The organism is Streptomyces sp. NPDC101132, assembly GCF_044759225.1.
Taxonomy (GTDB): Bacteria; Actinomycetota; Actinomycetes; order Streptomycetales; family Streptomycetaceae; genus Streptomyces.
This window is the reverse complement of sequence record NZ_JBIVYX010000005.1, coordinates 55,387-113,057: the sequence shown is the minus strand read 5'-3', so window position 1 is coordinate 113,057 and position 57,671 is coordinate 55,387. Positions and strand designations below refer to the sequence as shown.

The 57,671-nt window shown below is 71.8% G+C and carries 46 protein-coding genes (1 of these 46 running past the window's edge); 27 read left to right on the top strand and 19 right to left on the bottom strand.

Features of this window, described 5'->3' with window-relative positions; all coding sequences use genetic code 11:
• The first annotated feature begins 77 nt into the window (after positions 1-77).
• The 3 genes from ilvA to ACIQUR_RS13340 all read left to right on the top strand — a co-directional run bounded on the left by ilvA (position 78) and on the right by ACIQUR_RS13340 (position 3,290).
• A complete protein-coding gene (gene ilvA, locus ACIQUR_RS13350; protein WP_403663007.1) occupies positions 78-1,307 on the top strand; it encodes a threonine ammonia-lyase in 1,230 nt (409 codons plus the stop codon).
• A gap of 127 nt (positions 1,308-1,434) precedes the next feature.
• On the top strand, positions 1,435-2,451 hold the full coding sequence (locus tag ACIQUR_RS13345; protein ID WP_403663004.1) for an ATP-binding cassette domain-containing protein: 1,017 nt from the start codon (positions 1,435-1,437) through the stop codon (positions 2,449-2,451).
• Positions 2,448-3,290, top strand: a complete 843-nt coding sequence (locus ACIQUR_RS13340) for an ABC transporter permease (RefSeq protein ID WP_403663001.1) — start codon at positions 2,448-2,450, stop codon at positions 3,288-3,290. Before ACIQUR_RS13345 ends, ACIQUR_RS13340 begins: the two co-directional genes overlap by 4 nt.
• Before the next feature lie 106 nt (positions 3,291-3,396).
• Here ACIQUR_RS13340 and greA read toward each other — a convergent pair whose 3' ends face one another.
• On the bottom strand, positions 3,397-3,894 hold the full coding sequence (greA, locus tag ACIQUR_RS13335; protein ID WP_399954284.1) for a transcription elongation factor GreA: 498 nt from the start codon (positions 3,892-3,894) through the stop codon (positions 3,397-3,399).
• A 121-nt stretch (positions 3,895-4,015) separates the two neighbouring features.
• The gene (locus ACIQUR_RS13330; protein ID WP_403662998.1) at positions 4,016-4,423 is read right to left on the bottom strand and encodes a DUF4307 domain-containing protein; all 408 of its coding nucleotides are present in this window, start codon (positions 4,421-4,423) and stop codon (positions 4,016-4,018) included.
• Positions 4,424-4,543: 120 nt separating this feature from the next.
• On the opposite strand from ACIQUR_RS13330, the gene mca reads away from it, so the two are divergent.
• The gene (gene mca / locus ACIQUR_RS13325; protein ID WP_403662995.1) at positions 4,544-5,425 is read left to right on the top strand and encodes a mycothiol conjugate amidase Mca; all 882 of its coding nucleotides are present in this window, start codon (positions 4,544-4,546) and stop codon (positions 5,423-5,425) included.
• Complete coding sequence (locus ACIQUR_RS13320; protein WP_403662992.1) at positions 5,418-5,654, top strand: hypothetical protein; 237 nt, start codon at positions 5,418-5,420, stop codon at positions 5,652-5,654. Before mca ends, ACIQUR_RS13320 begins: the two co-directional genes overlap by 8 nt.
• Before the next feature lie 77 nt (positions 5,655-5,731).
• On the opposite strand, the gene ACIQUR_RS13315 is transcribed toward ACIQUR_RS13320, so the two are convergent.
• Positions 5,732-9,025, bottom strand: coding sequence for a tetratricopeptide repeat protein (locus ACIQUR_RS13315; RefSeq protein ID WP_403662989.1), 3,294 nt, complete (start codon positions 9,023-9,025; stop codon positions 5,732-5,734).
• Positions 9,026-9,315: 290 nt separating this feature from the next.
• Here ACIQUR_RS13315 and ACIQUR_RS13310 point away from each other — a divergent pair, with 290 nt between their 5' ends.
• Positions 9,316-11,361, top strand: coding sequence for a thioredoxin domain-containing protein (locus ACIQUR_RS13310; RefSeq protein ID WP_403662986.1), 2,046 nt, complete (start codon positions 9,316-9,318; stop codon positions 11,359-11,361).
• A gap of 82 nt (positions 11,362-11,443) precedes the next feature.
• Here ACIQUR_RS13310 and ACIQUR_RS13305 read toward each other — a convergent pair whose 3' ends face one another.
• Positions 11,444-12,103, bottom strand: a complete 660-nt coding sequence (locus ACIQUR_RS13305) for a hemolysin III family protein (RefSeq protein ID WP_403662983.1) — start codon at positions 12,101-12,103, stop codon at positions 11,444-11,446.
• Between the two features lie 227 nt (positions 12,104-12,330).
• Between ACIQUR_RS13305 and ACIQUR_RS13300 the strand changes: the two genes are divergently transcribed.
• Positions 12,331-14,154 carry a phosphoenolpyruvate carboxykinase (GTP) gene (locus ACIQUR_RS13300; protein WP_403662980.1) on the top strand — a complete coding sequence of 608 codons (1,824 nt, stop codon included), beginning with the start codon at positions 12,331-12,333 and terminating at the stop codon, positions 14,152-14,154.
• A gap of 207 nt (positions 14,155-14,361) precedes the next feature.
• Here ACIQUR_RS13300 and ACIQUR_RS13295 read toward each other — a convergent pair whose 3' ends face one another.
• Together ACIQUR_RS13295 and ACIQUR_RS13290 are read right to left on the bottom strand one after the other, a co-directional pair.
• Complete coding sequence (locus ACIQUR_RS13295) at positions 14,362-15,330, bottom strand: S41 family peptidase (protein ID WP_403662977.1); 969 nt, start codon at positions 15,328-15,330, stop codon at positions 14,362-14,364.
• Positions 15,331-15,444: 114 nt separating this feature from the next.
• Complete coding sequence (locus ACIQUR_RS13290) at positions 15,445-18,588, bottom strand: VCBS repeat-containing protein (protein ID WP_403662974.1); 3,144 nt, start codon at positions 18,586-18,588, stop codon at positions 15,445-15,447.
• 306 nt (positions 18,589-18,894) lie between these two features.
• Between ACIQUR_RS13290 and ACIQUR_RS13285 the strand changes: the two genes are divergently transcribed.
• Together ACIQUR_RS13285 and ACIQUR_RS13280 are read left to right on the top strand one after the other, a co-directional pair.
• Positions 18,895-25,245, top strand: coding sequence for an RHS repeat-associated core domain-containing protein (locus tag ACIQUR_RS13285; RefSeq protein WP_403662971.1), 6,351 nt, complete (start codon positions 18,895-18,897; stop codon positions 25,243-25,245).
• Positions 25,246-25,346: 101 nt separating this feature from the next.
• Positions 25,347-25,610, top strand: a complete 264-nt coding sequence (locus ACIQUR_RS13280; protein WP_403662968.1) for a hypothetical protein — start codon at positions 25,347-25,349, stop codon at positions 25,608-25,610.
• A gap of 129 nt (positions 25,611-25,739) precedes the next feature.
• On the opposite strand, the gene ACIQUR_RS13275 is transcribed toward ACIQUR_RS13280, so the two are convergent.
• The 6 genes from ACIQUR_RS13275 to ACIQUR_RS13250 form a co-directional block, all read right to left on the bottom strand.
• Complete coding sequence (locus ACIQUR_RS13275) at positions 25,740-26,348, bottom strand: hypothetical protein (protein ID WP_403662965.1); 609 nt, start codon at positions 26,346-26,348, stop codon at positions 25,740-25,742.
• Positions 26,335-27,915: a substrate-binding domain-containing protein gene (locus tag ACIQUR_RS13270; protein WP_403662962.1), complete on the bottom strand. Its 1,581-nt coding sequence runs from the start codon at positions 27,913-27,915 to the stop codon at positions 26,335-26,337. Before ACIQUR_RS13270 ends, ACIQUR_RS13275 begins: the two co-directional genes overlap by 14 nt.
• Positions 27,912-29,096 (bottom strand): toxic anion resistance protein, encoded by a 1,185-nt coding sequence (locus ACIQUR_RS13265; RefSeq protein ID WP_403662959.1) that lies wholly within the window; start codon positions 29,094-29,096, stop codon positions 27,912-27,914. The genes ACIQUR_RS13270 and ACIQUR_RS13265 overlap by 4 nt, the downstream gene beginning before the upstream one ends.
• Positions 29,096-30,187: a substrate-binding domain-containing protein gene (locus ACIQUR_RS13260; protein ID WP_403662956.1), complete on the bottom strand. Its 1,092-nt coding sequence runs from the start codon at positions 30,185-30,187 to the stop codon at positions 29,096-29,098. Before ACIQUR_RS13260 ends, ACIQUR_RS13265 begins: the two co-directional genes overlap by 1 nt.
• 52 nt (positions 30,188-30,239) lie before the next feature.
• Complete coding sequence (locus tag ACIQUR_RS13255) at positions 30,240-31,355, bottom strand: diiron oxygenase (RefSeq protein ID WP_403662953.1); 1,116 nt, start codon at positions 31,353-31,355, stop codon at positions 30,240-30,242.
• A 198-nt stretch (positions 31,356-31,553) separates the two neighbouring features.
• Entirely contained in the window at positions 31,554-32,552 is a 999-nt protein-coding gene (locus ACIQUR_RS13250; protein WP_403662950.1) for a LuxR C-terminal-related transcriptional regulator, read from the bottom strand.
• 325 nt (positions 32,553-32,877) lie between these two features.
• On the opposite strand from ACIQUR_RS13250, the gene ACIQUR_RS13245 reads away from it, so the two are divergent.
• The 4 genes from ACIQUR_RS13245 (at position 32,878) to ACIQUR_RS13230 (ending at position 36,057) form a co-directional block, all read left to right on the top strand.
• Entirely contained in the window at positions 32,878-33,054 is a 177-nt protein-coding gene (locus ACIQUR_RS13245; RefSeq protein WP_403662947.1) for a hypothetical protein, read from the top strand.
• 397 nt (positions 33,055-33,451) lie between these two features.
• The gene (locus ACIQUR_RS13240; protein ID WP_403662944.1) at positions 33,452-34,261 is read left to right on the top strand and encodes an SDR family NAD(P)-dependent oxidoreductase; all 810 of its coding nucleotides are present in this window, start codon (positions 33,452-33,454) and stop codon (positions 34,259-34,261) included.
• A 4-nt stretch (positions 34,262-34,265) separates the two neighbouring features.
• Positions 34,266-35,018 carry a TSUP family transporter gene (locus ACIQUR_RS13235; protein WP_403662941.1) on the top strand — a complete coding sequence of 251 codons (753 nt, stop codon included), beginning with the start codon at positions 34,266-34,268 and terminating at the stop codon, positions 35,016-35,018.
• Positions 35,019-35,079: 61 nt separating this feature from the next.
• Positions 35,080-36,057: a TauD/TfdA family dioxygenase gene (locus ACIQUR_RS13230; RefSeq protein WP_403662938.1), complete on the top strand. Its 978-nt coding sequence runs from the start codon at positions 35,080-35,082 to the stop codon at positions 36,055-36,057.
• Between the two features lie 138 nt (positions 36,058-36,195).
• Here ACIQUR_RS13230 and ACIQUR_RS13225 read toward each other — a convergent pair whose 3' ends face one another.
• The gene (locus ACIQUR_RS13225) at positions 36,196-36,573 is read right to left on the bottom strand and encodes a hypothetical protein (protein ID WP_403662935.1); all 378 of its coding nucleotides are present in this window, start codon (positions 36,571-36,573) and stop codon (positions 36,196-36,198) included.
• 90 nt (positions 36,574-36,663) lie between these two features.
• Complete coding sequence (locus tag ACIQUR_RS13220; protein WP_403662932.1) at positions 36,664-37,875, bottom strand: pyridoxal phosphate-dependent aminotransferase; 1,212 nt, start codon at positions 37,873-37,875, stop codon at positions 36,664-36,666.
• A gap of 290 nt (positions 37,876-38,165) precedes the next feature.
• On the opposite strand from ACIQUR_RS13220, the gene ACIQUR_RS13215 reads away from it, so the two are divergent.
• Together ACIQUR_RS13215 and ACIQUR_RS13210 are read left to right on the top strand one after the other, a co-directional pair.
• On the top strand, positions 38,166-38,603 hold the full coding sequence (locus ACIQUR_RS13215) for a MarR family winged helix-turn-helix transcriptional regulator (protein ID WP_403662929.1): 438 nt from the start codon (positions 38,166-38,168) through the stop codon (positions 38,601-38,603).
• A 70-nt stretch (positions 38,604-38,673) separates the two neighbouring features.
• Positions 38,674-39,261, top strand: a complete 588-nt coding sequence (locus ACIQUR_RS13210) for a hydrolase (protein ID WP_403662926.1) — start codon at positions 38,674-38,676, stop codon at positions 39,259-39,261.
• A 21-nt stretch (positions 39,262-39,282) separates the two neighbouring features.
• Here the strand turns inward: ACIQUR_RS13210 and ACIQUR_RS13205 are convergent, their stop codons facing one another.
• The 3 genes from ACIQUR_RS13205 to ACIQUR_RS13195 form a co-directional block, all read right to left on the bottom strand.
• Positions 39,283-40,293, bottom strand: a complete 1,011-nt coding sequence (locus tag ACIQUR_RS13205; RefSeq protein WP_403662923.1) for a YdcF family protein — start codon at positions 40,291-40,293, stop codon at positions 39,283-39,285.
• A gap of 66 nt (positions 40,294-40,359) precedes the next feature.
• The gene (locus tag ACIQUR_RS13200; protein ID WP_403662920.1) at positions 40,360-41,931 is read right to left on the bottom strand and encodes an amidohydrolase family protein; all 1,572 of its coding nucleotides are present in this window, start codon (positions 41,929-41,931) and stop codon (positions 40,360-40,362) included.
• 113 nt (positions 41,932-42,044) lie between these two features.
• Positions 42,045-43,334, bottom strand: coding sequence for an alanine racemase (locus ACIQUR_RS13195; RefSeq protein ID WP_403662917.1), 1,290 nt, complete (start codon positions 43,332-43,334; stop codon positions 42,045-42,047).
• 118 nt (positions 43,335-43,452) lie between these two features.
• On the opposite strand from ACIQUR_RS13195, the gene ACIQUR_RS13190 reads away from it, so the two are divergent.
• The 3 genes from ACIQUR_RS13190 to ACIQUR_RS13180 are packed head-to-tail and all read left to right on the top strand — an operon-like array spanning position 43,453 to position 45,673.
• On the top strand, positions 43,453-44,409 hold the full coding sequence (locus tag ACIQUR_RS13190) for a sugar kinase (protein ID WP_403662914.1): 957 nt from the start codon (positions 43,453-43,455) through the stop codon (positions 44,407-44,409).
• A complete protein-coding gene (locus tag ACIQUR_RS13185) occupies positions 44,406-45,266 on the top strand; it encodes an IclR family transcriptional regulator (RefSeq protein WP_403662911.1) in 861 nt (286 codons plus the stop codon). Before ACIQUR_RS13190 ends, ACIQUR_RS13185 begins: the two co-directional genes overlap by 4 nt.
• A complete protein-coding gene (locus ACIQUR_RS13180; protein WP_403662908.1) occupies positions 45,263-45,673 on the top strand; it encodes a RidA family protein in 411 nt (136 codons plus the stop codon). The genes ACIQUR_RS13185 and ACIQUR_RS13180 overlap by 4 nt, the downstream gene beginning before the upstream one ends.
• A gap of 111 nt (positions 45,674-45,784) precedes the next feature.
• Here ACIQUR_RS13180 and ACIQUR_RS13175 read toward each other — a convergent pair whose 3' ends face one another.
• Both ACIQUR_RS13175 and ACIQUR_RS13170 read right to left on the bottom strand, forming a co-directional pair.
• Positions 45,785-47,116 (bottom strand): M14 family metallopeptidase, encoded by a 1,332-nt coding sequence (locus ACIQUR_RS13175; RefSeq protein WP_403662905.1) that lies wholly within the window; start codon positions 47,114-47,116, stop codon positions 45,785-45,787.
• A 158-nt stretch (positions 47,117-47,274) separates the two neighbouring features.
• Positions 47,275-48,969, bottom strand: a complete 1,695-nt coding sequence (locus ACIQUR_RS13170; RefSeq protein ID WP_403662902.1) for a chitinase — start codon at positions 48,967-48,969, stop codon at positions 47,275-47,277.
• A gap of 404 nt (positions 48,970-49,373) precedes the next feature.
• Here ACIQUR_RS13170 and ACIQUR_RS13165 point away from each other — a divergent pair, with 404 nt between their 5' ends.
• The 9 genes from ACIQUR_RS13165 to ACIQUR_RS13125 form a co-directional block, all read left to right on the top strand.
• Positions 49,374-50,219, top strand: coding sequence for a hypothetical protein (locus tag ACIQUR_RS13165; protein ID WP_403662899.1), 846 nt, complete (start codon positions 49,374-49,376; stop codon positions 50,217-50,219).
• A gap of 272 nt (positions 50,220-50,491) precedes the next feature.
• Positions 50,492-51,193, top strand: coding sequence for a Flp pilus assembly protein CpaB (cpaB, locus tag ACIQUR_RS13160; protein WP_403662896.1), 702 nt, complete (start codon positions 50,492-50,494; stop codon positions 51,191-51,193).
• A gap of 7 nt (positions 51,194-51,200) precedes the next feature.
• Positions 51,201-52,508, top strand: a complete 1,308-nt coding sequence (locus ACIQUR_RS13155) for a CpaE family protein (protein ID WP_403662893.1) — start codon at positions 51,201-51,203, stop codon at positions 52,506-52,508.
• 2 nt (positions 52,509-52,510) lie between these two features.
• Entirely contained in the window at positions 52,511-52,900 is a 390-nt protein-coding gene (locus ACIQUR_RS13150; RefSeq protein ID WP_403662890.1) for a TadE/TadG family type IV pilus assembly protein, read from the top strand.
• Between the two features lies 1 nt (position 52,901).
• Positions 52,902-53,261, top strand: coding sequence for a TadE/TadG family type IV pilus assembly protein (locus ACIQUR_RS13145; protein WP_403662887.1), 360 nt, complete (start codon positions 52,902-52,904; stop codon positions 53,259-53,261).
• Positions 53,258-54,616: a CpaF family protein gene (locus ACIQUR_RS13140; RefSeq protein ID WP_403662884.1), complete on the top strand. Its 1,359-nt coding sequence runs from the start codon at positions 53,258-53,260 to the stop codon at positions 54,614-54,616. The genes ACIQUR_RS13145 and ACIQUR_RS13140 overlap by 4 nt, the downstream gene beginning before the upstream one ends.
• A 39-nt stretch (positions 54,617-54,655) precedes the next feature.
• Entirely contained in the window at positions 54,656-55,594 is a 939-nt protein-coding gene (locus tag ACIQUR_RS13135) for a type II secretion system F family protein (protein WP_403662881.1), read from the top strand.
• 11 nt (positions 55,595-55,605) lie between these two features.
• Complete coding sequence (locus ACIQUR_RS13130) at positions 55,606-56,496, top strand: DUF5936 domain-containing protein (RefSeq protein WP_403662878.1); 891 nt, start codon at positions 55,606-55,608, stop codon at positions 56,494-56,496.
• 6 nt (positions 56,497-56,502) lie between these two features.
• A protein-coding gene (locus ACIQUR_RS13125; protein WP_403662875.1) for a sensor histidine kinase crosses the window boundary here: on the top strand, positions 56,503-57,671 show its 5' portion. 142 nt of this gene lie beyond the right edge of the window; only the first 1,169 of its 1,311 coding nucleotides appear in the window; its start codon is at positions 56,503-56,505; the stop codon falls past the right edge of the window.

Here is a 57,671-nt window from a genome sequence, read left to right as displayed (position 1 = left end):
GTAGAGGGGCTGCGGAATCCCGGTACGGGTATCCGCGGCCCCGGGCGTCCCGGTGCATCCGCTGCGAGACTTGCGGCATGAACTACCGCCTGTCCGCCCATGTTCCGCCGCTGATCCTCGACGACGTGCGAGGCGCCCAGAAGATGCTCTCGGGGGTCGCGAGGGTCACCGCCATGGAGGGCAGCAGGCACCTCTCCGCCCTGGTCGGCTCCCCGGTGCACCTCAAGTGCGAGAACCTCCAGCGCACCGGTTCCTTCAAGCTGCGCGGCGCGTACGTGCGCATCGCCGGCCTGCGTCCCGAGGAGAAGGTGGCCGGGGTGGTCGCGGCCAGCGCGGGCAACCACGCGCAGGGCGTGGCCCTGGCCTCCGCCCTGCTGGGCGTGCGCTCGACGGTGTTCATGCCGGTCGGGGCGCCGCTGCCGAAGGTGGCCGCGACCCGGGAGTACGGGGCCGAGGTGCGCCTCCAGGGGAACGTCGTGGACGAGACGCTGGCCGCGGCCCAGGAGTACGCCGACCGTACCGGGGCGGTGTTCATCCACCCCTTCGACCACCGCGACATCATCGCGGGTCAGGGCACGGTGGGCCTGGAGATCCTGGAGCAGTGCCCCGAGGTGCGGACCATCGTGGTCGGCGTCGGGGGAGGCGGGCTGGCCGCCGGCATCGCGGTGGCGGTGAAGGCGCTGCGGCCGGACGTGCGGATCGTGGGCGTGCAGGCCGAGGGCTCGGCGGCGTACCCGCCCTCGCTGGCGGCGGGGCACCCGGTGGTGCTGGACAACCCGGTGACCATGGCCGACGGGATCAAGGTGGGGCGGCCGGGTGACGTGCCCTTCGACATCGTGCGGGACTTCGTCGACGAGGTGCGGACGGTCTCGGAGGACGCCCTCTCCAGTGCCCTCCTGCTGTGCCTGGAGCGGGCGAAGCTGGTGGTGGAGCCGGCCGGGTGCAGCCCGGTGGCGGCGCTGCTGAGCGAGCCCGAGCTGTACCGCGGGCCGGTGGTGGCGGTGCTGTCGGGCGGGAACGTCGACCCGCTGCTGCTCCAGCGGATCCTGCGGCACGGCATGGCGGCCGCGGGGCGCTACCTCTCGCTGCGGCTGCGCGTGCCGGACCGGCCGGGGGCGCTGGCCGGTCTGCTGGGGGTGCTGTCAGTGGCGGATGCCAATGTTCTGGACGTGAGCCACGTACGCACGGATCCCCGGCTGGGGCTCACGGAGGTGGAGGTGGAGCTGCACCTGGAGACCAAGGGGCCCGAGCACTGCGCGGAGGTCGCGCGGTCGCTGCGGGACGCCGGGTACACCGTCCTGGCGTGACCGCGGCGGCAGGCGCCGTCCACCCGTGCCCGCTCGTGCTCGCCCCGCTCACCCGGCCGGGCGACCGTTGCCCGCCGACCATAGGATTTGCGTAGGAAACACCCGTTTTAATACTGGGAGAATCCATATGCCAGGCGCGATCTACGCCGAAGGTCTGGTGAAGACCTTCGGCGACGTACGGGCCCTGGACGGCGTGGACCTCGACGTGCCCGAGGGAACCGTCCTGGGCCTGCTCGGCCCCAACGGCGCGGGCAAGACCACGACCGTGCGCGTCCTGACCACCCTCATCCAGCCCGACAGCGGCACCGCCTCCGTCGCGGGGATCGACGTGCTGAAGCACCCGAACGAGGTGCGCCGCTCGATCGGCCTCTCCGGCCAGTTCGCGGCGGTGGACGAATACCTCACCGGCCGCGAGAACCTCCAGATGGTCGGCCGGCTCTACCAGATGAACGCGAAGGCGGCGAAGGCCCGCGCGGTGGAGCTGCTGGAGCGCTTCAACCTCGCCGACGCCGCCGACCGCACGGCCAAGACCTACTCCGGTGGCATGCGCCGCCGCCTCGACCTGGCCGCCGCGCTCGTGGTCAGGCCGCCCGTGATGTTCATGGACGAGCCGACCACCGGCCTCGACCCCCGCAACCGGCAGGCCCTGTGGGACGTCATCGAGGAACTGGTCGCGGGGGGCACCACGCTGCTCCTCACCACCCAGTACCTGGAGGAGGCCGACCGGCTGGCCCACGACATCTGCGTGGTCGACCACGGCCGCGTCATCGCCCGCGGTACGTCCGACCAGCTCAAGGCCCAGACGGGCGGCGAGCGCGTGGAGGTCGTCGTGCACGAGCGGGAGCACATCGCGGACGCCGCCGGGGTGCTCACCGGCTTCGGCAAGAGCCCGGCCACCGTCGAGGAGCACACCCGCAAGCTCACCGTCCCGGTCACCGGCGGCGCCAAGCTGCTCGCCGAGGTGATCAGGGAGCTGGACGCCCGCGGGATCGAGATCGACGACATCGGGCTGCGCCGCCCCACCCTCGACGACGTGTTCATCTCCCTCACCGGCCACGCGGCCGCGCTCGCGGAAGAGGAGAACGGCGCGGCGGGGGCGGACCGGTCCAGGGGCCAGAAGGCCCGTAAGGAGGCGGCCTCGTGACCGTCACCGGCACCGCACCGGCCCCGCGTCCGCGCGGCGGCGTGGTCCAGTCGATCGGCGACTCCATGGTCGTCGCCAAGCGCAACCTCATCCGGATGGCCCGGATCCCCGAGATGATCATCTTCGGGCTGATCCAGCCAGTGATGTTCGTCGTGCTGTTCAGCTACGTCTTCGGCGGGTCGATGCAGGTCGGCGACACCACCGACCCCGCGGTCTACCGCGAGTTCCTGATGGCCGGCATCTTCGCGCAGACCGTCACCTTCGCCACCGCGGGAGCGGGCGCCGGCATCGCCGACGACATGCACAAGGGGCTGATCGACCGGTTCCGCTCGCTGCCCATGGCGCGCGGCGCGGTCCTCACCGGCCGCACCCTGGCCGACCTCGTGCAGACCGCGCTCACCCTGTTCGTGCTGGCGATGGTCGCGCTGCTGGTCGGCTGGCGCACGCACACCAGCGCCGGCGAGGTCATGGCCGGCTTCGGGCTGCTGCTGCTCCTCGGGTACGCGTTCACCTGGATCGGCGCTCTGATCGGGCTGTCCGTACGCACCCCCGAGGCCGCCACCTCCGGCGGGCTGATCTGGCTCTTCCCGGTCACGTTCGTGTCGACCGCCTTCGTCGACACCAGCCAGATGACGCCCTGGCTGCGGCACGTCGCCGAGTGGAACCCCTTCAGCGCGACCGTGCAGGCGTGCCGGGAGCTGTTCGGCAACCCGGGCGTGGTGGACTCACCGGCCTGGCCCATGCAGCACCCGGTGGAGGCCTCGCTGATGTGGTCCGTGCTGATCATCGTGGTGTTCCGGACGCTTTCGGTCCGCAAGTACCGCTCGGCGTCGGTCTGACCCCGCGGGCCGGACCTCGGCCCGGCGGACACGGCGGGAGCCCCCGCCCGGAACGTTCCGGGCGGGGGCTCCCGCGTCAGCCGTGCGTGTGTCAGCCGTGCGTGCGTCAGCCGGTGTAGGGCTTGACGTCGAGGATGCGCACCGAGGCCTTCTTGCCGTTCGGCAGCTCGTACTCCGCGTCCTCGCCGATCTTCTTGCCGGCCACGCCCTGGCCCAGCGGCGACTGCGGCGAGTAGGTGTCGATCTCCGTGGAGGCGTACTCGCGCGAGGCCAGCAGGAAGGACATGGTGTCGTCCGGGTCGCCGTCGAAGGCGATGGTCACGACGGTGCCGGGGGCCACCACGCCGTTGGAGGACGGCGCCTCGCCGACCTTGGCGGACTCGAGCAGCTGCGTCAGCTGGCGGACCCGGAGCTCCTGCTTGCCCTGCTCCTCCTTGGCCGCGTGGTACCCGCCGTTCTCCCGCAGGTCACCCTCCTCACGGGCGGCCGCGATCTTCGCCGCGATCTCCGTGCGTGCGGGACCAGACAGGTACTCCAGCTCGGCCTTGAGCTGGTCGTAGGCGTCCTGGGTCAGCCAGGTGACGCTCTCGCTCGTCTGGGTCACAGGTGCTCCTCGTCGGTACTGGGATTACAAGCCGCCTCGCTCTGCCAGGCGAAACCACGAGCCTAACAATTCGGGGGAAAAAGGGGGAGGAGGCAGCGAGTATGAAGTGTGTCAGTGCAGGTCAGCGGGAAGCGGCCGGCTGGCACCCGACCAGCTCGACCGTCGTGGCCCTGCTGGTCGTCTTCAGCACGACCACCTCGTCGATACGGGATGCCCGCTGATCGAAGACGTAATCCTTGCGGCCGACCTCATTGTGGTCCCGGTCCTGGGAGCTGAGGGTGCACACACCGCGCACGGCGGAGTCCTTGCGGACCTCCAGGTGCACCTTGACCTCGTCGTCGAAGGCCTGGAACTTGATCACCTCGGCGCTGACGGACTGCCCGGCGACGTAGTCCCAGCCGATCCAGCCGACCACGCCCAGCAGCCCCACGCCCAGCACCGAGCCGATGATCTTGAGCTTCCGGTCCGCGCGCTCGTCCTGGGTGCGGCCGTAGCGGCCCTCCGGCAAGCCCTCGCGCACCGCGCTCATGATCGTTCCTCTCCTGGGGGCCGTGGAATTTTCCGCCCCCCGATTCGGTCACTATAGAAGCCGTCCCCCGTCCGGCCGGGACGGCCCCGTGTTCGGCGCCGAAACACTGAGGATCGAGTCTTGACTGAGCAGCTTCGCCTGATGGCAGTCCACGCGCACCCCGACGACGAGTCGAGCAAGGGCGCCGCGACGATGGCCAAGTACGTGTCCGAGGGGGTGGACGTGCTGGTCGTGACCTGCACGGGCGGCGAGCGCGGCTCCGTCCTCAACCCCAAGCTCCAGGGCGACAAGTACATCGAGGAGAACATCCACGAGGTGCGCCGCAAGGAGATGGACGAGGCCCGCGAGATCCTCGGCGTCTCCCAGGAGTGGCTGGGCTACGTCGACTCCGGCCTGCCCGAGGGCGACCCGCTGCCCCCGCTCCCGGAGGGCTGCTTCGCGCTGGAGGACGTCGACGCCGCCGCCGGCCGCCTGGTCGCCAAGATCCGCGCCTTCCGTCCGCAGGTCATCACGACGTACGACGAGAACGGCGGCTACCCGCACCCCGACCACATCATGACCCACAAGATCTCGATGGTGGCGTTCGAGGGCGCGGCGGACACCGAGAAGTACCCGGAGGCGGAGTTCGGCCCCGCCTACCAGCCGCAGAAGCTCTACTACAACCAGGGCTTCAACAAGCCGCGCACCGTCGCCCTGCACGAGGGCCTGCTGGCCCGCGGCCTGGAGTCCCCGTACGGCGAGTGGCTGGAGCGCTGGAAGGAGTTCGAGCGCACGGAGCGGACCCTGACCACGCACGTTCCGTGCGGCGAGTTCTTCGAGATCCGCGACAAGGCCCTGATCGCCCACGCCACGCAGATCGACCCCGACGGCGGCTGGTTCCGCGTCCCGCTGGAGCTCCAGAAGGAGATCTGGCCGACCGAGGAGTACGAGCTGGCGAAGTCGCTCGTGGACACCACCCTCCCCGAGGACGACCTCTTCGCGGGCATCCGGGACAATGCCTGACATGAGCGCTACTCACGCCGCACTGGCCCAGCTCCTCCCGCTCGCCGGGGACACCTTCGACAAGAACAAGGTGACCCCCGGCATCCTGGGCTTCATCGTCTTCGCCGTGCTGGCGCTGGGGACGTGGGGCCTGATGAAGTCGATGAACCGGCACATGGGCCGGGTGGACTTCGAGGAGGCCCCGGAGCCGGCCGCGGCCGACGCCCCGTCGAAGCCGGCCGGGGCCTGACGCCCGCCCCGGGCGCCGGCGGGACCGTTCCCCGGTCCCGCCGGCGCCCGGGACACCGGTTGGGGGGCCGCCCCCCCTCAACCGGTGCCTGCGGTGTCCGCGGTGCCGGCCGCGTCCGCGGTGCCGGTGGTGCCGCCCGTGTCCGTCTCCCCGTCCCGTGCCGGGACCGGGACGCCCATGACCTCGCGGGCGTGGCGGGACGGGATCATGCCCAGGCGGTAGCCCTGCCAGCCCTCGGCGGGATCCACGCCGCGGTCCAGCATCACGGCGTACGCCTCCACGCAGTCCGCCAGCTTCGGATCCCGCGCCGGATGGCCGCCGGCCAGCGACGCCAGCGCCTCCCGTGCCGCGTCCTCGCCGCCCGCGGCCGCGTACGGCAGCAGGGTGGCCCGCAGCAGCACCGCCCAGTCCGCGCCGCGCAGGTCCCCGTACGAGCGGAACAGCGCCAGTGCCTCCTCGCACAGCGCGACCGCCTGCGTGGCCTTGCTGTTCCCCGCGTCCACCACCGCGAGCTCCAGGCACGTCCACGCCTCCCCGTGGGCCACCCCGATCCGGTGGAAGTCCGCCCGCGCGTCCACCAGCAGCTGCCGGGCGAACCCCGAGTTCCGGAGGTTCCCGGTCTGCGCCGCCCGCAGGTCCCGCGTCACGCGGCCCGAGTGGTGCCGGGCGCAGGCCAGCCCGTACACGTCCCGCATCCGGGAGAACATCGTGCGGGCGCGTTCCAGCTCCCGGACCGCCTGGTCGGCGTCGCCCTGCTCCTCCAGCGCCTGGCCCAGGTAGTACAGGGTCCACGCCTCACCCCGCGCGTCCTCCGCCTCCCGGTGCCGCAGCAGCGCCTCACGCAGCCGGTCCACCGCGGCCGAGGCGTCGCCGTCCACCAGCCAGGCCCGGGCCAGCTGCGTCATCGCCCACGCCCGGCCGCGGTCGTCGTGGGTGCGCCCGTACAGGTCCAGCGCCAGCCGCAGCTCCGCGTCCGCGGCGGGCACGTCGCCCATCCGCAGGTACACCTGGCCGCGCTGGAAGTGCGCCCAGGCCTCGCCGTGCAGGCTCTCGCTGTCCCGGTGCAGCCGCAGCGACTCCGCCAGCAGCTCCAGCGCCTCGCCCAGCCGGGCGTTGTCCCGCTCCACCGAGGCCAGCGCGTGCAGCGCCCAGGCCCGGTCGCCGGCCAGCTCCTCGCCGGTCTGCAGCGCCAGCGCCTCGCGGATCCGCGCCGCCGCCTCCGTCAGGTTGCCCTGGTGGTGCAGGGTGATGCCCAGCGAGACCAGGGCCCGCGCCGCGCCGGACTCGTGCCGGGCCTCGAAGTACGAGTCGACCACCGACGCCAGCGTGGTGCGCGCCTTGTCCAGCTCGCCCAGCTGCCGGGCCGCGATGCCGGTACGCCACTGCACCGACCGCACCAGCAGCCCCTGGTCCACGGCCTGGGTCAGCTCGTTGATCTCCCCCAGCCGGTAGAGGTCACCGCGCAGCAGGCAGTAGTCACACAGCGCGCCGAGCAGGTCCAGCACCGCCCGCTGGTCCACGCCCTCGGTGTGCCGCAGCGCCGCCGTGATGAAGCTCGACTCGTCGTCCAGCCACTGCAGCGCCGCCTCCAGGGAGGTGAAGCCGTGGCCGCCGACCGCGCCCTTCACGAAGGTGTCGGCGCGCGTCGAGGTCTTGCCGTCGACCATCCGGATCACGGTGTCGGCCAGCTGCGCGTAGTTCCGGATGAGCCGCTCGTGGGCCGCCGCGATCTCGGTACGGTCCTCCTCCTCCACCAGCTTCGCGGCCGCGTACGAGCGCACCGCGTCGTGCAGCCGGTACCGCTCGCCGCGCACGTGGTCGATCAGGCCGGTCTTGGCCAGCTTGCCCAGCAGCCGCTGGGCCTCCGCCTCGTTGGTCTCCGTGAGCGCGGCCGCGGCCGCCGCGCCGAGCGAGACCCGGCCGGCCAGCGCCAGCCGCCGCAGCAGCCGCCGCGCGGGGTCGGCGAGGTGCGCGTACGACAGGTCGAGCGCCCGCTCGGTCACGTCGAGCGAGCCCGCGCGGTCCCGCAGGTGCAGCTCGAACCGGCGGGCCGTGTGCGTGCCGAGCAGCGGGCCGGTCAGCCGCAGCGCCAGCGGCAGGCCGCCGGTGAACCGCTGGATCGCGGCCAGCGCCTGCTCGTCGTACACGCTCGTGCCGGCCGCCTCGACCGCCTCCCGCAGCACCTCGGCGCCGTCCTGGTCGGCCAGCGCGGTCACCGGCAGCTGGTACACCCAGGCGGGGGTGTCCTCGGGCAGGGCCAGCGGCCGGCGCGCGGTGACCAGCACCAGCGAGTCCGAGCGCTCCGGCACCAGCAGCCGCACCTGGGCCGGGTCCGCCGCGTCGTCCAGGACCACCGTCACCGGCAGCCCCTGGAGGTGCTGGTGGTACAGCTCCGCCAGCCGCCGTACCTGCTGTTCCGCGGAGGACCGCTCACGGAAGAGGAGCTGCTCGCGGGGGGCGCCCAGCCGGTTCAGCAGGTGCAGCAGCGCCTCCCGGGTGGGGAGCGGGGTCTCGCCGCTGAGCGAGCCGCCCCGCAGGTCCACCACGCAGGCCCCGCGGTACTGGTCGCGCAGGTGGTGGGCGGTGCGGACGGCCAGCGTGGTGCGGCCCACGCCCGGTTCGCCGTGCAGCACGACGACCACGGGCCGGGTCTCGGTGCTGGCCCGGGCGGCCTGCACCCACTGGGCGATCCGGGCCACCTCGGCCCGCCGCCCGGCGAACGGTCCGGCCGGCTCCGGCAGCTGCCCGAAGGACTGGGCCAGTACGTTCCGCCGCCGGGCCGCCGCGCTGCGGTCCGCGCCGCGCAGCTGCGGGGCGGCGGCGGTCTGCTTCGGGACGGTGCGGCGGGCGGCCTCGGAGACCATCCGCTGCTGGTCGAGGAAGGGCCGTACGCCTCGCACCTCCAGCGCCGTCAGCCACTGGAGCCGCAGCTGTTCGGGGCCGCCCGGCTGGCCCAGGGCGCCGGCCCTGCGGTGGGCGGCCGGCCAGTAGTCGGCCGCGACCTTCGCGGCGGTGGCCGCCGCGCCGGCTGCCGCGACCACCGCCCCGGCACCGAGTGCCGCACCGGCCTCCAGGCCCAGGGCAAGGTCGGTGACGGAAGCGGTCAGTGCGGCAACGCCCGTCACCAGGGCTGCCGTTGAGGCGCTCACCCGGAAGGCGGCGCCGAGCGAGGGAGCCCCGGCGGCGGCTTCGTCGAGCGCCCGGGTGTAGGCGGCGTACTCGGGAGCGGCCGCGGACGCCATCGCGTCCAGCGCCTCTCTCGCCCGGACGAGCAGCGGCCCCTGCTCCAGCCGCCCGCCGGACCGCCGCACCTCCTCCTCGACGGCCCGCGCCACCAGCTGCTCCGCCTCGCCCCGATGGCCGTCACGCATGCGCATCCCCCTCCGAAGAGCCTGGCCAGGAGGACCAGTGTGCGGCGCGGAAGTCGCCCGCGCGAGAGAACGCCCGCCGGATGGCCCGGAGTTGAGCAGGATCAGAGCTTCGCGCCAAACCTCCGTCCGGGATCCCGGTGCGGCCGCGCGCACCCGGCGTCCCCGCTGCGCCCCGGCACGGCCACCCGGACCTCCTCCCCTTTTCCTCTTTTCCCCTTTTCCGGTACGGGGCCCGGCTCCGGTTCGTGGCTTCCGGCGATGGGCTTCCGGGCGTGGGGCAGGATGTGCGCATGCCGAACCACCTCGCTCATGAGACCTCCCCGTACCTGCTGCAGCACGCGGACAATCCGGTGGACTGGTGGCCCTGGTCGCCCGAGGCGTTCGCCGAGGCGCGGGAGCGGGGGGTGCCGGTGCTGCTCAGCGTCGGGTACTCGAGCTGCCACTGGTGCCACGTGATGGCGCACGAGTCCTTCGAGGACGAGCTGACGGCGGCCTACCTCAACGAGCACTTCGTCAACGTCAAGGTGGACCGCGAGGAGCGGCCGGACGTCGACGCCGTCTACATGGAGGCGGTGCAGGCGGCCACCGGGCAGGGCGGGTGGCCCATGACGGTGTTCCTGACGCCCGACGCCGAGCCCTTCTACTTCGGTACGTACTTCCCGCCGGAGCCGCGGCACGGGATGCCGTCCTTCATGCAGGTGCTGGAGGGCGTGCGCACGGCCTGGGTGGGGCGCCGGGACGAGGTGGCCGAGGTCGCGAAGAAGATCGTGCGGGACCTGGCCGGGCGGCAGCTCGACTACGGGCGGGCCGGTGTGCCGGGGCCCGAGGAGCTGGCGCAGGCGCTGCTCGGGCTGACCAGGGACTACGACTCCCGGCACGGCGGGTTCGGCGGGGCGCCCAAGTTCCCGCCGTCGATGGTGGTCGAGTTCCTGCTGCGGCACCACGCCAGGACCGGGGCGGAGGGCGCGCTCCAGATGGCCGCCGACACCTGCGAGGCGATGGCGCGGGGCGGGATCTACGACCAGCTCGGGGGCGGCTTCGCGCGGTACTCGGTGGACCGGGCGTGGGTGGTCCCGCACTTCGAGAAGATGCTGTACGACAACGCGCTGCTGTGCCGTGCGTACGCGCACCTGTGGCGCAGCACCGGGTCCGGCCTGGCCCGGCGGGTGGCCCTGGAGACCGCCGACTTCATGGTGCGGGAACTGCGCACGCGGGAGGGCGGCTTCGCCTCCGCGCTGGACGCCGATTCCGACGACGGCACGGGGAAGCACGTCGAGGGCGCGTACTACGCCTGGACCGCCGCCGAGCTGCGCGAGGTGCTCGGCGACGAGGACGCCGGGACGGCGATGGCGTACTTCGGGGTGACCGAGGAGGGCACCTTCGAACACGGGAAGTCGGTGCTCCAGCTCCCGCAGGACGGGCCGGTGGTCGAGGCCGCGCGGATGGCCTCGATCCGGGAGCGGCTGCTGGCCGCGCGGGCGTCCCGGCCGGCGCCGGGCCGGGACGACAAGGTGGTGGCGGCCTGGAACGGCCTGGCCATCGCCGCGCTGGCCGAGTGCGGGGCGTACTTCGACCGCCCCGACCTGGTCGAGCGGGCCACCGAGGCGGCGGACCTGCTGGTGCGCGTCCACTTCGACGCGGCCTCCGGGCGCGCGCGGCTGGCCCGGACCAGCAAGGACGGCGTGGTCGGCGGCAACGACGGGGTGCTGGAGGACTACGGCGACGTGGCGGAGGGCTTCCTCGCGCTGGCGGCGGTGACGGGGGAGGGGGTCTGGCTGGAGTTCGCCGGCTTCCTCGCCGACCTGATCCTGGACCAGTTCACCGCCGAGGACGGCACGCTGTACGACACCGCGCACGACGCGGAGCAGCTGATCCGCCGGCCGCAGGACCCCACCGACAACGCGGCGCCGGCCGGCTGGACCGCCGCCGCGGGTGCGCTGCTCTCGTACGCCGCCCACACCGGCTCGGAGGCGCACCGCACCGCGGCGGAGCGCGCGCTGGGCGTGGTGCACGCCCTGGGGCCGCGGGCCCCGCGGTTCATCGGGTGGGGGCTGGCCGTCGCGGAGGCGCTGCTCGACGGGCCGCGCGAGATCGCCGTGGTCGGGCCCGCCGACGACGCCGCCCTGCACCGGCTGCACCGTACGGCGCTGCTCGGGACGGCGCCGGGTGCGGTCGTGGCGGTGGGGGAGCCGGGCGGGGACGAGTTCCCGCTGCTGGCCGACCGGCCGCTGGTCGGGGGGCGGCCGGCGGCGTACGTCTGCCGGCACTTCGTCTGCGCGGCGCCGACCGGCGACGACCGCGCGCTGGCGCGTGAGCTGGGCGCGGTCAGGTCGTAGTCGTGGAAGAGGCCGCCGGCTGAGTGCCGGCGGCCTCTTGCGCGTGCGCGTGCGCCGTCCTCGTGCGCGTGCGCCGTCCTCGCTACGCGTGCGCGTACGCCACCAGCGAGATGCCCACGTAGTGGGTGATGAAGGCCGCGAGGGTGAGCGAGTGGAAGACCTCGTGGAAGCCGAAGAAGCGCGGTGAGGGGTTCGGCCGCTTGATGCCGTAGATGACCCCGCCCGCGCTGTACAGCAGGCCGCCGACGATCACGAGGACCAGTACGGCGATCCCGCCCGCGCGCATGAACTCGGGGAGGAAGAAGACCGCGGCCCACCCCATCGCGATGTAGCAGGGGGTGTAGAGCCAGCGCGGCGCCCCGACCCAGAAGACGCGGAAGGCGATGCCGGCCGCGGCCGCGATCCAGACCGCCCACAGCAGGGTCCGTCCGGTGGAGTCGGGCAGCAGCAGCACGGTCAGCGGGGTGTACGTCCCCGCGATGATCAGGAAGATGTTGGCGTGGTCCAGCCGCCTCAGGACCGCCTCGCCGCGCGGCCCCCAGGTGCCCCGGTGGTAGAGCGCGCTGATCCCGAAGAGCAGGCAGGCGGTGAGTGCGTACACGCCGCAGGCCACCCGCGCGCGGGTCGAGTCCGTGAAGGCCATGAGGACCAGGCCCGCGATCACCACGGCGGGGAACATCCCGGCGTGCAGCCAGCCGCGCATGAGCGGCTTGGCGGGGGCATCAAGAGTCATGGCCGCCATGCTACCTACGGGTCCGTAGGTTGCCGGGAGGTGTCTTTTGCCGATTGTTCGCTTTGCCGAAGATTGAACCGAGTGGCGATGCTCACGTGAGAGGCCCCCTGGACATATGGGCACACGACACGGATGATCAGATGAGTGCGGTCGGCACCGGATGAGCAGCTACGACGCGTCCGGGTCGCAGCCCCCACGGGGCATACATCTTAAAAACCCCTCTACAAGGAGCAATCGTGGCGCGCGACAACGCGGCTCCCCTTTCCACCCCCACCAACCACCAGGAGCTCGTCTCCTGGGTCGAGGAGATCGCAGCCCTCACCCAGCCCGACCGGATCGTCTGGTGCGACGGTTCCGAGGCCGAGTACGAGCGCCTGTGCGAGGAGCTCGTCGCCAAGGGCACGTTCAAGAAGCTCGACCCGATCAAGCGCCCGAACTCGTACTACGCGGCCTCCGACCCCACCGACGTCGCGCGCGTCGAGGACCGCACCTTCATCTGCTCCGAGAAGGAGGAGGACGCCGGCCCGACCAACCACTGGAAGGCCCCGGCGGAGATGAAGGAGATCTTCGCGGGAGAGAAGGGCATCTTCCGCGGCTCCATGAAGGGCCGCACGATGTACGTCGTGCCCTTCTGCATGGGCCCCGTCGGCTCGCCGCTGTCCGCGATCGGCGTCGAGATCACCGACTCCGCCTACGTCGCCGTGGCGATGCGCACCATGACCCGCATGGGACAGCAGGTCCTGGACGAGCTCGGCACCGACGGCTTCTTCGTCAAGGCCGTCCACACGCTCGGCGCGCCGCTCGCCGAGGGCGAGGCCGACGTGCCGTGGCCCTGCAACAGCACCAAGTACATCTCGCACTTCCCGGAGACCCGCGAGATCTGGTCCTTCGGCTCGGGCTACGGCGGCAACGCCCTGCTCGGCAAGAAGTGCTACGCCCTGCGCATCGCGTCCGTCATGGCCCGCGACGAGGGCTGGCTGGCCGAGCACATGCTCATCCTGAAGCTCACCCCGCCGCAGGGTGAGGCCAAGTACGTGGCCGCCGCCTTCCCGTCCGCCTGTGGCAAGACCAACCTCGCCATGCTGGAGCCCACGATCCCCGGCTGGACGGTCGAGACCATCGGCGACGACATCGCCTGGATGCGCTTCGGCGAGGACGGCCGCCTCTACGCGATCAACCCCGAGGCCGGCTTCTTCGGCGTCGCGCCCGGCACCGGCGAGCACACCAACGCCAACGCCATGAAGACCCTCTGGGGCAACTCGGTCTTCACCAACGTCGCGCTGACCGACGACGGCGACGTGTGGTGGGAGGGCATGACCGAGGAGGCGCCCGCGCACCTCGTCGACTGGAAGGGCAACGACTGGACTCCGGACTCGGAGACCCCGGCCGCCCACCCCAACGCCCGCTTCACCGTGCCGGCCGCGCAGTGCCCGACGATCGCCCCGGAGTGGGAGGACCCCAAGGGCGTCCCGGTCTCCGCGATCCTCTTCGGCGGCCGCCGCGCCTCCGCGGTGCCGCTGGTGACCGAGTCCTTCGACTGGAACCACGGCGTGTTCCTCGGCGCGAACGTCGCCTCCGAGAAGACCGCCGCCGCCGAGGGCAAGGTCGGCGAGCTGCGCCGCGACCCGTTCGCCATGCTGCCGTTCTGCGGCTACAACATGGGCGACTACATGGCCCACTGGGTCAAGGTCGCGGCCGACAAGGACCAGTCGAAGCTCCCGAAGATCTACTACGTGAACTGGTTCCGCAAGAACGACGCGGGCAAGTTCGTGTGGCCGGGCTTCGGCGAGAACAGCCGCGTCCTGAAGTGGATCGTCGAGCGCCTCGACGGCAAGGCCGAGGGCGTCGAGACCCCCATCGGCATCCTGCCGGCCAAGGACTCGCTCGACACCGAGGGCCTGGACCTGCCGGCCGAGGACCTCGACTTCCTCCTGACGGTGGACAAGGAGGTCTGGCGCGAGGAGGCGGCGCTGGTCCCCGACCACCTCAACACCTTCGGTGACCACACCCCGAAGGAGCTGTGGGACCAGTACCACGCGCTCGTCGAGCGCCTGGGCTGAGCCCCGACCCCCGCGAGGGGGTGACGAAGAACGTGGGAGCCCCCGACCAAGCGGCACCCGACGCAGCAACGGCCCGCCGGTCCTCGTGACCGGCGGGCCGTCGCCGTTCCGCGGCGGTCCTCAGCCCCGGCAGCGCGGGCCGGTCCTCAGCCCCGGCAGCCGTCCGGCTCGGGCCGGTCCTCAGCCCCCGGTAGCGCGGGCCGGTCCTCAGCCCCGGCAGCCGTCCTGCGCGCGCAGCCACTGCGCGGCGGCCTGCGGCGCCCGCTCCTCGCCGGTCTCCTCGTCCGGGGCGAGCGGGCCCTTGTGCACCGTGCCCGTACGGTCGGCCTCGTACGACCCGGCGAGCAGCAGCAGGGCGCCGTCGGACAGCCGGTGGGCCGCGTTCCCCGTCGTCAGGCCGGCCGTCGGCTCGCCGAAGGTACGGGTCGACGGGCGGCCACGGAAGGCGATGACCGCCGCTTCGGCGGCACTGGCCGTGCGGTTGCTCGTCAGCACGGCGACCGGCGGCCCGGGCCGGGGGAGCGGCGCGGCCGGTCCCCAGTCGCGGAGCTGCCCGCCGGGCGTACCGCTCCGGACGACCCACGGCGTACGCCCTCCGCCGGGCGTCACGAACGCACCCACCGTCCCGTCACCCAGGACCGCCCCCACCGCGCCCAGCAGCGGGAACATGTCGCCGCCCGGGTTGGACCGCAGGTCCACCACCCACCCGCACGTCCCCGCCGCGGCCGCCTTCGCCACGGCCTCCCGCCCCCGGCGCACGTACTCCGCACCGGCCCGCTCGTTGGGCACGGCCGGCAGCGTCACGTGCGCGATCCGTCCCGGCAGCAGCTCCACGGCCGGCGGCTCGGCATCCGCGGCACCGGTGGCCTCCGCCGCCTGCGCCGGATCCAGCAGCTGACTGTGCCGGTCGCCCAACTCCCGCAGCGCGTCCCGGATCGCGGGGTACGTCTGCGCGGGCGTCCGGGCCCGGTCCCGCTCCGCCCGCCGGAACGCCGCCTCCCGCACCGCCGCCCAGTCGGCGGTGTCCCGCAGCACCGAGTGCCGCTCCGCCACACCGAGGGCCTCCTCCAGGTACGCCCGCGCGCCGGCCCCCGACGCCCCGTCACCCGCCCCGCCCCCGGAGCACCCGGCCACGGCCAGCACGACCCCGGCCCCCAACCCCACCCACCTGCGCACGACGCCCTCCCCCGTTGATCACCCGTGCGCCGACCCTAGCCCGCATACGACGACGGCCCGCCGATCCTCCGACCGACGAGCCGTCGTACGCGCCCTTGCCCTACACGACTGCGATCACCCGATGGTCTGGTAACCGGAGAAGGCCTCGGAGGCCGTCATCCGGCTCGTCTCGCCGTCTGCCGACCAGTCAGCCCAGAAACGGATGCGCCCTGAACCCTTGGTGGTGAGCCACAGGTCGAACCGTCCGTTGTAGGTGAGATCCGGAACGGACACGAACTGGGGCACGTCCTCGACGCTCCAGTTGTCGGGACCGACCTTCGTGCGGGAGTTCAGGCTCAGGGCGTAGTCGCCGGCTGAATCCTTGCGGCCGTTGAACACCCACAGGGCGCCGCCGATGTCCGTACGGTCGTACCGCACGAGCAGGTCGAGGATGCCGTCCCTGTTCCAGTCACCGGGAGCTCCGAAGGTCACATCGGCGACGGTGGAACTGCCGGAGGAGATGGGGGTGTCGCTGCTGCCGGCCAGCAGGATGGGGTCCCGGTCGTCCATGTAGAAGCTCGGGGAACCGTAATAGAGCCAGACGTGCGTGCCGTCGTTCACCAGCAGGTCCGGGTAGCCGGGGATGTCGGGGATGTTGTCGTCGTCGACGTAGGTCGGCCCGTCGATGTCACCCACGGCGAGGATCTGCTTGGCCCCCTTGCTCCAGTGGTTGTTGCTGCTGATCCGGAGCTTCAGTTCCTTCTTGTCGTAATCCGAGTCCGAGCAGTTGCTGCACGCGAACCCCCATCCGGTGTTGGGGTGGAGCCACAGCCGGTGGGTGCTGGTCGCGCTGTCCTTGCGCAGGGCGACCAGGTCGACGAAACCGTCATCCGTCCAGTCGTCCCGGTGCGTGATCTTGTCCGCGCTCCAGTCGGCTTCGCTGGCGAGGGTGGTGGCCTCTACGAGGCTGCCGTCCGCCACCCCGTAGAAGCGGTGCAGCTTGCCATCCTTGTCGGTGCCCCAGAGGTCTCCGATGCTGTCTCCGTTGATGTCCCCCGGCTTGTCCTTCGCTGCGGGCCCGTTGACGTAGAACAGGTACGCGGCGATGTCCGAGCGGTTGCCCGCGTCGTCGTAGCTGCGGGCGTACACGTAGTGGGAGCCGGCCTTGGTCGGCGTCAGGTCCGCGTATGCGGTGCCGCCTTCTGCGTCGGGTTTGACCGTCTTGCGATCCGGGTCCCAGTCACTCCAGTACTCGTACTTGGCGACGTCCTTGATCCCGCTCGCACTGAAGGTGAATCTGCCCTTTGTGCGGACGCTGCCGGTGCCGACAGGCCATCCGTCCGCCCCGTCGGGAAAGACCTTCGAACTGATGCCGGGCGGGTTGCTCGGCCGGGTCGCGTCGAAGCGGAAGTGGCACGTGTCGGTCCAAGCGCTGTTCAGGGCGCCGTCTTCGGCACGGACGATCCAGCTGAAGGTGCCGGTCGTCGTAATGCCGACGTTGGTGAGCAGGTCCTTCAACCTGGTTCTGGAGAGGGGGAACGACGCCTGGGTGCCCGACGTCACGTCCACTGTGAGCTCTGCTTTGGTGCCGGGCTCGCCGTAGCCCATGGGCCACAGGACGAAGCGGCCCTTGACGGTGCCGCCGTCCGGGTCCTTGATGCCGGCCCTGAGCGTGATGTCGGTGTTGCCGATCTCGGTGTACGGAGTGTTGACGCCACAGTCGTCGCCCGTGTTCGGTGACGTCTGGGGCTTGCTCGGGGTGTTGGGGACGGTGTTGTAATCCGTCGTCAGCATGGCGGTGTTGACGTCGAACTTCTTCCAGGCATTGACGTTGTCCTCGTCCCTGTCGGGCACCTTCATGCCCAGCGTGATGTTGTTCCAGGACGTGGCCGCCGCCTGCTTCGCTCCGTCGGTCACGTCGTAGGCGAGGTTGGCTGCCGGGCATGACGAACTCCAGCCCTTGCTCTCCTGGGAGTAGGCGAGCCGGCGGGACCATCCTGGCTGGTTGGCCCATGTCGTCGCAGGACTGATGGGGCCCGTCAGCCAGAGTTCGGAGGTTGCGTCACTGCACGACCAGGACCAGACGTTCTTGATCCGGAAGGTTGACTTCAGGATCACCTTGTTCGTGTTCCAGAGGTTGTTCGTGTCCATCTGGAAGAAGGTGCGGGCCGTCCCCTCGGTCGAGTTCTCGTAACCGATCCGGGCCGTCGTCGTCCCCACAGTGCCGTCGCTGTTGTGCCAGGTCTTGCCGAGCCAGTAGCTGACGTCGCCGGTCTTCTTGTAGGCGATGGTCCAGGCTTCGCGGACCCCCGCCACCGAGTTGACCGTGGGATCGATGTACACGGGGTACACCGTGTTCTTGCCGCGGAGCATCTCGGCGTCGGGCGTGAGGCGCAGATGCCCGGCCGAGATCCTGGTCGGGATGACCGCCTCTTTGGCGCCGGAGCCGGCTTCGAACTCGTCCTTGGGCGGCGTCGCCTTTGCGCTCGACTTGGCCGCTGCGCTTGCTGTGGCCGTACCCGTTGGGCCGGCAGAACTGTCCCACATCCGCCCGGGTGAGGCCGCGAACACCACCTGCCCTGCCGGGTTCACGGCGCGCATGTTGCCGTGCTCGTCGGTTGAGGCCTGCACTCCCCGGCTGTCCAGTTTGAGCCGGACCTCCTGCAGCCGGGGATTGGCCGCCGCCGCCGCGTTCTTGACGATCAACAGCTGGCTGAAACCGCTTCGTCCGGCACGCAGCTTGAGGTCGATGCCAGGCAGGACCTCGGCGTAGGTCGCCTCGTTGCCTTCGACCGTCGGCTTGGGGAGCGGATCAGGCCAGGACCACGACATGCCGCGGCCGTTCTGATCCATGTTGACCAGCGGCCCCGCGCCGCCTCCGGAGAACGCCAGACCCATCTTGGTCGCCTTCGTGACCAAGGCTCCGCTGCGTGCGACCTGCAGCGATGGGTCGATGTCCACCAACCGGTTGTCCTTACGCACCCACTGCGGAACGACGTAGCTGTTCTGGGTGAACGAACCGGACGGATTGGCGAAAACCTGTGAGGTTTCCGTCCGGTGCGACAGGACCTCTTGAGGCTTGCCCGACTCGCGGGCTGCCGCTACCGCCTTGCCTTCCTCGACCGAAGTGCCGTGGCCGGAAATCGCGGTTGGTGTTAGAGCGACTTTGTCCTCCGCTTGCGCGGGAACGCCTGAAATGGCAATCAGAAGGCTCAGTGTCGCTGTTGTGGCGACACGTGGCAGCGCCTTGAAGTCCCCACCCCTTTGGCTTGTTTTCACTTGTACCCCCCTCAGGTGTGCGTTGTTTCCAACGGGACCTTATAGGCATGAGCTGGGCCATCGACAAGGGCATTGGGTGGCGGGTGAGGCGGGAAAATGCCGGTTGGAGGCCCGGTTTGTCCGAAGCGTCTACACCCTCACTGAGCTGCCCGTTTCCTCTGAATCGTGAGTTCTGGTGAGTGAGATCCATGTCTCTCGCCGAATCCTCTATTCGCTGCTAGGGTGCCGTGGATCTTGACCGTGGTTCCTGTGGGGGGGATTGTGTCCAGACGGTTTCGGGCTGCCGTGCGGCATCCTGTTCGTTCAGTGGGTCGCTCCACGCGACTCGTTTCCGCAACGCTGGCCGTCTATTTGGTGGCCGGGTTGATCGGTGGCCCGGTTGCCGCGGCTGCGGAATTGAAGCTTCGAGATATCTCGCCGATGAAGCCGGTTCCGGTTTCCCGGGTATCCGGGAAGGCGCTCGCCGTGAAGGATGAGACGCATCGGAACACGTGGCAGCCGGACAAGAGTGCACGCTGGCCCGCTCCGGGTTCGGCAACGCTGGACGTCGCCGGCGTTGGGCGCCCGCCCCGGGTGAAGCCGGTCGGTTCGCTACCCGTGTCCGTGGCTCGGGCCGTCAGCGCCGGCGGAAGTCCGGCTGCCAGCCGGGCCAGGGTGCAGGTGCTGGACCAGGCCACGGCGCGGGCTGCCGGAGTGGACGGCGTCCTCATCGCCATACAGGGCCACGGCGACAAGGGCGGCACCGGGCGCCTCCGCGTCGAGGTCGACTACTCGGCATTCGCAGGCTTGCGCGGCGGCAACTGGGGCTCGCGCCTGGTGCTCCGCGCCGTGCCCAGTTGCGCCGCTGGGCCATTCGTAGGCCCTGGATGTACGCCCGGGCGAGTCGTCTCGACCCGGAACGACGGCAAGAGACAGAAGCTCTCCGCGGTTGTCGACAGCGCGGTGGTGCCCGTATCGCAAGCCGGCGCGACTCTGCTGGTGAGGCCCACGCCCGCACCTCTGAAGCCGGCTGCGCCCCTGGCCGCGCCCGATGTCTCACTGTTCAGCGTGACCGCGGCGCCGTCCGGGTCGGCGGGCAACTTCACGGCCACGTCCCTCGCGCCGTCCTCGTCCTGGACGGGGGGCGGGTCGACGGGAGGCTTCTCCTGGTCGTACAAGATGGACACCCCGGACGTCCCGGGCGGACTGAAGCCCGATCTCGACCTCTCGTACTCCTCCCAGTCCATCGATGGCCGCACTGCCTCGACCAACAACCAGGGTGAGTGGATCGGAGACGGCTGGTCGCTGTCGCCGGGGTACATCGAGCGACGCTACACCGCTTGTGAGGACGACAAGAAGGACGGTAACAACCCTTCCAACAAGGTCGGAGACCAGTGCTGGAAGAAGGAGAATGCGGTCCTGTCCCTCGGGGGTGCCACCAGCGAGCTGGTCAGCGACGACACCACGGGCTGGGACGCGGCCAGTGGAGTCCGGACGTGGCGGAAGAAGGACGACGACGGCACCAAGGTCGAGCTCCGCAAGAGCGCGAACCGTGGCAACGGTGACCAGGACGGCGAGCACTGGCTGGTCACCAAGCCGGATGGCACCCGCTACTACTTCGGCTACAACCGGCTGCCCGGCTGGGTCGAGGGCAAGGAAGAGACCAACTCCACCTGGACCACGCCCGTCTTCGGCAACCACGCCGGTGAGCCCTGCCATGCCACCGCGTTCAAGGATTCCTGGTGCCAGCAGGCCTGGCGCTGGAACCTCGACTACGTCGTCGACACGCACAGCAACGCCATGGCCTACTACTGGGCCAAGGACGAGAACCACTACCAGCTCAACATCGACAGCACGTACAAGGGCACTCCCACGCCGTACACCCGCGGTGGCTACCTGAAGCGCATCGAGTACGGCCTGCGCTCCAACCGGATGTACGCCGACGAGGGTGCAGCCAAGGTCGACTTCGCCGTCTCGGAGCGCTGCGTACCGGTCACGGCCGGCCCGACCGAGGACCAGTTCGACTGCGCACCGGAGAAGTTCACGAAGGATAACGCCAAGCATTGGCCGGACGTCCCCTTCGACCAGTACTGCGCGTCCAAGACGGACAAGTGTGAGGGGAACTCCTCACCCACTTTCTTCCTTCGCAAGCGCCTGACCCAGGTGACCACGTCAGTCCTGGACGGAGGGGCCTTCAAGAAGGTCGACGCGTGGACGTTCAAGCAGACCTTCGAGCCGACACCGGACGGCAAGGACCCCGCCATCTGGCTCGCCGCGATCGACCGCACGGGCTATACCGCTGACACCTCCAAGTCGCTGCCGTCGATCCTGCTCTTCGGAGTCCGCTACGCCAACCGGGTCGAAGGCGCCGCCATGCGCGACGGCCAGCCGGATCCCGTGCCCGCCTACTCCCGGCTCAGGGTGACCGGCATCAAGACGGAATCCGGCAGCACCATCGGCGTGACGTACTCGGACGCGGAATGCAAGGCCGGGAGCATGCCCTCGCCGTCGGCCAACAACAAGCGTTGCTACCCCGTCATCTGGTCGCCGCCAGAAGCGCCTGCGCCCGACTACAAGCCCTATCTCGACTGGTTTCACACGTATGTCGTCACTCAGGTGCTCGAGTCGGCCAACGTGGAGGGCGGGCTCACGAAGCGCACCGACTACGCGTACCCCTCTCCCGGGCCGCTGTGGACCAAGAGCGATGACGAGTTCACGAAGCCTGCGGACCGTACTTGGGGTGTCCGCCGTGGGTACAGCCGCGTCCAGACCAGGACGGGTGACCCGGCCATCACGGACCAGACACTGACGGAGACGCGATTCTTCCGGGGCGTCGCCGGTGCGGCGGTCGCCGACAGCGAAGGCACGACGATTCCCGATCACGAGGCTTTTGCAGGAATGACTCGTGAGACCGCCACATTCAACGGCGTCGGCGGACCGTTGGTGTCCGCCACGAGCTACACGCCCTGGCGCTCCGCAACACCGACTGCCACGAGCTCGCGTGCAGCGGACAACCTCCCGAGTTCCGCGGCTTACCAGACCGGCGTTGCGAAGGAGGAGAGCAGGACAACGGTCGTCGGCGCGGCCCTCCGCCGCACGGAGACCTCCCGTACGTTCGATGACGAGGGGTTCGTCGAAAGCACCTCCGAGACGGGTGACAAGGACAAAGCCGGAGACGAGAGCTGCACAACGACCTCGTACGCACGCAACGCGGTCAAGAACATGCTGTCTGCGGTCGCCGAGACCACGACAGTTGCCAAGCCGTGCGGCACCGCAGCGAATCTGCCCACCGACCTGGTGGGCACCACGCGGACCTACTACGACGGCGCCACTGCTATTGGGGCCGCGCCGACTCTCGGGGACGAGACGCGGCGCGACGAGAACAACGGACCGGGCACCGGGTTCATCACCGTCAGCACTGCCGCGTACGACGCCTACGGCCGCCAGACGTCGATGACCGATGGCGCAGGATCGACCACGACGTTCGCCTTTACGCCGGCGACGGGGCAGGTCCCGACCAAGACCGTCACGACCAACGAGCTCGGACACGCGACGACCGTATACAGCGACCCGCGGCGGGGCGTCACCACCGCCGTGGTCGACCCGAACAACAAGCGGACGGACGTCGAGTACGACGGACTGGGTCGGGTCGACAAGGTGTGGAGGCCGGGCTGGTCCAAGACGGATCACCCGACGCTTCCCTCCGTCGACTTCGCCTACCGGGTCTCGCAGTCCGTGGCGAACGTCGTCACCACCAAGCAGCTCCAGCACGACGGTTCGTACGCCTACTCGTACGCCTTCTACGACGGTCTGCTCCGCCCCATCGAGACCCAGGCGCCGGCTATCGGAGACCCGAACGGCGCTGTGATCAGCGAGACGCGGTACGACACCCGCGGCCTCGTGGTGAAGCAGTACAACCCGTACTACGCAAAGGTCGCGCCCTCCACGACGCTGTGGACGGGTGACGAAACGCAGGTGCCGTCGTCGGTCGAGACCGTCTACGACGGCGCCGAACGTCCTTTGACGCAGACGCCCTACAGGAACGGCGACGCTGTCAAGGACGCAGGCGTTGTGCGGAGGACCTCCTTCCAGTACGGCGGCGACCGCACGACGGTCATTCCGCCCACCGGAGGAACCGCGACCACCACGATCACCGATGCTCTCGGACGCAAGGTCGAGCAGCGTGCCTACACGAATGCCGCCCGGACCGAATTCGAGTCGACCCTCTACGCGTACGAGAAGCACGGCAAGCTGGCCAAGCTGACCGACCCGGCCAAGGTGGACTGGACCTGGACATACGATGCCAGGGGCCGTGAGACCAAGGCCGTGGACCCGGACAAGGGGACGTCGACCACCACCTACGACAACGCGGACCGCCCCGTCACCACGACGGACGCCCGCGGTAGCGCACACACCACGTCGTACGACGCGCTCGGCCGGCCCAGCAGCCTCTCCCAGGGGGCGCAGGTCCGGGCCAAGTGGACCTATGACACGGTGGCCAAGGGCCAGCTCACCGCGACCACGCACTGGGTCGAAGGCCAGCCCTACACCTCTTCCGTGGGCGGCTACACGGACGTCTACCAGCCGACCTCCACCAGCACCTCACTGCCGGACGGCATCGGTGACCTCGCTGGCACCTACACGTGGACCTACGGGTACAACGAGTACACAGGTGTCCAGGAGTGGGTGAAGCAGCCGGCGCTCGGCAACCTGCCGTCGGAGTACGTCACGACCGTCCTCGGCGAGGGCAACCTCCCGCAGAAGACCACGGCCGGACAGATCATCCTGGTCAACGCCGTGTCCTACGACGAGTTCGCCCGGCCGGTCCGGACCGAGTACGGCAACTTCGGCCGCAAGGTCTTCCGCACGCAGAACTGGGACGAGCACACCGGCGAGCTCCGGCAGCGGACCCTGGACGGTGAAGAGGCCCTGCGCATCGAGGACACCAAGTACACGTACGACGCCGTCGGGAACGTCAAGCGCATCTCCAGCACAGCCGGCCAGGGTGCGGGGGCGACCACCGACAACCAGTGCTTCAAGCTGGACGCCCTGCGGCGCATGACCGATGCCTGGACCACCAAGTCCGCGACGGACGACTGCACGGCCGGTGCCAGCGCGACCACGGTCGGCGGCCCGGACTCGTACTGGTACGAGTACGAGTACGACATCATGGGCAACCGTTCCAAGGAAGTCCGTCACTCCACCGGCGCGGGCTCGGTCGACGTCACCCGTGACTACGTCTCGGGGAAGCCTGGTGAGGACGCTCCACACGCGCTGCGCAGCGTGAAGACGACCGGTGGACCCGACAACGGCAAGACCGAGGTCTTCACGTACGACGCGACGGGCAACACCGTCGAGCGGAAGGGCGGTGCCCGGAGTCAGAAGATGACCTGGGACGCTGCTGGGAACCTCGAGACCGTCACCGAGGGTACGAAGAAGACGTCGTACACCTATGACACGGACGGCAACCGAGTGCTCGCCCACAACGCGGACGGCTCACGGACGGCCTACCTCCCCGGAGGCAACGAACTGACCCTGTCCGCAGCGGGATCGAAGACCGCAGTGCGGTACTACACCCACGGTGGAGAGACCGTCGCCGTGCGGACCGGGGCGGGCATCGACTTCCTCTTCGGTGACCAGCAAGGAACGGCGCTGATCGCCGTGGCCTGGGGCGCCGGCCAGGCGGTGACGCGCCGCAAGCAGCTGCCGTTCGGCGGCCAGCGCTCCAGCACCGGAGTCAACTGGCCGGGAGACCGCGGCTTTGTGGGCGGGGTCCAGGACCCGACGGGCATGACGCACCTCGGCGCCCGGGAGTACGACCCGCAACTGGGCCGCTTCCTCTCGGTCGACCCGCTCCTGATCACGGACGACCCGGCCCAGCACAACCCGTACATCTACGGCAACAACAACCCCGCCACCTTCGCTGACCCGACCGGCGAGGCATTCCCCGAGTGCCGCTCCGGCCAGTACGTCTGCAACGGCGACGGCACCGAAGTGATCAACTACGGTAAGAACTACGCCCAGATCACCGAGGGCCAGGGCGGCACGGTCTCACCCGGCTACGTCAAGCAGCAGAACCAGTACCGCTACATGTGCAGCAAGGACCCCGACTGCGTCGCGGCCTCGGCGAAGGCCCGAGCAGAGGCAAATCGCAAGGCTGCCGAGGCTCAGCGTAAGCGCAATGAGAAGGAAAGTGGTCTCTGGAATTCCATCAGGAGTGCCGCGGGCCGTGGCTGGGACGTAGTTGAGTCCTACATCCCGAAGACCATGGGATTTTGCGGCACTGTTTCCGGTTCGTTTGGAGTCTCTGGTGGCGTGACAGCCTGCCTGGCTTCAGATTTTGCCGGGAATGAAAGCACGGCGATCAGTATCACGCCTTCCTTTGGGCTGGGTGGAGTTGAAGCCAACCTTTCTGCTGATGCCATGTACTCGAACGCGGATGACTTCAGCCAGCTGGCTGGATGGGCCGGGCAGCTAGACGCCAACGTGGGTGAGGGTCCAGTGGCCCATGCTTCCCTGGGGACGGGGGGGACTGAGAATGCTAAGGGGGCGCTCGTCTATGTAGCGCAAGCCGGTGGCGGTGTCGGCCTCAACTACATTCCCCCAGCTGTCCCGGCGAACTTGACCGCTGCTGTCGGGTACACCTTCCTTCCGTTCGTCTACCGCCATCGGCGGTGACGAGCAGAGACACTCGGAATCGCGGTCCAGTAGGGTGTGGCGGCGTGGGGATTCTTGCCCCACGCCGTCTCGCGGGTAGTCAGTTCAGTATGGGGGAAATTGTGATCACGCTGGCGGCCGTCGCGGATCCACCGCTCGCAGCCAAAATATTTGCCGGCCTTTGTGGCGTATTTCTGCTTATTTTCGGAATCGTCCTGATTGTGTGCACTGATCGTGTGGCGTCCTTTGCGCGCGAGATCACGCGAAGAACCGGGGGTGCGCCGAGTGAAGGTTTTCCGGCGGTGCGGAGTGTGCGCCGCTTCGGTTTTGTGTTCGTCACTGTCGGTGCGCTTCTCGTCTGCTTCGCCATGGCGCTGATCGCCTGAGGGTCATGGGTCCAGCCGGTCGATTGCTGTGGACGGCCCTTATGCGAGTTCCGGCAGGTGGCCAACCTGGGCCGTGTAGGTCGAAACCCGGGCCTATCGGGCTGATGGCGATCGGCCGGATAAGCCCGGTCAGGAGCGGCCGCGGTCTTCCAGGTAGGTCGTGTGGGTCTGCTGGCGGCGGGATTCGGCTTCGCGGAGGGCGGTGGTGAGGCGGTCGGCCTCGTCGTAGAGGAGGTTCAGCTGGCGTTCCAGGTGGCGGTCCGGGGATTCGGTGCCGGGGTTCAGGCGGCTCCACCAGCGGGCGCGGTGGTAGGTGTCCACGCACTCCGGGACGTCCTGGCGGATGGCCCGCGAGAGGGTGTGGACGGCGTCCGGGTCGGCGGCCAGGACGTCCGAGACCCAGGTCGGGTCCAGCAGCGCCTCGTACCGGTTCATCAGCTCCGTCAGCTTGCCCGCCGCCGCCGGGTTCGGCTCCACCTCCGCGATGTACCGCTTCAGCGTCGCGAAGTCGTCCCGGAGGGTGCTCAGCTGCTCCGCCGGGTCCGGGAAGTCCGGGACGACCACGTGGTCCGGCGGGGCGATCAGGGCGGCCGCCCCGTACAGGCCGGCCACCACCACCGGCCAGTACGGGCCCGCCGCACCGGCCAGGGTGAGGCCGACGCCCACCAGGCCGGCCGCGCTGCCGGCCAGGTTCTTCTTCGATTCCAGGTACCGCAGGGCACCGCTACTGGTAGCCACGGATCTCCTCGAAGGCGCCGTCCAGGGAGCTGTTGCCGCCCGTCGCGTCGAAGAGGCGGCCGCCGGTCAGCTCGGTGATGTGGGTGAGTTCGGCCTTGTCGGAGTCGCCGAACAGGATCGCGAAGACCGGCGTGGACTTCCCCTCCGGGGACTGCCGGGCGTAGAAGGCGTCGAACTCCGAGGCGTCCGCGCCCTCCGTGTTCTCCCCGTCCGTCATCAGGACGATCGAGGTGAAGGCGTCCCCGCGGCCGCCGCCGATGTGCTCGTACGCCTCCTTCAGGCTGCTGTAGACCGCCGTGCCGCCGTCCGGTGTGAGCGCGTCGACGTCCGAGCGGATCGCGTTCAGGGCGGTCGTCGGGCTGCCCGGGTCCACCACGTGCGTCGTGGTCCCCTTCACCTTCGAGCCGAAGGGCATCAGCGTCACCTCCTCCCGGTCCCGGAAGCGCCGGCCCACCGGCGAGTCCCCGCTGCCCGTCAGCCTGGTCAGGGCGTCGCGGAGCCTGCCGATGCGGTTCTCCTCCTCCATCGAGCCCGAGGTGTCGAGCACGTACACCGTCCGCGAGGGGCGGCGCAGCTCGTTCTCGTACGAGGCCAGCAGGCCGTCCGCCACCGACCGGGTGCCGGGGAAGGGCAGTTCGCGGCGCTTGCTGGGCGACAGGCCCGGTCCCGGCGCCACGCCCGCCGTCACCGGCCGCCGCAGCGTGGTGTCCGTGATCCGCTTCTGGACCTCCGCCGTCCGCAGGTACGCGGTCAGCGAGCGCATCGAGGTGCGCGCGCCCTGCGGCGCCGAGGTGAGCAGCGCGAGCGGGTAGTCGGCCGTGACCACGCCGTCCTTCGGGCGGATCACCGTCAGGTCCTGCTTCAGGGAGAGCAGGACGGATTCGTAGTTGACGAGGGCGTCCACCGAGCCCCGGCGGGTGTAGGCGTCCGCCAGCCAGCCCGACGAGCCCGAGGTCAGCTTCTGGCCCTTGAAGAACTCCTTCAGGGCCGGGGAGGCCTTGTCCACGTCCGCGTCCGTCAGGGCCGCCTGCGCGCCCGACAGCCCCGAGGCCACCGAAACCAGCGCGGAGAAGCCGGAGTTGGAGCGGACCGGATCGGTCATCCCGTACGTCAGCCGGCCGGCCTTCACCGCCTGGTGCAGCTGCGACCAGGTCAGCTCCCCGTCCTTCCAGCCCAGCCGGTCGGCGGTGGCGCGCCTGACGCCGACCGCCACCGGCGAGGTCATCACCGGCGTCTCGTTGGTGACCTTGCCACCCGCCTCGGGCCGGAGCCTGAGGTAGTCGTTGGAGGACAGCCAGACGGCGTCGTACGCGCCGTCCGCCTTCCCCGAGGCCAGCTTCTCCACCGCGTCGAGCGTGCCCGACCAGGTGAACTCCACCGTGACGCCCGTCTTCTCGCGGGCCGCGTCCAGCACCGGCTGCATGTCGGACAGCTCGGAGGAGGCCAGCACCCGCAGCGTGCCCTCGCGGTAGGGCAGGGGGCCGGCGTCGGGCTCCGGCGCGCCGTCGCACGCCGTCAGCACCAGGCCCAGCGCGAGCAGGGCGGCCGTCGTGATGCGCCTCCTCACCGGTCACCGCCTTCGAGGGCGCCGGTCTGCCGCGTCCGCTCCAGGTACGCCGTCGCCGCCTGGAGCTCCCCGGTGAGCGACTCGACCGTCGCCGCCATCGACTCCGTGGCCTGCACCTTGTACGTGTCGATCGCGTCCAGCGTCTGGTAGATCTGCCCGAACGCGGTGCGCAGGGTCTCCGCGCCCACCGCCGGGTCCGCCGCGATCCGCTGGATCTCGCCGGTCTGCGTGGCCAGCATCTCCGCGTTGCCCCGGATCAGGTCCTCGGTCGTCCCCCGCAGGGCGTTGACCTGCTCGACCACCTTGCGCTGGTTGTCCAGGGCGGAGGCCAGCATCACCGCGATGCGCAGCGCCGACACCGTCGTGGTCGCCGCCCGCTCCACGCCCTTGATCAGCTCGTCGTTGTTGCGCCGGACCACGTCCATGGCCAGGTAGCCCTGGGCGCAGACCGCGAGCTGGGTCAGCAGGTCCTGGTGCTTCTGCCGGACCGGGAAGAGGACGTCCGCGCGCAGCGCGTCCGCCTGCTGCGGGTCGGCGGCCGCGACCTCGGCGACGCGCTGCTCCACCGCCGCGTCGAGCGCCTCGGTGAGCACCGCGTACTCCTGGAGCCTGCCCATGGTCTCCCACAGGCGGGTGCGCTCGGTGTGCAGCGCGGCGTTGTCGCGGCGCAGCTCGTCCTGGCCGCCGCGCAGGGCGCCGACGATGCGGTTGAGGGTGGCCTGCGAGGAGGCGTACTTCGCGACGTGGTCGCGGAACCTGTTGCCGCCCGGCAGCCTCGACAGCAGCTTGCCGAGCCCCTTGCCGGGGGTGTCGCGCGGGTCGAGGTCCTCGACCGTGCGGCGCAGCTCCACCAGGGAGGTGGCGACGCGGGCCTGGGCCTCGCCGCCGCCGTCCGCGCCCAGGGAGCGTACGGCCCGGTCCAGCATCCGGTTGGACTGCTGGGCGGCGCTGCGGATCTCGCCCGCGCCGAGCCCCGCGATCTCCCCGATGCGTCCGGCGAACTCCGGCGAGCGGGCGTCGAGGCCGGCCAGCGAGCCGACGTACTCCCCGGCCCGGCGGGCCATCTCCTCCCGTACGCCGTCCTGGAGCGGCACCAGGCCGGCGGCCTGCTCCTTGCGGACCGGGGCCACGGGCTCCGGGGCGGTCAGGACCAGCTGTCCCGGCTCTTCTGCGGTGGTCATCAGCGGCCCCCCTGGCCCTTGGCCCGCGCGGCCATCTCGTGCAGGACCTCGACGGTCGGCACGGGCGCCTGGCGGATCCCCGTCAGCTTCTGGTTGAGGTAGGCGGTGTGCGGCGCGGTGGCCGCGGTGAACTCGGACAGCGCGCCCTGCGGCCGGTAGCCGTGCCGTACGGCCAGCTCGCGCAGCCGCTTGTCGGTGCTCAGCAGTTCGCCGAGCGCCTTGCCGTCCTCGGTGAGCGGCACCAGGGTGTGGTCGCTGGGGACCGTGGTGTCGGGGTAGAGGACCACCAGGTCGCCGGTGTCCTGCTTCTGCTGGAGCAGGGCGGCCACCTGGGACTCGTACACGAGCACCAGCGGGTTGCCCACCCCGCTGACGAAGTCCCGGAACGGCGCGTCGGTGCTGGTCTGCTGGGCGCCCTGGGGGGCGATCAGCTTGCGCAGCAGCGGCGCCGTGCGGTCGATGCCGGCCCGGTCGGCGACGACCTTCTGCTGCTCGGCGACGAAGGAGGTCATGGCCAGGTACAGGGCACCGGAGTTGGAGCTGGCCGGGTCGGTGGTGCTGATGTAGAGGGAGCCGCTCAGCTCGGCGTGCGCGCCGGCGCCCTTGAGCTGCTGCCAGGTGCGGTCGGCGGCCACGGCCTTCAGGAACGGGTCCATCAGCAGCGTGCCGGACTTCGCGCCGCCCTTCCGGACCAGGCCGTTGTCCGCCAGCACCCCGGCGGCCGCGCCGTGCGCCACGATCACCAGCGGCGAGTAGAAGGGGCGGGCCGCGGTCACCTTCAGGGGGGACTTCGCGCGGACCGCGTCGGCGGGAGCCCTGCTCCCCGGAAAGGCGAAGTCGTAGTCCTTCAGCGGGAGCTGGTCCATCGCCCAGGACCCCGAGGTCTCCGTCTCCACCGTCCAGCCCTTGCTCGCAAGGGCCTCGACCACGTCGGGATCGTCGAAGAACTCGGCCTTCTCCGACCCGATCACACCACGCACGGTCTTCGTTGCCGTGCCGCCTATTCCCTGACCTCCGCGCCCCGCCAGGACGGCGAACACGACTCCGCCGATCAGCAGGACCGCCAGGGCGATTCCCAGGATGCGTCTCACAGGGCGGAGCCTGCTCGCGGAAACCCAGGTTCCGGTGTTGGTTGAATGAACGTCAGGTGACGTGCGCGTCCCAACTGAGCCCGTGCGCGGCCAGTTCCTCCCGTACGTACGGATCGTCCAGCACGCCCAGCTCCGCGAAGTGGCCCAGGGCGGGCCGGGCGGCCTCACGGGCGTACGCGGCCACCGCGTGCGGCGGGTGGGTCTCGGCCAGCACCTGCTCGGCCTCCCCGGGCCGCAGCCCGGCCGACGCCAGGTCGGCGCGCAGGGCGGGGAGGTCGGGGCCGAGGAACGCGGCGACGGCCCGGGGCACCAGCCGGCCGGCCGTGCGGCGCTGGCGGGCGTCGAGCCCGGCCCAGAGCAGGCGCAGGAAGGCCGCGAAGTAGGCGTGGTGGCGGACCTCGTCCCGGGCGTGGTCGCGCAGGGTGTCGCGGAGCGCGGCGGGCATCAGGGGGTCCTCGGCGCCGGCCGGCAGGGTGGCGGAGACCAGGGTCTCCGAGCAGACCACGAAGACCAGTTCGGCGAGTTGCGCGGACCGGGGCCCGACGGCCTCCCGGACCGCCGCCAGCCGGGCCAGGAAGGCCGGGGTGCCGGCGTCGGGCGCCGCGACGCCGGTGGCGTGCCGGAGCTGGCGGGCGAGGTCGGCGGCGGTCAGCGCGTGCCAGGCCTCGTCGCAGTAGAGCTTGTACGCGTCGAAGCGCATCTCCTCCGGCAGGTCGACGCCGAGGGTGCCGTGCGCGATGCCGAGGGCCGTGCGGTTGACGACCAGGTGCTCCAGACGGGCGGTGAAGCCGAGGTAGCGGTGCGCGTGCAGCGCCAGCAGCCGGGTCTGCGCGGCGGCCGGCAGGGCGCGGACCAGGGGGTGGCCGGTGACGGGCGCGAGGGCGGGCGAGAAGGGCGCCGTCCCCTCGGGGAGCACGAGCGCCCGGCGCAGCGGCGGCCGGGCGGCCACCCGCTCGTACCAGTCGCCGAACGGGCTGCGGTACGGGTCGGGGGCGTACGGGGAACCCGCCGCGGGGACGTCGTCCGGCGCGGCGGCGTACGGGGGGCCGCCCGCGTACGGGGAGCCGCCCGCTCCCGGGGGGCCGCCCGCACCCGGGGGAACGGGCGGCGGCGGGGGACAGGGGGTGAGGGCGGTACAGCCCGTGAAGAGCCCGGCTACGCCGCACATGACGAATCCACCTCGGGGAATGGGGCCTTAAGGGGGTGAATCGATCGTGAACCGGTCGGGCCGGGGACGCCAGGGGCCGGTGCTGGCCACAACCAGCCGCGGCCTCACCCGGCCAGTGGCCGCGGCCGCGCGGGACGGGCGCCGCGCGGCGCCGGCCGGCCGCCGTCGGCCCCGGGCGCCGGGCGCGCCCGGCCCCGCTCATTCCTCCGTGAGCCAGCCGCGGGCCATCGCGCGGGCGCCCGCCTGGAAGCGGCTGTCGGCGTCCAGCTTGGCCATCACGTCCGTCAGCAGCCGGCGCAGGGTGCGCGGCGAGACGCCGAGGGAGCGGGAGATGGCGTCGTCCTTCATGCCCTGGAACAGCATCCGCAGCAGCGCCCGCTCGCGTTCCGTCAGCGGGTCGTCGGCGGGCGCCGGCGGTTCGTTGTCCGGCAGCTTGGCCCCGTGCACCCAGAAGTGCTCGAAGACCCGGCACAGCACCTCGACCACCCGCGGGTCGGTCATCAGCACCGCCGCCTGCCGGTCGTCGGGGGAGGGGGCCGCCGCGTACGCCTGGATCCCGTCGACCACGATCAGCCGGAACGGCAGCACCGGCGCGATCCGCACCTCCGCCCCGGACTCCTCCAGCGCCCGCAGGTGGGCCCGGCCGTGCGGGACCCGCAGCATCGCGTCCAGCTGGAGCGTGCGCATGCCCACGCCCCGGTCGAGGAGTTCGTGGTTGCGCCGCATGCCGTCGGCGAGCTGCGCCGGGCTGCGGGGGCGGCCCGGGTGCATGGAGAGGATCTCCTTGCGGGCCCGGGCGGTGGCGCTCTCCAGGGAGGCGCCGATCTCGGCCTCGCCCACGATCAGCTCGCTGCCCGAGCCGAGTGCGGGCTCGGCCAGCCCGGGCGCGGAGGTCAGCCGCGCGTCGATGGCCGCGAGGGTGGTCTGGAGCTGCTGGAGCCGGGCCATCCGCTCGGCGTTGTACTGCTGCTCCTGCTCGAAGAGGCGGGCGAGGGCCGCCTCAGGGGTGACCGGGAGCGGCTCGCCGGTCACCGCGTGCCGGTGGACCAGCCCGCACTGGGTCAGCCCGGCCAGCGCGGCGGCGAGTTCCGCCTCGGAGAGGAGCAGCTCGGCGCGGAGCGCGGCGAGCGGTCTGCCGGGCGCGGCGATCAGCTGCCGGAACACCTCATGGGTGAAGTCGAACTCTTCCTTCTGCATGGTCAGCAACCCCCCGTGGTGGCCCGTCCCCCCTGGCCGTCCCCACCGCGCGGGATCATAACTATGTGAGCCTCCGAATGCCCACCGTGATTGGTTCGGTCCAACATGCGGGCGGCCGCAACGGCCCCGATGTCCAGGATGCGGACCGGTATCTCGGAATGGCCGTGTCCAGCCATGGCCGAACCTGGCCGATGGAACTCCCTTTCCCAGCTCCGGTGGGCGGGACAAGATCTCCTTGAAAGCGCCGACCGGGGAGCGGCGCCGCCCGGCCGGCTTCCGGCCGTACCGGCACCGGCTCCCACTCGCCCTCAAGGACTGAGAACTTATGCGCCTCTCCGCTCTGCTGCCCTCCTCCGCCACCGTTGCGGCCGCCGTCGCCCTCGCCGCCGGTTCACTGGTCGTCGCGGCGCCGCTCGCGGCCGCCGCCGGCACCACCGCGCAGCCGGGCCAGACCGTCACCGCCCCGGCGGCCGGCGCCGGCACGGACGACATGACCTGGTAACTCCCGCCGCCACCGGGCCCTTCGGCCCAGGACCACCGGCAGCACCCCGTACGACCGCACCACCCGGCACCGCCACCCGGCACCGCCACCAGGAACCACCGCCCCACCCCGCGCGCCGTACCCGCGCCCCGTACCGCCCGCGCCCCGCGCGACCCGTGCGCCACCCGCACCACCCGCGCCCCGCGCCCGTACCACCGCTCACCGCTCACCACCCGCGCCGCCCGGACCCGTACCGATCCGGCCGCACGGCACCCCGCGCGCCATCCGCGCCGCACCACCCGCACCACCGACGGCAGTCCTGACGGCCCCACGCGCCCCAGGACCGGGCCGCCATGCCCCGGCACGCCCCACGACCGGCCGCCGGGCACGAAGGAACCGCACTCAGGAGGACACTCACTTGACCCCCACACCCACCCCCACGGACGCCGGAGCCCCCGCCCGCCGCGTCAGCGTCGTCACCGGTGCCGGCAGCGGCATCGGGGCCGCCACGGCCCGCGCCCTGGCCGCGGCCGGCCACCACGTGGTCCTGACCGGCCGCCGCGCCGAGCTCCTGGAGCACGTGGCCAAGGAGATCCAGGCGGCCGACGGGACCGCCGCGTCCGGGGGCAGCGCCGAGGTGTACCCGCTCGACATCACCGACGCAGCCGCCGTCCGCGCCTTCGCCGAGCACGTCGGCCCGGTCGACGACCTGGTCAACAACGCGGGCGGAGCGGTCGGCGCCGAGAGCGTCGCCGACGCCGACCCGGCCGACTGGCGCGCGATGTACGAGGTCAACGTCCTCGGCACGCTCCGGCTGACCCAGGCCCTGCTGCCCGCCCTGGAGGCGAGCGGCCGCGGCACGGTCCTGGTGCTGTCCTCCACCGCGGCCTTCACCGCCTACGAGGGCGGCGGCGGTTACGTCGCCGCCAAGGCCGGCGCCCATGCCCTGGCCGCCACGCTCCGCCTGGAGCTGTGCGGCCGCCCGGTCCGCGTCGTCGAGATCGCCCCCGGGATGGTCAGGACCGACGAGTTCGCCGTCAACCGCTTCCGCGGCGACGAGGCCAAGGCCGCCGCCGTCTACCAGGGCGTGGCCGAGCCGCTGCTCGCCGAGGACGTGGCCGACACCGTCGTCTGGTCCCTGACCCGCCCCCAACACGTCAACGTCGACCTGCTCGTCGTCCGTCCCCGGGCCCAGGCGGCCCAGCACAAGATTCACAGAGAGGCCTGAGCCCGTGGAGATCGGACTCCTCACCGCGGCGGCCTTCGTCGCCGGATTCATCGACTCGATCGCCGGCGGCGGCGCCCTGATCCTCGTACCGGCGGTGCTGTTCGCCGGCTACGCGCCCCAACTCGCCCTGGGTACCGAGAAGTACGTGTCCACCGTCGGCACCCTGGCCGCCCTGTGGAACTTCGCCCGCAGCAAGAAGGTCATCTGGAAGCTGGTCGGCGCGGGCGTGGTCTTCGCGCTCGTCGGCGCGTACGCCGGAGCCAAGGTCATCCTGCTCTTCGACGCCGACACCATCGGCAAGCTGATCACCTTCCTGATCCCGGTCGGCCTGCTGCTGACCCTGCTGCCCAAGCGCAACAAGCACGCCGAGACCCTCACCGAGCTGCACGGACTCACGCTGTGGCTGTGGGTGCCGCTGCTCTGCTTCGGCATCGGCTTCTACGACGGCTTCTTCGGCCCCGGCACCGGCTCCATGCTGATCCTCGGCTTCCACCTGCTGCTGCGGGTGGGCCTGGTGGAGTCCTCGGCCACCGCGAAGGTCTTCAACCTCGCGTCCAACGTGGGCGCGCTCGTCGCCTTCGTCATCTCCGGCCACATCCTGTGGCTGATCGGCATCCCGATGCTGCTGGCGAACATCGCGGGCAACTGGGTCGGCAGCAAGGCCACCCTGCGCGGCGGGGCCAAGGTGGTCCGCGCCACCCTCGTCGCCTCGCTCAGCGTCCTCTTCGCCTCCCTGATCCTGCGCTACGTCGTCTGACGCGCGCCGAAAGAAAGCAGGTCCCTTCGCGGGGACACCCTCTCAAGGAGCAGACATCACCGTGCTCAGTACCGCAGTACCGCCCGTCGTCCAGCTCGCCCTCTCCGACGCTGAGTCGGAGCAGGCCCACCGCAGCATCCTCGCCAACCTCCCGCCGGACGGGCTCGACCCGGACCTGGAGACCGTCATCCTCGGCCGGATCGGCGCCGAGGCCCTGATCGGCGCGCTGTCCCCGGAGGCGCTGGCCGAGGTGGCCGGCTTCCCGCGCTCCGGCTCCTGCCTGATCGTGGTGCGCAACCTGCCGCAGCAGGAGCGCTGGCCCGCCTCGCCCACCAGCGGCTGGGCCGCCGAGCGCGACCTGTCCGTGGTCAACGCCCTGCACCTGGGCATGCTCCAGCTGATGGGCATCGCCCCGTTCGCGGTCGGGTACGAGAACGCCGGGCACCTGCTGCGGAACGTCGTCCCCAACCCCGCGGCGGCCGGCACCACCAGCTCCTGGGGCGCCGACCAGGAGTTCTTCTGGCACACCGACAACCCCCACCTGGGCTTCGGCACCCCCGGCTGCGACCCCCGGCGGTACGTGCCGCGCTTCCTGACCTTCTGCGGGATCCGCAACGAGGAGCAGGTCCCCACGGACGTCATGCCCCTGCCGTACGCGCTGGAGGCCATGGACGAGGGGCTGCGCGAGGACCTCGGGCGGGCCTGGTACGAGGTGGCCGCGCCGGACTCGGTGCGCGCGGGGGAGGGCGGCGACCGCCAGGCGCTGCGGTCCGTCCCGCTGCTGGAGCCGGCCGGCGCCGAGGGCGGGCTGCCGCGCATCCGCTTCGACCGGGGGACCACCAAGGCGGCGGTGCCGGAGGCGTTCGACGTGCTGGCCCGGTTCTCGGACGCGCTGGAGTCGGCCCCGTACGAGAGCCTGCTGCTGGGTGCCGGGGACTTCCTGGCCTTCGACAACTACCGGGTGCTGCACCGGCGCGTGGGCTTCACCCCGGCGGGCAACGGCCGCGAGCGCTGGCTGCGCCGCTGCTACGCGGGCTGATCCGCTCACCGGCGCGACGGCGTGCCGGCCGGACCGCGTGACGGCAGGACGGCGTGACGGCCGGCGCGTGACGGCAGGACGGCGTACCGGAGGTCGTGGCACCCGGTCCGGAGCCTCCCCGGCCCCGGACCGGGGCCGTCAGTGGGCCGCGGCCGGCTTGAGGGCGGCGGTGTGCGCGTCCATGCGCGTGGCGGCCAGGATCGCCGCCGCGGTGTCGGCGCGGGACGCGGCGACGACCAGGGCGCGGGCGGCGAGGTCGTGGGCGCGGTGGTGCAGGGCCTCGGCGTCGGCGTCGGAGAGTCCGGCGTGCCGGGCGGGCGGGGTGCCCCGGAGCCGGGCCACCTGGCCCGCGATCTCCTCGGCCGCCTCGTCCAGGCCGAGCTCGTCGGTCACCGCGAGGAGGGCGGCCAGGTGCCCGGCGAGCTGGATGTCCAGCTCCTCACCGCGGCTGCGGTGGGGGTAGTCGGGGCGGCCGGGCACGCGGTGGACCGACTTCGTGCGGATCGGCTCGTACATGGGGATGGCCTCCTGGCGTGGTCAGGAGGCCATCCTACATTGGAATGGTTCTAAAGTAGAGCTCGGTCCAGGATGTCCGTCAGAAGTGCGTCACGGCTGGCCGTAGCCGTCGAGGAAGTTCCCGATCCGGGTCACCGCGTCGCCGAGGTCCTTGGCGTTCGGCAGGGTGACGATCCGGAAGTGGTCCGGCTCGGGCCAGTTGAAGCCCGTACCGTGCACGACCATGATCTTCTCGGCCCTCAGCAGGTCGAGGACCATCTGCCGGTCGTCCTTGATCTTGTAGACGGCCGGGTCCAGCTTCGGGAAGAGGTACAGCGCGCCCTTGGGCTTCACGCAGGTGATGCCGGGGATCTGCGTGAGCAGGTCGTACGCCGTGTCCCGCTGCTCCAGCAGCCGCCCGCCGGGCAGCACCAGGTCCTCGATCGACTGCCGGCCGCCGAGGGCCGTGGCCACGGCGTGCTGCGAGGGCATGTTCGCGCACAGCCGCATGTTGGCGAGGATGGTCAGGCCCTCGATGTACGAGGACGCGTTCTTCTTCGGGCCGCAGACCGCCATCCAGCCGGCGCGGTAGCCGGCGACGCGGTAGTTCTTCGAGAGGCCGTTGAAGGTCAGGGTGAGCAGGTCCGGCGCGATGGCGGCGGTGTTGGTGTGCGTGGCGCCGTCGTACAGGATCCGGTCGTAGATCTCGTCGGAGCAGACGATCAGGTTGTGGCGGCGGGCGATGTCCGTGAGGCCGCGCAGCATCTCCTCGCCGTAGACCGCGCCCGTGGGGTTGTTCGGGTTGATGATCACGATCGCGCGGGTGCGGTCGGTGACCTTGCGCTCGATGTCGGCGAGGTCCGGCATCCAGTCGGACTGCTCGTCGCAGCGGTAGTGCACGGCGGTGCCGCCCGCGAGGGAGACCGAGGCTGTCCACAGCGGGTAGTCCGGTGCCGGTACGAGCACCTCGTCGCCGTCGTCCAGCAGCGCCTGCATCGACATCTGGATCAGCTCGGAGACGCCGTTGCCGAGGTAGATGTCCTCGACGTCCAGGTCGATGCCCTTGGTCTGGTAGTGCTGCATCACGGCGCGGCGTGCCGAGAGGAGGCCCTTCGCGTCCCCGTAGCCGTGGGCGTTGCCCAGGTTGCGGAGCATGTCCTCGAGGATCTCGGGAGGGCACTCGAAACCGAACGCCGCCGGGTTTCCGGTGTTGAGCTTGAGGATGCGATGACCTGCTGCTTCAAGCCGCATCGCCTCTTCGAGCACAGGGCCCCGGATCTCGTAACAGACGTTCGCGAGCTTCGTCGACTGGATCACCTGCATACACAGGAGACTACGGGGCCGCGCGGGCGGCCCGCTGGCCCTTTTCCACGCCCGCCCCTCCGGTGATTTGTCCGATTTCCCCCTTCGTAAGGTTCCCCGGCTCCGGCCCCCTTGGATTCCTGCCCGCGACCCGGTCCGGGCCTGTGGATCGCACCCCTCCGGTCGCCGCCCGCGGCCCGGGTGTTGCGCTCGTCACGCTGCTGCGCGCGGGGGTGTGCGGGGGCGGGGGCGGGGTCCCGGATCGACAGGCAACCTTGCCAGTTCGACTGTCCGTCCGTAATGTCCTGTTCATGTGTCCGCTCGACCCGCAGCCCGACGAAACGGCGGAGGAGCTCCGGATCGTCGTCGGCCGGCTCGTCAGGCACCTGCGGGCCGCCGCCTCCGGCGGCGGGGTCACGCTCTCCCAGGCCTCCGTCCTCAAGCGGCTGGACCGGGACGGCCCGGCCACCTCGGCCGACCTGGCCCGCGCCGAGGCCGTCCGGCCCCAGTCCCTCCTCGCGACGGTCGGGGCGCTGGAGGCCCTCGGGCTGGTGGCGCGCACCCCGCACCCCACCGACGGCCGCCGGCGGCTGGTCGGCCTCACCGACGCCGGCCGCAGCCGGCTGCGCGAGCGGCACGAGGCCGGCCGCCACCGGCTCGCCGAGCTGATCGCCGAGCGGCTGGATCCCGAGGAGCGGCGCACCCTGGCGGAGGCCGTCGTCCTGCTGCGGCGCCTCGCCGAGGACTGACGTACGCCCCCGGTGCGGTACGCACGACCGCACCCGCACCCGCACCCGCACCCGACGCCATGGAGCCCACGTGACCGAGCTGAAGAACCTCGCCGACCGGACCGCGCTCGTGCTGGTCGACCTCCAGCAGGGCATCCTCGCCCGCGACACCGCCCGCCCCAGCGACGAGGTGCTGGCCCGCGGCATCCGGCTCGCCGAGGCCTTCCGGGCCCGCGGACTGCCCGTGGTGCTGGTGAAGGTCGCCTTCCACGCCGACGGCGGCGACCTGCCCGTCGACGACGCGGACGCGCGGAACTTCCCGCCCGTCGCGCCTCCGCCGGAGTTCTCCGTCCTCCCCGCGGAGCTGACCGGCGGTCCCGGCACCGAGAACGACATCGTGATCACCAAGCGCCACTGGGGCGCCTTCACCGGCACCGAACTCGACCTCCAGCTCCGCCGCCGGGGCGTCGACCGGATCGTCCTCGCCGGCATCTCCACCTCGATCGGCGTGGAGTCCACCGCGCGCAGCGCCTGGGAGCTGGGCTACCGGCTGGTCTTCGCCGAGGACGCGACCACCGACCTGGACGCCGCCTCGCACGCGCACACCTTCACGAAGATCTTCCCCCGCCTCGGCCGGGTCGCCGCCACGGACGCGATCGTCGGGGCCCTGGACGGCTGAGGGGCCCTTCCGCGGGACGCGTCAGAGCGCGCCAGCCGTGGCCAGCGCCCCGAAGGCGACGATCAGGGCGCTGATGGCGAGGTTGACGGCCCGGTGCTCCCAGAAGACCGCCACGAACTCGCGGATGGTGGCGCTCGGCCAGAAGTAGCGGGCCGTCGGCGACCCCAGCACCTGGCCGTTGACCCCCGCCCGACGGGCCGTCATGGCGGCCCGGAAGGCGTGGAAGTTGTTGGTGACGACCACACAGCGGTACGCCGGGTCCTCCGCCAGCATCAGGTCCCGGCTGAACCGCATGTTCTCGTCCGTCGTGCGGGACCGGTCCTCGGTCCGCAGGTGCTCCTCCGGCACGCCCCGCTCCCGCAGCCAGCCGGCCATCGCCCGCGCCTCCGGCAGCTTCTCGTCCGGCCCCTGCCCGCCCGAGGTCAGCATCAGCGGCGCCGCACCGCCGCGGGCCACCTGGGCGGCGTAGATCTCGCGCCCCTTCTCCAGCCGCGAGGCCAGCAGCGGCGGGACGCGCTCGCCGCCGATCAGCCCGGAGCCCAGCATCACCACGAAGTCCACGTCGCCGCGCACCCGGATCCGCCCGTAGAGGTAGGCGTACCCGAGGAAGCACAGGAAGATGAACGAGACGTAGGCGACCAGCATCACCAGCGTGCCGACGATCCCGTCCAGCACCGGCGACCCCTCCGTGCCGACGGCCACCAGCAGCCCGATCATGCAGAAGATGCCCACGCCCGCCATCAGGGAGAGCAGGTTGGCCGGGCTGCGGCCCTCCTTGCGGACCATCGTCATCCCGTTGGCGACCAGGAAGACGCCGAGCGCGACCGTGCCGAGCGCGGGGACGGCGAGGACGGTCAGCAGGATGATCTCCGCGGCGACGTGCGGGAGATGGCGGATCTGGGCCAGCAGCGCCAGGGACAGCGTGATGAAGGTCAGGCCGAGCAGCACCGCGTTGCGGAAGCGGCGCCGGTCCTCGCGGACGCTCAGGCAGAAAGCGGCGAAGAGCAGGACAGCGGGGACGAAGGCGAGCATGCCGCCATCGTAGGCCGCACCCGTTCGACGACGCGGGGTTCCCGGTGGTCCGCCCGGGCGCCCGGATCAGTCCCCGCGCCGGACCGCGCGCCCGGCCAGCACGTCCGTCCGCCGCCCGTCCCGCACCGTGAAACGCCCGTCGACCAGCACGTACGGGATCCCGGCCGGCGGGGTCCGCGGCGCCGCGAAGGTCGCGCCCGCCGCCACCGTCTCCGGGTCGAACAGCACCAGGTCCGCCCGGTACCCCTCGCGGACCAGGCCCCGGTCGGAGAGCCGCAGCCGGGCCGCGGGGCGGCCGGCGAGGTGCGCCACGCACTCCTCCAGGGAGAGCACGCCGAGTTCGCGCACGTACCGGCCCAGGTAGTGGGGGAAGGTGCCGTGGGCGCGCGGGTGCGGCTTGGCCCCCCGGAGGATGCCGTCGGAGCCGCCCGTGTGCGCGCGGTGGCGCATGATGGCCCGTACGTTCTCCTCGTGGCCCACGTGCTGGAGCACGGTCGGCCCCAGCCGGTCGCCGAGCAGCAGCCGCCGGGCCGTCTCCCAGCCGTCGAGGCGCCGCCCCACGTACCCGGCCAGCGCCGGGTCCGACACCCCGGAGACCTCGACGGCCGCCCAGTCGACCGGCACCCCGTGGCACCCGTCCGAGCCCTCCACCTCCATGGCGTGCCGGATCCGCGCCGCGGTCGCGTCGTCCCGCAGCCGGGCCAGCACCGCCTCCGGACCGCCCTCGTTCGCCCAGCCCGGCAGCAGCGCCACCAGGGTCGTGCAGCCCGGGGTGTACGGGTACGTGTCCAGCGTGAGGTCGGCGCCGGCGGCCAGGGCGCGGTCCAGCAGGGCCAGCAACTCGCCCGCCCGGCCCGCGTTCTCGGCGAAGTTCATGGTGGCGTGCGCCAGGTGCAGGGCGCAGCCCGCCTCCTGTGCGAGCGCCACCATCTCCTCGTACGCCGCCAGTGCGCCGCGCCCGTACGAGCGGTGGTGCGGGCAGTAGTAGCCGCCGTACTCCGCCACCACCCGGCACAGCTCGGTCAGTTCGGCGCCGTCCGCGTACATGCCCGGCGCGTAGGTCAGCCCCGAGGACATGCCGAACGCGCCCTCCGCCAGCCCCTGCGCGACTAGTGCGCGCATCCGGTCCAGCTCGTCCGGGCGGGCCGGCCGGTCGCCCCAGCCCATCACGTACGCGCGGACGGTGCCCTGCGGCACCAGGTACGCGGCGTTGACGGCGATGCCCTCGCCGCCGAAGCCCCGGTCGAGCCGGTCGAGGTACCCGCCGACGGTCCGCCAGTCGAAGTCGACGTCCGAACCGTCGCCGTTCCAGCCGGTGATGGCCTCGCGCACCTCGCCGAGGGTGCGGTCGTCCACCGGCGCGTACGACAGGCCGTCCTGGCCCAGCACCTCCAGGGTCACGCCCTGGAGGGCCTTGGCGCCGTGGTCGGGGTCGCGGAGCAGGGCCAGGTCGCTGTGCGCGTGCATGTCGACGAAGCCCGGGGCCAGGGCGAGCCCGTGGCCGTCGAGGGTCTGCCGGCCGCCGCCGGGGATCCGGCCGATCGCGGCGATCCGCCCCTCGTGCACGCCGACGTCGGCGGTGTACGAGGGGCCGCCGGTGCCGTCGACGACGCGGACTCCGCGTACCACCAGGTCCACGGCGGGGGCTCCTTCGCTCGGGGCGGTCGGGCGGTCGGGGCCCGGGGACGTGGCTCGGGGGCCGGGCCCGGGGATGTGGCTCGGGGGCCGGGCCGGGCCGGGCCGGGGCGGGGTCAGAAGAAGGTGCGGACGAAGTCGGTGACCGTGCCGTCGTCCGCCACCACCGGGATCAGCGGCCACTTCTCGAAGATCGTGCACGGGTGGGCCATCCCCAGCCCGACCCAGTCCCCGACCTCCAGGTCCCCCTCGGCGGCCGTCTCCAGCCAGGCGTGCTGGTCCGACAGCTTGACCACGGCGGTCCCCTCGGGGGCGGGCCGCTCGATGCCGTCGCGGGCCCCGCGCACCGCCTCGACCACCGGGAGCCCGAGGTCGTACGCGATGTCGCGCTTGCCGGCGTTGACGAAGGCCTGGGTGGGGGTGGGCCGGGAGACGACCTGGGTCCACAGCCGGAACGCGGGCAGCAGGGCGCCCTCCTCCGGGACCCGGTTGAAGGGGGTCAGCCCCTCGTACCAGCCGCGGTCGTGCGAGACGTACGCACCGGAGCGCAGCAGCCGGAGCACCGGCAGGGACAGCTCCGGGACCTCAGCGAACACCTCGGCGACCGCGTCGAACCACTCGCTGCCGCCCGCGCTGACGACGATCTCCTCCAGCCCGGTCCCGGCGAACCGGCCCGCCTTGTCGAACTCGGCGGCCAGCCCGGTCAGCCGGCGCAGCCAGGCCCGCACGCTGTCGGCGTCGGCGCCGGGCATGGTGGCCTCGTACCCGGCCACGCCCACCAGGCGCAGGGTCTCCACGGCGGCGACCGCGTCCGCGACGGCGGTGCAGTCGGCCTCGGTGCGGGCGCCCGTGCGGCCCTCGGCCCCCGCGCCCAGTTCGACCACGACGTCGACCGGCCGGACCGCGCCCGCCGCCCGGAGCGCCGCGTCCATCAGCTCGACGCCGCGCACGGAGTCGACGTAGCAGACGAAGCGGAAGTCCGGGTCGGCGTCGAGCTCGCGGGCCACCCAGGCCAGGGCGGCCGGGTCGACCAGCTCGTTGGCCAGGAAGATCCGCCGGATGCCGAACGCCCGGTAGACGCGGGCCTGGTGGGGCATGGCGGCGGTGATGCCCCAGGCGCCGTGGTCGAGCTGGCGCTCGAACAGCTGCGGGGCCATGCAGGTCTTGCCGTGCGGGGCGAAGGCCAGGCCGTGCCGGGCCGCGTACGTCCCGAGCGCGGTGAGGTTGTGCTCCAGGGCGGTGGCCGAGAGCGTCAGGACGGGCGTGGTGAACCCGCCGGTGTGGAGGTCGCGGTGCTGGGCGGCGAGCTCGCCGACGGTGAGTCCGGCGGCCTCGGCGTCCGGCGGCAGCCCCTTGAAACGGTGGTCGACGGTCTCCTGTGCGAGTCGCCGCACGCGGTCCTCCATGCCCAGCCTCCAACTGCCGTACGGGTGTTGCATATGGTGCAACGGTCGTTGCGGTGCTCGCTCCACGCTGTCTAGCATCCGGGTGGAGCGCTGGTCAACGAGCCTAGGCGGGTGACGGATGGATCTGGTCGCGGTGGGCGAGTCGATGGTGGCGCTGCGGCCCGCCGCCCCCGGAGCGGGACTGGCGGACGCCGACGCCTTCGTACGCAGCGCGGGCGGGGCCGAGTCGAACGTCGCCTGCGCCCTCGCCGCCGCCGGCCACCGCACCCGCTGGCTGAGCCGGGTCGGCGACGACGCCTTCGGCCGGTACGTCACCGCCCGCGTGGCCGCGTACGGGGTGGACGTCTCCGGGGTCGTACGCGACCCCGCGCGCCCCACCGGGATCTACTTCCGCACCGCCGCCGACCGGGCCGCCGGCGCGGACGGCGTCGCCTACTACCGGGCCGGCTCGGCCGCCTCCGCCATGGCCCCCGGCTGCTTCGACCCCGCCCTGCTGGCCGCCCGGGTCCTGCACCTCACCGGCATCACCGCCGCCCTCTCCGCGAGCTGCGCCGACCTGCTGCTCGCCCTCACTGGGGCGCCCCGCGCCGCCCTGGTCTCCTTCGACCTCAACCACCGGCGCGCCCTCCGCCAGGACCCGGGCCTGCTGCTGACCCTGGCCCGCCGGGCCGGCCTGGTCTTCGCGGGAGCCGACGAGGCCGCCGCCCTCTGGGGCGCCACCGGCCCCGCCGCGCTGCGCGCCCTGCTGCCGGAACCCGCGCAGCTGGTGGTCAAGGACGGGGCGCGCGGGGCCACCCTGTTCACCCGCGAGGCCGGCACCGGCGACACCGAGGTCTTCGTGCCCGCCCCGCGCGTGGAGGTGGTGGCCGCCACCGGCGCCGGCGACGGGTTTGCGGCCGGCTACCTCGCGGGGGTACTCAGGGGACTGCGCCCGGCGGAGCGGCTGCGCCTGGCACACCGGTTCGCCGGGGCCGCCCTCGCCACACCGGGCGACGTATCACCGCCGGGGGCCGTGACCGCCCCGGCCCCGGCGGCGACGCCGGCCACCACCCCAGCAGCGGAGGACACCCCATGAGCCAGACCGTCGACCGGGCCCTCGGCATCCTGCCGCTGCTCGCGAAGGGCCCCGCCGACCTCGGCACCGTCGCTTCGGCGCTGGACGTCCACAAGTCCACCGCCCTGCGCCTCCTGCGCACCCTGCACGAGCACCGCTTCGTCCACCGCCAGCAGGACGGCCGGTACCGCCTCGGCGCCCGGCTCTTCGCACTCGCCGCACAGGCCGTGGAGAACCTCGACGTGCGCGAGATCGCCCACCCGCACCTCGTCGAGCTCAACGAGCGCACCGGCCACACCGTCCACCTCGCCGTCCACCAGGACAACGAGGTGCTCTACATCGACAAGATCGACAGCCGGTACCCGGTCCGGATGTACAGCCGCATCGGCAAGCCGGTCGCCATCACGGTGGCCGCCGTCGCCAAGCTGCTCCTGGCCGACCTGCCCCTCCCGGAGCGCACCGCGCTCGCCGAACGCCTGGACTACCCCGCCTACACGCCGCGTTCGACGCCGGACGCCCGGGCCTTCCTGGCCGAGCTGGCCACCGTACGGGACCAGGGCTGGGCCGCCGACCTGGGCGGGCACGAGGAGTCCATCAACTGCGTGGCCGCGCCGGTGCGCGACTACGCGGGCCGGGTCGTCGCCGCGCTCTCCCTCTCCGCCCCGAACGTGGTCGTCAGCGCCGAAGGGCTGCTCGCGCTGCTGCCCGAGGTGCGCCGCACCGCCGAGGCGGTCGGCCACGACTACGCGGGAACCGACAGCACGGACCACACCGACAGCACGGACCACACCGCACGCACGGACCACACCGCACGTCCGGACCGGTCCGACCGGACGGACCACGCCCACCACACCGACAGCAAGGAACCCACGCCGTGACCGAGAAGACCGCCGTCACCCCGCCCACCCACACCGCCCCGCCCGCGGCCTTCTCGCACGGGGTGCGCAAGGGCAACATCCTCCAGGTCGCCGGTCAGGTCGGCTTCCTCCCGGCCGTGGAGGGACAGCCGCCCACGGTCGCCGGGCCCACCCTGCGCGAGCAGACCCTCCAGACGCTGGAGAACGTCCGGTCGGTGCTGGAGGCGGGCGGCGCCGGCTGGGACGACGTGATGATGATCCGCGTCTACCTCACCGACACCGGCCACTTCGCCGAGATGAACGAGATCTACAACGCGTACTTCGAGGAGCAGGGCCTGAAGCAGGCCCCGGCCGCCCGCACCACCGTCTACGTCGGCCTCCCGGCCGGCCTGCTCATCGAGATCGACGCCCTCGCCGTCCTCGGCTGACGCACCGCCCGTCCGCCCGGCCCGTCCGCCCGGCCCGGCCGTCCGTCCGGCCGGGACACGGGAAAGGGGCGCCCCCCTGGCGGTGGGGCGCCCCTGGTCACGCGGCGGGCGTCAGACGCAGTACGTCGACTCCTTGCCGATGGACCGGTACATGCAGTCCGCGTTCTCCAGCAGCTGGAGCACCGCGTCCTTGTTCCGGCTCGTCTCGCGCTCGATCACCTCGTCGGGCGGGTAGAAACCGCCCTCCCAGGAGGTCTCCGGGTACATCTCGAAGGTGTAGCCGAAGATCTTGTGCACGCCCCACAGCCAGTCGTCGATCGACCCGTCCGTGATGTAGAGGTCGCTCGACTGCTCCGGGGTGTAGCCGTTGCTGGTCGCCATCCTGCGGCCGACGGTCGCGAAGGCCGCCTGGTCGTCCGCGGTCAGGCCCGCGGCCGTGTCGGCCGTGGTCCAGCCGTACGGCCAGAGCACCAGCTCGCTGTACGTGTGGAAGTCGATCGCGGCCTTGATCTGCTGCTTGCCGCCGACCACCCGGCTCCGCACGAAGTCCGAGACCACCTTCACCTCGGGCGCCGACTCGGGCGCGGCACCGCGGTAGGTCTCGGAGGACTTGCTGCTGCTGGAGCCGCCGCAGCAGCCCCACTTGTAGTTCCAGTTGCGGTTCTCGTCCGTGCCGACGTACGAGGAACCCGAGTTGGGCTGGCGGTTCTTGCGCCACGAGCGGTACGAGCCGGTGGCGATGTCGTACTCGCCGCCGTCGGGGTTGAGGTCCGGGACGATCCAGATCTCGCGCTCGTTGACCATCTTGGTGATGCGGGCGTCGGAGCCGTACCCGGCGCCGAACTCGCGGAGCAGGTAGAGCGCCATCTCGACGGTCAGGTGCTCGCGGGCGTGCTGGTGGTGCGTGAAGAGCACCTCCGGCTCGGCCTCGTCGGTGCCGACGTTGTCGCTGATCTTGATCGCGATCAGGTCGCGGCCCTGGTACGACTTCCCGATCACCCGCTTGCTCATGATGGACGGGTACGCGGCGAGCCGGGTGTCGATCTCCGCGTTCATCTCGGCGTAGTTGTGGTACCGCGAGTCGGCCGAGGGGAAGTCCATCGGGGTGGCCGCGACGCCGGGGGCGTTGCGGTTCGCCGGCCCGGGCAGCGCCTGGAGGCGGTAGCCCATCGAGCGCAGCTTCTTCGCCTGCATCGGGTCGGCGCTGACGACGACCGTGTGGTCGCCGACCTCGTCGATCGACACACCCGTCCGGGCCAGCGCGGTCCGGTCGGCGGGCGTCGAGGGGCCGTGGATCTCGTACTGGACGATCGCCTCGTCCTGCGTCGCCGTCGACGGAACGGGAGCGGGCGAGGCGTTGGCGCTGACGCCGACGGCGGGTGCGCCGAGGGCGAGCGCGAGAAGGGCCGCGAGGGTGGCGGCCTTTCTGGGGCGTAGCCGCATTGAGGTCTCCTGGGGTCGGAGGTGTGGGGGTGGCTCCGTGCGGACGCGCACAGCGTGCGCTCATGACATGACCCGGTCAAGAGCCGGACTTCGGCCAAATCCGCACCCGTCCGCTAGACGTACACCCCCACACCCCTCACCCGGGGCGCGGCGCTCCCTCAGGGGAGGGCGTGGACCTTCGGGCCCACCGCATTGGACCAGGCGCTGCCGGCCTTGGCGTCCCAGTTCGTGGACCAGGTCATGGCTCCGCGCAGGCCGGGGTACGTCTTCGAGGGCTTGAAGGAGCCGCAGTTCGTGCCGCGGGCCAGGCAGTCCAGGGCGTTGTTGACGACGGCCGGGGAGACGTAGCCGCTGCCGGCGCCGCTGGTGGAGGCGGGCAGGCCCAGTCCGACCTGCGAGGCGTCGAGGCCGCCCTCCAGCTGGATGCAGGCCAGGGCGGTGAGGAAGTCCACCGAGCCCTGCGAGTACACCTTGCCGTCGCAGCCGAGCATCGCTCCGCTGTTGTAGTACTGCATGTTGACGACGGTGAGGATGTCCTTCACGTTCAGCGCTGTCCTGAAGTAGGCGTTCGAGGTCGACTGCATGTCGATCGTCTGCGGGGCCATCGTCAGGACCAGTCCCGGACCCGCCTTCTGGGAGAGGGAGCGGAGCGCCTGGGTCATGTAGGTGGCGTTGAGGCCGTTCTCCAGGTCGATGTCGATGCCGGAGAAGCCGTACTCCTGCATCAGGGCGTACGCGGAGTCGGCGAGGGCGTTGGCCGAGGCGGAGTCGTTGACGGTGATGGTGCCCTTCTCGCCGCCGATGGAGAGGATCACCGACTTGCCGGCCGCCTTCTTCGCGGCGATGTCGGCCTTGAACTGGGCGACCGTGTAGCCGCCGAGTCCGGCCGAGTCGAGGTTGAAGGTGATGGCGCCGGGCGTGGCGGTGGCGTCGGCGAAGGAGACCGCGATGATGTCGTACTGCGCGGAGACGTCGGAGATCCGCTGGACGGTCGCGCCGTTGTTGAAGTTCTGCCAGTAGCCGGTCAGGGCGTGCTTGGGCACGGACGGGTTGGGGTTGGTCCCGCCGCTGGTGGTCGTGGCGCTGACGGCGGGCGACTTCGGTCCCTCGCCGGCCGCGTTGTACGCGCTCACGGCGAAGGAGTACGTGGTGGACGAGGCCAGTCCGGTGACGGTGGTGCCGGTGGCTCCGGTGACCGTCTTCACCCGCTGGCCGTCCTGGTACACGTGGTAGCCGGCGGCCCCGGCGACCGCGTTCCAGGTGAGGTTCACGGAGGAGGCGGTCGGTCCGCCGGCGGCCAGGCCGCCGGGCGCGCCGGGCACGGAGGGGCCGGGGTCGGTGCCCCCGCCGCCGTCCGGGCCGAAGACGCTGAACTCGTCGGCGAGGTAGGCGGGCTGCCCGTACCAGCCGTGCGTGTAGACGGTCACCTGGGTGGTGTTCGCGCCGGTGGTGAAGGTGGTGGAGAGCTTCTGCCAGGCGCCGGTGCCGCCGGGGGTCCAGGTGGAGACGTCCGAGGTGCCGGTGCCGGTCGCGCCCAGGTAGACGTACGAGCCCTGCACCCAGGTGCTCAGCGTGTACGTGGAGCCCGGCTTGACGGTGACGGTCTGCGCGCATCGGGCGTTGTCCTGGCCGGAGGGGGTGGCCTTGAGCGCCGCGGTGCCGGTGTGGACGGGGGAGGAGACGGTGGTGCCGCTGCCGGCGGAGCAGGTCCAGTTGGCGAGGCCGTTCTCGTAGCCGCCGTTGCGGGCCACGTTGACGTCGGCCGCCCGGGCCGTGCCGGCGGCCAGGGCGGTGAGGCCCGTGGCCGTCAAGATGGCGGCGGAGAGCAGGGAGAGGGAGCGTATGCGGTTCACGAAGGCTCCGTGGGGGGAGTGTTGGCGGGGTTGGGGCGCCCGCCAACAAGTTGGTCCAGACCAATCGCCCTGTCAAGGGTCTGGGCGCCATTGCCCCGCAAGGGGAGGCGGTGACCGGGTTTGATCATGTGTTGGCATAGGTAAATCGGCCAGTGACTGAATTCCTGCGCTCCCGTCACATTTCTTTCCGGCCTGCGGGGTAGAACTGCGGGATCGCCCTCCGCACCCTCTTGTCCCGGTTTTCAGCCAACTGTGACCCGTCGTCAGTCCACGGGAAAGAACAAGGCCCTGCCCCGGCAGGTATGACGCGGATAAGGTGCTGGAGCAGGAGGGACGAGCAGTGATCATTTGCGGTCGCGCAGCACGTGCGCGCCCGCGGTGAACGGGGTGAACGGGGGATTCACGTGCCGACCGCCATCGCAGTCACCAGTGCCGACCTGGTGCTGCCCGCTCCCGACCGCCACACTCCGCCCGCGGTGACGCTCCGGTCCCCGGAGGCCGTGGACCTGGAGGGCTCGCTCGCCGAGACGGCGGCGCTGCTGGAGCGCCACGGCTACCTGGTGGTGGTCGTACCCGGCTCGCTTCCGGCCGCTTTCGTCCGCCGCCTGCACACCGTACGGGCGATTCTGGAGAGTGACCGGATCGCGCTGCTCGACATCGATCTGCCGCCCCTGGGCATCGCCCTGCTCGTGCGTCAGCTCCGCCAGCTCTCGATCTGCGACTTCAGCCCCGGCGTCCTCGCCTCGGCCGCCCGCCTGCTGGCGCACTACGTCTACGCCGGCGCCCTGCTCGGCAGCGTGGCCCGGCTGGACCGCGTACCCGTCAGCCTGAAGAGCCACGCCAAGTCCTGGATGCCGGGCTCGCAGTTCGCCGTGCTCGCCAACCCGCAGCCGCGCCTGGTCCGCCTCGGCGCCCAGGGCGCGGAACCCCTCCCGGGCCCCGAGTTCGGCACCCAGCTCACCTTCGCCCGCGGCCAGCTCACCTCCGAGTGGGTGGCCGCCGAACTCGCCCCCGCCTGGCAGGTCCAGGGGGTACTGGAGAGCCCGCTGCCGGCCGACTCGGCGGGCTGGTGGGGCACCCCGCGCCTGGTGGAGTTCGCGGCCGCCATCCCCGACATCTCCGTGCTGTACCAGCTGGTGGCGTCCGTACGCCGGGCCGACTGCCACTGGTGCGGCCTGGAGCTCATCGGCGACCGCTGCGGCTTCTGCCAGGCCCCGCTCGCCCCGCCACCGCTGGCGTCGGCCTCGTAGGGGCGTGGGGCGCCCGGCCGCCGCGACGGCCGGCGGGAGCCCGCACGGCCGCCCGAGCGCCCGCCCCCGCACCCGCCCCGACTCGACCGGAACCCGACCCGCCGCCGACCGCGACCCGAGACCGACCGCCCCGAACCGCTCCGAACCCGACCGGAATCCGACCGGAATCCGATCCGCCTCCGACCCCGGCCCCGAGACCGACCGCCCCGAACCGCCCCCCTCACGCCCGAGCACCACCCGCCCGACTCACGACCGACGAGGTAGCCCGGCTCATGAACTCACGCCAGCGACGCGGTGTCATCCTGCTCCTCCTCTCCGTCCTGTGCGCCTTCGCGGCCTTCGTCGGAGTCCTCTCCGTGATCAGCGACGTCAACTCCAAGGTCGGCCCCGAGGCCGTCGCGTACCGCGTCAAGAGGGACATAGCGCCGTACGCGGAGCTGTCCGCCGGCCAGTTCGAGCGGGTCAGGATCCCCAAGCGCTGGCTGCCCGACACCGCCGTCACCGACATCACGGCGGTCGAGCGGAAGACCGTGCTCACCACGCTCCAGGCCGGCTCGCTGCTCCAGGCCGACATGATCGTGGACCGGCCGCAGCTCAAGACGGGCGAGCAGGAGATCGCCATCATGATCGACGCCGAGACGGGCGTGGCGGGCAAGATCCACCCGGGCGACAAGGTCAACATCATCGCCACGTTCGAGGGCAAGAAGGACGGCGCCCCCGACGTCTCCAAGATCATCGTCACCAACGCCCGCGTCCTGAACGTCGGCAAGCTCACCGCCCTGGAGAACGAGGGCGACCGCCGCGGCACCTCCGAGGCCGTCCCGATCACCTTCGCCCTGGAGACCAAGGACACCCAGCGCGTCGCGTTCGCCGAGTCCTTCGCCGAGCACGTCCGGCTGGCCCTCGTCGCCCCCGGCAGCGACACCTCCCTGACCCCCGCCGAACGCATGTACACCCTCGAAGGGGACAAGTGAGGCCCGGATGACCACCCGTATCCTCCCGGCGGTCGGCGACCCGGACGCCGCCCGCTCCATCACCACCCTCCTCAGCCAGCTCCCGTCCGCGGAGCCCGGCGCGCCCGTCACCGACTCCACCTCGCTGCTCGACACCCTGGCCCGCCTCGCGGCCGAGTCCGTCGAGGAGCTGCCCGAGGTCGTCCTGGTCCACGAACGCATCGGCCCGGTCCCCGCCCTCGAACTCATCCGCGAGGTCGCGCTCCGCTTCCCGGCGGTCGGCGTCGTGCTGGTCACGGCCGACGCCGGCCCGGCCCTTTTCGCGGCGGCCATGGACTCGGGCGCCCGCGGCCTGATCGGGCTCCCGCTCTCGTACGAGGAACTCGCCGCCCGCGTGCAGGCCGCCGCCCAGTGGTCCGTCGGCGTACGCCGCCACCTGGGCCGCGGCGGCGACGTGTTCACCGGCCCCGGCGGCTCCGTCGTCACCGTCACCGGCGCCAAGGGCGGCGTCGGCACCACCTTCGCCGCCGTCCAGTTCGCCCTGGCCGCCGCCGCGTCGGGCCGCCGTACCGCCCTGGTGGACATGGACCTCCAGGCCGGGGACGTCGCCTCGTACCTGGACGTCCAGTTCCGCCGCTCGATCGCGGACCTCGCCGGGATCCAGGACATCTCCCCGCGCGTCCTCCAGGACGCGGTGTACGACCACAGGACGGGGCTGGCCCTGCTGCTGGCCCCCGGCGACGGCGAACGCGGCGAGGAGGTGAACGACCGTGCGGCCCGGCAGATCGTGAGCGCCCTGAGGAACCGGTACGAGCTGGTCGTCATCGACTGCGGCACGCAGATGAACGGCGCGAACGCGGCGGCGGTGGAGATGGCCGACGTCGCCGTCCTGGTGACCACCCCCGACGTGGTGGCGGTCCGGGCGGCCAAGCGCATGGTGCGCATGTGGGAGAGGCTCCAGGTCAGGAAGGCGGAGGAGACGGCGATGGTCGTGAACCGCCACACCAAGCACACCGAGATACAGCCCTCGCTGATCGAGAAGATCACCAAGACCAAGGTGGCCCGCATCGCGGTCCCGGCCGCCTACAAGGAACTCCAGGGCGTCGTGGACGCGGGCCGCGTCCAGGACCTCGACAACCGGTCGACGGTCAAGCAGGCCCTGTGGGGCCTGGCCGGCGAACTGGGCCTGACGAAGCCCTCGGACGACCAGCCCCGGCCCCCGGCCGGCCGAGGCGGCCAACTCGCCCTCCGCGCGGGCGGCGACCGCGGCTCGATCGGCCTGTGGAAGCGCCGCGGCACGGGAGGCCCGGCACTGCCGGCGGGGGAGGGGGACTGAGCATGTCCGGGATACGGAGGCCCGGGCCCGCGGCCGGCTCGGACCGGGGGCAGACGGCGGTGGAGTTCGTGGGCACGTGGCCCTTCATCCTGCTGGTCGTCGCGGCCGTCTGGGAGTGCGTGCTGATCGGCTACGCGTTCATCCTCGTCGGCAACGCGGCCGACGAGGCGTCCCGCGCCGGTGCCGTGCACGGCAGCGCCGCCTGCCAGGCGGCGGCCGAGGAACACATAGCCGCCTCATGGGGTGTGACCGCGAACTGCCCCCGCAACGGCGGACACCTCTACTGCGCCTCGGTCACGGTCAAGGTGCCGGTCCTCTACCCCGGGCTCGACCTCGGAGGCATGACCATCACCGCCCGCGGCGGAGCAGTGGACGAGCGGACGGAGGACTGAGATGAGGGAAAGGAACGGACGCGACCGCGGGCAGGTCCTCATCGAGTACGCCGGCTTCCTGCCGCTGCTGCTCCTGATAGCGGTCGCGGGCCTCCAGATCGGGTACGTCGCGTACGCGTACGAGCAGGCCGGCACCGCCGCCCGCGCCGCGGCCCGCTACCAGGCGCTGCACGGCAGTAACGGGGCCGCGGCCGGCCGGGCCGCGATCAACGGGGGCCTCGCCGAGCACTCCACCATCACCGTGGACAGCTCCGGCCACCGGGTCACGGCCGAGGCGCGGCTCCGCATCACCTCGATCGTGCCGGGCCTGAGCTTCGACGACGCCGTCCGCACCGCCACCATGCCGAAGGACGCCGAATGACGTTCCGCGAGGGCCGGGGCGGCCTGAGCGCCCGCATCCAGTCCCCCGAGGAGCACCACAGCGCCCGGGAGGACGGCCACCTGGTCGCCGCGTACCGGGCCAAGCTCCTGGAGGAGATCGACCTCGCGGAGATGTCCTCGCTCGCCACCACCGAGCGCAGGGCCCGCCTGGAGCGCGTACTCGGCCACATCATCAGCCGCGAGGGGCCGGTCCTCTCCACCGCCGAGCGGTCGCAGCTGATCAGGCGCGTCGTCGACGAGGCGCTCGGCCTCGGCGTCCTGGAGCCGCTCCTGGAGGACGCCTCGATCTCCGAGATCATGGTCAACGGACCCGACCACATCTACGTGGAGCGGGCCGGCCGCGTGGAGCAGCTCCCCCTGCGCTTCGCCTCGCACGAGCAGCTGATGCAGACCATCGAGCGCATCGTCTCCACGGTCAACCGCCGCGTGGACGAGGCCAACCCGATGGTCGACGCGCGCCTGCCCAGCGGCGAGCGCGTGAACGTCATCATCCCGCCGCTGTCCCTGACCGGCGCCACCCTGACCATCCGGCGCTTCCCGCGGGCCTACACCCTCCAGGAGCTGATCGGCCTCGGCTCCCTCGACGAGCACATGCTGTACCTGCTCGCCGGCCTGGTGCAGGCGAAGATGAACGTGATCGTCTCCGGCGCCACCGGCACCGGGAAGACCACGCTCCTCAACGCCCTCTCCGGCCTCATCCCCGAGGGCGAGCGCATCATCACCATCGAGGACTCCGCCGAGCTCCAGCTCCAGCAGTCCCACGTCATCCGCCTGGAGACCCGGCCCGCGAACGTCGAGGGCAAGGGCCAGATCACCATCCGCGACCTGGTCCGCAACTCCCTCCGCATGCGCCCCGACCGGATCATCGTCGGCGAGGTCCGCGGCGGCGAGACCCTCGACATGCTCCAGGCCATGTCCACCGGCCACGACGGCTCGCTCGCCACCGTCCACGCCAACAGCGCCGAGGACGCGCTGATGCGCCTCCAGACCCTCGCCTCGATGTCCGAGGTCGAGGTGCCCTTCGTCGCGCTCCAGGACCAGATCAACAGCGCCGTCGACGTCATCGTGCAGCTCACCCGCCACGCGGACGGCTCCCGCCGGATCACCGAGATCGCGATCCTCGACTCCCACGGCCGGGAGCCGTTCCGCATCACCTCGGTCTGCCGGTTCCTCGCCCAGCCCGTCGCCGGCGACGGACGGGTCTACGGCCACTTCGAGTACCACCCGCTCCCGCGCCGCATCGCCGACCGCCTGTACATGAACAACCAGCCGATTCCGCAGGCCTTCGGGGTCGCCGTGACAGAGGACCAGCTCACCACCCGGACCGCCGGCTAGCCGTACCGGCACCACACGACGAGGAAGCCGCCACCCGCCATGAACAACATCGCACTGCTCACGATCGGCGTGACCCTGCTGGGCAGCGTCCTGGTGGTCCTCGGCGTGCACGCCTACACCACGGGCAGGGCGCAGCGGGCGGCGCTGATCGACCGGCTGTCGTCGGCCGGCCGGATCGAGTCCGGGGGCCGTCAGCGCAGGTTCCGCGGGGTGGACCGCAGACTGCGCAGGACGCGGCTGGGGCTCGCCATCGAGCGCAAACTCGCCGCGACCGGCCTCGACCTCACCCCGGGCGAGTTCTTCGTCTACATGCTGGGCGGGGTCCTCGGCGTCTGGCTGATCGCCGCCTCCCTGCTGGCCGCCTTCTTCGGACCGGTGGCGGGCCTCATCGGCCTCTGGGGGGCCAACGCCTTCCTCAACTGGCAGCGCGGCAAGCGCATCGAGAAGTTCATCAACCAGCTCCCGGAGCTGTCCCGCATCCTCGCCAACGCCACCCAGGCCGGCCTCGCCCTCCGCACCGCCATCGCCATGGCGGCCGACGAGCTGGAGGCCCCGGCCGGCGAGGAACTCGCCCGCGTCGCCGACCGGCTGGCCGTCGGCGCCTCCATCGACGACGCGCTCGGCGAGCTGGCGGACCGGCTCCCCTCCCGCGAGCTGGTCGTGCTGGTCACCACCCTCGTCCTGTCCAGCCGGGCCGGCGGCGCCATCGTCGGCTCCCTGCGGAACCTCACCGTGACGCTGGAGCAGCGCAAGGAGACCCGGCGCGAGATCAAGACCCAGCTCTCCCAGGTCACGGTCACCGCGTACGCCGTACCCGTGATCGGCCTCGGATCGCTGCTGATGGTGGACGCGATGATGCCCGGCGCCCTCGACCGCATGACCGGCGCCTTCATCGGCCAGACCGCCGTGATCATCGCCATCGGCCTCTTCACGGCCGGCTTCGTCATCATCCGCCGCCTGTCCAAGATCGACGTCTGAGGGAGCAGCCCATGACCGCCCTCCTGCTCGCCCTCGCCGCCGCCCTCTGCGTGATGGGCGCCTTCCACGGCATCCGGATGTACCGGGCCGAGGTGAAGCTGCCCTCGGACCTCGTCCTCGCCCTGGAGGTCGGCGCCACCCGCACCTCCGCCGCCGGCTCCGTCATCGACCGCATGGGCATCCGCTACGCACCCGCCGTGCTGCGGATGATGGGCCCGGCCAGGGTCAACAAGAAGCGCAAGCAGATCGACATGGCCGGCAACCCCGGCGGCCTCACCATCGACCGCTACGCCGCCCGCCGCGCCGTGTACGCCGCCCTCGGCGGGGCCGGCGCCTTCGCGATGCTGATCAACGGGCAGCTCGTACTCGCCCTGCTCATGGTGGGCTTCGGCGCCTTCTGGATCGAGGTCGGCCTCTGGTCCGCCGTCCGCGTCCGCCGGGACGACATCGAGCGCACCCTGCCCGACTTCCTCGACGTCCTCGCGGTCGTCGTCAGCGCCGGCCTCAGCTTCCGCCAGGCCCTGGAGCGGGTCGCGGACAAGTACCGGGGCCCCTGGTCGGACGAGGTACGGATCACCCTGCGCCAGATGGACATGGGCGTCAGCCGCCGCCAGGCCTTCGACGAACTGCGCCAGCGCAACGACAGCGAGCAGGTCGCCCAGTTCGTCACCGCCCTCCAGCAGGGCGAGGAGCTCGGCTCCCCGATCGTGGAGACGCTCATCCAGATCGCCGAGGACATGCGCCGCGCCGACGCCCAGAACGCCCGCCGCCGGGCCGCCCGCGCCGTCCCCAAGGCCACCTTCGCCGTCACCACGTTCATGCTGCCCGGCACGCTCATCCTGCTGGTCTGCGGGTTCATCTACGGCGCCAACCTCGACTTCGACGCCTTCCTGGGCGGGTGAGCGGCGGTGTACTCCGGCACGACGAACCCGACCCTCCAGCTCCGCGGCCCGCTGCGCGAGCTGGAACGGGTGCGCGCCCTCCCGCAGCAGCAGCCCGCCCCCGCCCTGTCGATCCAGATCAACGCCCTCCAGGCCATGTGCCGCCAGGTCTTCGGCTTCCGGCTGGCGATGATCGCCCTGGGCACGCCCTTCGCCCTCGGGCACACCGCCCCGGGCCTGGCGACCTGGCTGGTCGGCGGCGCCGTCCTGGTCACCTTCATGGGCTCGTACCTGCTCTTCCGCGACTGGGAGCGCTTCGGTCCGCTGCTGCTGAAGTACCGCTGGGTGCTGGCCGTCGACATGTTCTTCAGCACCCTGCTGCTGGTCACGGCCACGCCGGAGTCCCCGCTGGGCTTCGTGATCGTCTGCACGCCGCTGCTGGCCGGCCTGGTCTACGGGTGGCGCGGCTCCGCGATCTACGCCGCCCTCCAGGCCTGCGCCGTCGCCGGGGTGTACGCGGCCGACTCCGACCTGAACGCCACGGCCGTGGGCGCCGTCATGCTGCCGGGCCTCTGCCTCATCGCGGGCGCCGTGGGCGTGGCCCTGCGCAACCTCCTCTTCCGCTTCGGCACCGCCAGCCAGGCCCTCACCGAGACCCGGGCCCGGCTCGCCGTCACCGAGGCCGTGGGCGAGGAGCGGTCCCGCCTCGCCCGGGAGATGCACGACTCGGTGGCCAAGACGCTGCACGGCCTCGCCCTGGCCGCGGACGGGCTGGCCGCCTCGGCCGGCCGCATGGACCCGCTCACCGTGAAGCACCAGGCCGAACTGGTGGCCCGCTCGGCCCGCCGGGCGGCCGCCGAGTCACGCGAACTGCTGGCCGACCTGCGCCGCGACGGCGACCTGGACGGCGGCGTCCAGGTCGGGGACGAACTCGACGCACGGGTACGTGACTTCGGTGCGCGGACCGGCATCCCGGCCGAGTTCCGCCGGCTCGGATCCGCTCCCGTACCCGCCGTCCCGCACACGGTCGCCCGCGAACTCCTCACCGTCGCCTCCGAAGCCCTGGAGAACGCCCACCGGCACGCCCGGGCCACGCACGTCGTCGTCGAGGCCGGCATCGTCAACAGCCTGCTCCGCATCAGCGTGCTGGACGACGGGACGGGCCTGCCGCCCGGCACCACCCTCGAAGAACTCCG

Coding starts and splice junctions, on each gene's coding strand:
- cpaB (WP_403662896.1), top strand. CDS start 50,492: ATGAACTCACGCCAGCGACGCGGTGTCATCCTGCTCCTCCTCTCCGTC.
- ACIQUR_RS13175 (WP_403662905.1), bottom strand. CDS start 47,116: ATGCGGCTACGCCCCAGAAAGGCCGCCACCCTCGCGGCCCTTCTCGCG.
- ACIQUR_RS13305 (WP_403662983.1), bottom strand. CDS start 12,103: ATGGCGGCCATGACTCTTGATGCCCCCGCCAAGCCGCTCATGCGCGGC.
- ACIQUR_RS13135 (WP_403662881.1), top strand. CDS start 54,656: ATGAACAACATCGCACTGCTCACGATCGGCGTGACCCTGCTGGGCAGC.
- ACIQUR_RS13145 (WP_403662887.1), top strand. CDS start 52,902: ATGAGGGAAAGGAACGGACGCGACCGCGGGCAGGTCCTCATCGAGTAC.
- ACIQUR_RS13225 (WP_403662935.1), bottom strand. CDS start 36,573: ATGTACGAGCCGATCCGCACGAAGTCGGTCCACCGCGTGCCCGGCCGC.
- ACIQUR_RS13155 (WP_403662893.1), top strand. CDS start 51,201: ATGACCACCCGTATCCTCCCGGCGGTCGGCGACCCGGACGCCGCCCGC.
- ACIQUR_RS13140 (WP_403662884.1), top strand. CDS start 53,258: ATGACGTTCCGCGAGGGCCGGGGCGGCCTGAGCGCCCGCATCCAGTCC.
- ACIQUR_RS13320 (WP_403662992.1), top strand. CDS start 5,418: ATGCCTGACATGAGCGCTACTCACGCCGCACTGGCCCAGCTCCTCCCG.
- ACIQUR_RS13245 (WP_403662947.1), top strand. CDS start 32,878: ATGCGCCTCTCCGCTCTGCTGCCCTCCTCCGCCACCGTTGCGGCCGCC.
- ACIQUR_RS13315 (WP_403662989.1), bottom strand. CDS start 9,025: ATGCGTGACGGCCATCGGGGCGAGGCGGAGCAGCTGGTGGCGCGGGCC.
- ACIQUR_RS13205 (WP_403662923.1), bottom strand. CDS start 40,293: ATGCTCGCCTTCGTCCCCGCTGTCCTGCTCTTCGCCGCTTTCTGCCTG.
- ilvA (WP_403663007.1), top strand. CDS start 78: ATGAACTACCGCCTGTCCGCCCATGTTCCGCCGCTGATCCTCGACGAC.
- ACIQUR_RS13250 (WP_403662950.1), bottom strand. CDS start 32,552: ATGCAGAAGGAAGAGTTCGACTTCACCCATGAGGTGTTCCGGCAGCTG.
- ACIQUR_RS13195 (WP_403662917.1), bottom strand. CDS start 43,334: ATGGAGGACCGCGTGCGGCGACTCGCACAGGAGACCGTCGACCACCGT.
- ACIQUR_RS13310 (WP_403662986.1), top strand. CDS start 9,316: ATGCCGAACCACCTCGCTCATGAGACCTCCCCGTACCTGCTGCAGCAC.
- ACIQUR_RS13220 (WP_403662932.1), bottom strand. CDS start 37,875: ATGCAGGTGATCCAGTCGACGAAGCTCGCGAACGTCTGTTACGAGATC.
- ACIQUR_RS13265 (WP_403662959.1), bottom strand. CDS start 29,096: ATGACCACCGCAGAAGAGCCGGGACAGCTGGTCCTGACCGCCCCGGAG.
- ACIQUR_RS13190 (WP_403662914.1), top strand. CDS start 43,453: ATGGATCTGGTCGCGGTGGGCGAGTCGATGGTGGCGCTGCGGCCCGCC.
- ACIQUR_RS13130 (WP_403662878.1), top strand. CDS start 55,606: ATGACCGCCCTCCTGCTCGCCCTCGCCGCCGCCCTCTGCGTGATGGGC.
- ACIQUR_RS13150 (WP_403662890.1), top strand. CDS start 52,511: ATGTCCGGGATACGGAGGCCCGGGCCCGCGGCCGGCTCGGACCGGGGG.
- ACIQUR_RS13185 (WP_403662911.1), top strand. CDS start 44,406: ATGAGCCAGACCGTCGACCGGGCCCTCGGCATCCTGCCGCTGCTCGCG.
- ACIQUR_RS13255 (WP_403662953.1), bottom strand. CDS start 31,355: ATGTGCGGCGTAGCCGGGCTCTTCACGGGCTGTACCGCCCTCACCCCC.
- ACIQUR_RS13330 (WP_403662998.1), bottom strand. CDS start 4,423: ATGAGCGCGGTGCGCGAGGGCTTGCCGGAGGGCCGCTACGGCCGCACC.
- ACIQUR_RS13345 (WP_403663004.1), top strand. CDS start 1,435: ATGCCAGGCGCGATCTACGCCGAAGGTCTGGTGAAGACCTTCGGCGAC.
- ACIQUR_RS13215 (WP_403662929.1), top strand. CDS start 38,166: ATGTGTCCGCTCGACCCGCAGCCCGACGAAACGGCGGAGGAGCTCCGG.